Below are 57,671 nucleotides of genomic sequence, written 5' to 3'. Positions count from 1 at the left end.
TACTCGTGGCGGCTGGACGCATTGCCGAAGCGTACCGGCTCGGCCGCGCCCAACCACGGCAGCATGGCCTCGCGCACCTGCGCATCGAGCGGTGTCGTCGCGTTCCAGTCGAGGTAGACCGGGGCAAAACTCATCCCGACCCTCAGGCTGCTGCGACCTCGCGCACCTGCAAGGTGGCGCGGCGACGAATACTCTTCAGCACAGCCATGTCGGCATCCGGCTTCACCTTGCGCTCGACGAGCGCCTGCAGGGTGACGGAGTCGAGATAGGCATACATGCGCTTGTTCAGGTTGGCCCACAAATCGTGGGTCATACAGCGGTGCGCATCGTGGCAATTCTGCTTACCGCCGCACTGGGTGGCATCCAGCGGCTCGTCCACGGCAATGATGATGTCCGCCACCGTGATCTCTTCCATGGCGCGCGCTAGGCGATATCCGCCACCGGGGCCGCGCACGCTGTTGACCAGGCTGTGGCGGCGCAGCTTGCCGAACAGCTGCTCGAGGTAGGACAGCGAGATCTTTTGCCGTTCGGCGATGCCGGCCAGCGTCACAGGCCCGTCGTCCTGGCGTGCAGCCAGATCGATCATCGCCGTAACGGCGAAACGCCCCTTGGTCGTCAATCTCATCGTGTCACCTCTCAGAAACCGTAAGCCGCCCGCCGCAAGAGCGCCATGCGCCCTAATACCCGAACGTTTCGGTCAACTATACTTATCCCGACAAAAACGGTCAACTAATCGGCGGTACCGCAAACGGGCTCAGTCCACCATCCGCGACAAGCGCGACGCATCGAAATCGTCGCTCGCCTCGACCGACGAATCGAGCTTCAGGCCCGCCGCTTCGAGCCGGGCGGCCATCGCCTGCAGGCGGCGGTCGGTCTCGACGGCGTGGTCCAGCAGGCCATGCAAGGCCTTGGACACGGGATCATCCATGTCGCGGGTCACACCATAGGCGCTGAAGCCCATCTGTTCGGCTTTCTGCTCGCGCTGCACGTCGCGCTCGGCATCGATGATCCGCGCGGGGTTGCCGACCGCCGTCGCTTCCGCGGGTACGGGCTTCACGACCACGGCGTTCGAGCCGATCTTGGCGCCATCGCCGACGGTGAAGCCGCCCAGCACCTTGGCGCCGGCGCCGACGACGACCCCCTTGCCCAGCGTCGGGTGCCGCTTGGTGCCACGGTAGAGCGACGTGCCGCCCAGGGTCACGGCCTGGTAGATCGTGCAGTCGTCGCCGATTTCCGCCGTTTCGCCGATGACCACGCCCATGCCGTGATCGATGAACACCCGCCGGCCGATGATGGCCCCCGGGTGGATCTCGATACCGGTCAGAAAGCGGCTCAGATGGCTGACGAAGCGCCCCAGCCAGAACCACTGCCGGCGCCAGGCTCCATGCGCGAGGCGATGGAACATCAGCGCATGCACACCGGGGTAACAGGTCAGTACCTCGAACGTGGAGCGGGCTGCGGGATCGCGTTCGCGAACGCTGGCCAGGTCTTCACGCAGGCGACTGAACATTTTTCGGCGGACTCCGGAACAAGTTGATCGAACCAAGGAAAGCGGGCACGTGAACGGCAACTGCCATGCCTGAATTCCCGACGATTTTAATCGACTTAGTCACAAACTTGAAACGATCGCAATAAAACAGATAAGGCAGGCCGGCAGTGGCGGAAGGCCTCAGCGGCGCCGTTTGGGCTGCTCGAAAGTCGTCAGCATGCCGCGAAGGATGGCGACCTCTTCCTTCTCCAGGCGGATGCGGTTGAACATCCGGCGCATGCGCGGCAGCAGCCGCTTGGGGTTCTTGGGGTCGTGAAAGCCGCTCAGCGTCACGGCATGCTCAAGATGCGCCATGAAGCCCTCGAAATCGGCGTGCGTCGCCGGCTCGGCCTGCAAATCCTGCAGGGGCAGCGGCTGCAGTGCCGCCATGCGCAGCTCGTAGGCGAGCAACTGGACCGCGGCGCCCAGGTTCAGCGAGGAGAATTCCGCATTGGTGGGAATCGTCACCGGCATGCTGCACAACCCCACTTCCTCGTTGGTCATGCCACTGGTTTCATTGCCGAACACGAGCGCCACATCGCCGTCCACAGTGCGGCCGACGATTTCCAGCGCAGCGTCGCGCGCATGCATGCGCGGCAGTGACAACTCGCGCCGGCGCGCGGTCAGCGCCACCGAAAACACGGTATCGGCCAGCGCGCCTTCCAGCGTATCGACCACCCGCGCCGATTCGAGGATGTCCGCCGCCCCCGAGGCGCGCGCCGTGGCAACCTCATCGGGAAAAGCGGCCGGCGACACCAGCCACAACTGCCGCAACCCCATCGTCTTCATTGCGCGGGCAGCGGCGCCGATATTGCCGGGATGGCTGGTGCGCGACAGCACGACCCGGATACGGTCGAGCGCAAGGGGGCGATTCATATTAAAATTCCGCGTTTTCCGAATTCCGCCGGGCTGGCCGCACGACAGCGCAACGCAGCCCCGCTTCTTTAACCGAGACCGCCCCGCATGCATCCCACCCTGAACATCGCCGTCAAGGCCGCTCGCCGCGCCGCGACCATCATCAACCGCGCTTCCACGCAGCTCGACCTACTGGCGGTGCAGAGCAAATCGCCCAACGACTTCGTCACCGAGGTCGATCGTGCGGCCGAGCAGGCCATCATCGAAGTCCTGCGCGACGCCTTTCCAGGGCACGGGATTCTAGCAGAGGAGTCCGGCGAGTCGGGACCGCTCAATGGCGAAAGCAGCGAGTACAACTGGATCATCGATCCGCTCGACGGCACCACCAACTTTATCCACGGCTTTCCGCAATACGCGGTGTCGATCGCGCAAACGAAGAATGGCGTGCTCGAACACGCGGTGGTCTACGACCCGAACGCCAACGAACTGTTCACCGCCTCGCGCGGCAGCGGCGCCTTCCTCAACGACCGCCGCATCCGCGTCTCGCGCCGCACCCGCCTCAACGAATCGCTGATCGGCACCGGCTTCCCCTTCCGCCAGTTCGACAACGTCGATGCCTATCTGGGAATGTTCAAGGAACTCACGCAGAAGACCGCCGGCATTCGTCGTCCGGGCGCGGCCTCGCTCGACCTCGCCTACGTGTCCTGCGGCCGCCTGGACGGCTTCTGGGAAATGGGCCTGGCGCCGTGGGACATGGCCGCTGGCGTGCTGCTGATCCAGGAGGCCGGCGGCCTGGCGTCCGACCTGTCGGGCGAGGCGGGCTTCATGGCCACCGGCAACATCGTCGCCGGCACGCCGAAAGTCTTCGGCCAGCTGCTGCCGATCATCCAGGCCTACCGCCCGGCCGACATGCAAGCCTGATCAAAGCCAACTTTCAATCGGTAGCCGCGCCCTGCCCGCCCCTCGCGGGCGGCCCGGCGAGGCGGGCGAGCATGGCACGAATGGCACGGACCTGGCCGCCATCGCGCGTTGCATAGTCCGTACCGGTGTAGCCCCACCAGTCCCAGCACCCCTTCGGGTTATAGACCCAGCGCCAAGATCCCCACGCCAGGCCGCTGCGCGCCGCAGCCTGGGGGTACAGCACGATGATCCGGTTACCGTCGGCCCACTCGTTGTAGCCCGCCGTGTCGACGAAACGTCGCCCGATCTCGCCCTCACCCTGGCGGCAGCCATGCAGCGCGACGTGGACGCGGCAATCTCCCGCGCGGCACGCCTGCGGAACGTAGGCATACCCCTGCGCCGCCATGCTCAGCTCGAACGGTGCGACGCCGGTGAATTCGCGCTGATCGAAGGCGATCACATCTCCGGCGGGACGTTCCACGCGCGATTCCAGCGGGCCGTAAAGGTGCGCCAGCAACTCGCCCGCCGCATCCAGTTCGCCACAGCGATTGATGAAAGGCGGTGCCGAAATCTCACAGGCATTCGCGGCCGGATCCGCCACCGAAATCATCGCGTGCCCCGCCCCCTCGTACTGGACGTAACGGACGGCAGCCTGCGGCAAGCGGCTGCGGTAGAACGCCACCAGGCCGTCGACCACCGGTCGTTCGACCGTACGGTCCGCACTACCGGAAAACACCCAGACACGATCCTCTGCCAGCCCGGCAGGATCGTCGATGCGGCCTGCACGCGCACGCGCCGCGATGCGCGCCTCGGTATCCACCGCCGTCGGCACGCTGCCCGGTGTCGAAGGCTCCATGCAATTGCTCAGCGCACGCCACATGCTGCCTTCTGCGCACTCGTACGGACCGCCCGCGACCACCCCCGCCCCTTTCACCAAGCGCGAATGCGCAACCTGCAGCTGCACCGCCATATAGGCACCGGACGAAATACCCGACACCGTCACTGCATTCGCATCAGCCCCCAACGCCGGCAGCGCAGGCGCCGCCTGTGCCGAGCACGCAAACAGCAGACCTCCAAGCACGCCCACGGCATGCGTCAAACGCCCGACCCTTTGCTTCATCATCGGCTCCCAGCAGTGCAATGGCATGTGTGCATGGTATTACGGCGGAACTCGTCAAGTATCATCTGACGATGTACATGGCGAAAATTTGTCACGCTCCCCAGTCTAGCCGCCAGACTGGCGCTCCACGATGATCTGCTCGTTGGGAATGGCCAGTTGCCGGGTACCGTTCGCATCCGGGAAGGCCACTACCGTCATGTTGCCGAAGCCCTTGAACAGCACCGTGGTGCCGATGTAGGCCGTATAGCCTTCTGGAACGCGTGGGTGGCGACTGGCAAGTGCCTCCGGCAACAGCGTGGCGTATGGTGCCTTCACGTAGATGGCGGGGGCTTCGATGCGCACCTGGGCCATGCGCATGGCGCCTTCCAGAAGGTAGCCGAACGCTCCGCTCAAGAAAAGCGGCAGCAACGCCACCACGGCGATACCCATCAACTGGACATTCTTGTACTTGTTCACCTCTCCCGAACGCCGGAATACGTCCTTTTCCGGCATGGCAATGGCGCTAGCAAGCAAACGTTCTCCATGACGGAAACGCACACCGGCATCCCTTGCCGCCGAATAGAACAGGTAGAGCCCAACGGACAGCAGCGGAAGACCCCAGTAAAGCGTTACATCTTCCCGTCCCAGGTCCAGCACGAGCAACACCGCAAAAAGCGCGAAGGGAAGCGCAAACCAATTGAACCCAGCCAGCTCATAACCGGGTCTCACATCGGCACGGGTAATCTTGCCCCAGAGCCAGAAAATGCCCCTGAGCAGCGGCCTGACAATGAAGGACAAGCAGATCCCCAACGACAGCAGGCAGCCGACGAACAACGCATAAACCGCCCCGAAGCAGGCCGCGGCCAGCAGGAACAAGAGCCCATCTCCAAGCGATACCCCCTGCGGAAAATGATTAACGCGCAGCGCATAGATAACAACGCAGATACTGCCCAGACCGACACTGAGTTTGAATACTGCGCCTGCGAGCCTGACCAGGCTTTCAACGGTGGATTCGAGCGAGGAAATGACGGTTTTCATGGATTCTTGTAGCGGTGTCGCAACGTAACTGATGGTGGCGTATCAAAAATTTTTCTCGAGCTTCAGCACTACTTCGGTCTGGCGGTATTCGTAAGCCCAGTCGATGCTGCTGTCGTTGACCGTGCGCTTGAGATACAGATTGGGCGTTATGCCTTTGAACGCGAAGCGCGGCATGCCGAGATTGACGATGTAGATCTGCTGGTCGTCCTCGCGGCGCCCGCCCATGAGTTGGCTGCCCTCGTCGTTGCGGATATGGCGAAAAAGCGCGGTGGCGTTGATGGTGAAGCCCGCATCGAACATTCTGTATGCCCCCAGGTTGGCCATGTATTCCTTGCTGCTGGCAACAGCTTGTGGAAACAGCTTGCGGGTAAAGTTCAGACCGCCGTAAATCATTGTCTTGGCGTCGAGCACATTCGAAGCATAGAAGCCAAACTGATTTTCGTCGTAATTGTCGAAATACTGCCGTTCGCGACCCTGAAAGCGAAAGTGCTTTCGCTGCGCATTGACGCCGACCTGGGTATCCGGCCTTGGATTGTGCTTCCAGTCCAGACGCAAACCCACGGCCTGATAGCGGACGTGGCGGTTGCCGTAATGATGTTCGAACAGCGGCATCACCGAAAAATCATTCAATGCACTCATGTAGTTGTAGCCCGCGTAGACGATGCTGGTGCTTTCGTCATAGTAAGTGCTGGCTAACGTTGCGGTTGTGTCCTTGTGCTCATTGGGCAGCTTGCCGTAGCTGATCGCCCGCAGCAATGCGTTGTGGTGGCCGGAAATCTGATAACGACGGTTCAATGTCAAATCATAGGTAAACATGGAGGATTCGATCGGCTCGTCCATGCGACGCCTGGTGATCGCGCAGCCGAAGACCGGAATGCAGGTTTCCGAAACCAGCACCTTGCCGTTAGCCTGGTTGACGTTGCTACTGTAGCCGAGCCCCAGGGCCAGCGAACCATGCCAAGTATCGCGGTCGCGCAAGGCCCGCTGAAAACCTTCGATGACGGGACGAACCTCATCCGGAATACCGCTGGTGGAAACCTGGTCGAACAAATCCCTGGCTTCTTGCGACTTGTGATCCTCGAAGTAGACACGTGCCAGTTCCAGCCTGGCACGCGCGAAATCCGGCTTGGCCGCCAATGCGGCATTGAGCTTGTCGCTGGCTGCGCGATAGTCTCTGTTCTCTCGGTCCAGCATTCCTTCGGCTAATAGCACGAGCCCTTCCTCATGCCCGGACAAACTGCGGTACTTTTCTACAAACTGCCCCACCTTGTGCCACTGCCGCAGGTTCATCGAAACATAAATGGCCGGCCCCAAATCTTCCAGCGTATTCTCGACGTGATAAGTCGTCTCGCCAATGGTGATCAAGGATCCCGGATCGATGCCAGGCGGCGTATCCTCCACTAAGTGAGAGCGTTCCCTTACCGCCGTGCTGCGATCGATCTTGTTAAGCAGCAGGCGGGTATCGTCATCGTCAGCCAGGGCGTGAATCGGAAGCATGACAGCCAAGAAGAAAATGGCCATGATCGGGCGTTGAAACATATGAATCAGCCTTGCCGCTGAAACCGATTTAAATTCGAAAGAAACAAGGGGGACTTGCCCCCCTTGTTCCCACTACACCTGGATGGCCAGAATTACGGGTTGTTGAGCGGCGTTACTCGCGCACCGCCGAACGCCATATCATATGCGACGCTACTTCCATCCTTGTAGTAGCCGGCCAAAGCAGCCGCAACATCGGTACCGGCTGCATTGTTGTAGAAGCGCCCGGTGATGGCCCCATCGCTACCTGCAGCAGCCCTGGAGAACGTGCCATTCGAAGCGATGGTAGTGCCGGCGAAATCGACATAGCCGACCGTACCGCTCAGCGTGTTGCCATTGCCGGCACCATACTGAGCGGTCAGCGTGCCAGTATGCACACCAGCCTGGGTTCCGGGGTTGTATTGAACAATACCAACGACATCGTACTGGGCATTCACCATGACTGGCGTAGTCGTAGTTGGATGCTCGCCAACATAGAAAACTGTGCGCCTCGAATCATTCATGTTCAGATTCGTGTCATTCCCCGTTCCGGTATTGGAGCCTTTGGGAGCCCACTCGCCAAAATAGACTTCATGCCCGGAAACTTTGGCGACGACCTCGCCACCGAAGTGAGGGAATGTCGGAAGCGGGTTGCTGATCTGGCGATAGGCATAGATCTCCGTCCCATAAGCTGCATTCGCCTTCCATGTCTGGGCCATCTGAATGAGTCCACTTGAGCCGGGGATATAGATGTAGTAATACGGCCCTGATTGTGTCGAATAAGCATAGTTCGTCTGCATGATCGGGCCGCCCGCGAAGCTGACAATCGCGGACTGGTCGCCAGGATTGGTTGTTGGCGGGTTGGTGCCTGGCATCGAGATGCCTACACCAGTTCCCATCGATGTCCCGATACCCGTATTGACATAATCAGTCGATGCGCCGCCATAAGGAGACACCGTCTGAGCCAGCGCGGATGCCGACACGATCATCACTGCCGAAGCAATGGCAAGTTTCTGGAAATGCATGGTTTTCATCATTTCAATCTCCGGTTGGTCGAGAACGGACGTTTTTTCTAAAACGGCCAAAAACTGAATCTGCTCAGAATCTTGCCGTCATGCCCACCCTGATCGTGCGGCCAGGCGCGGGCTGACTGACGCGCGCCATCGGGTCCAGGTAATATCGGTTGGTCAGGTTGGTGACGGCGACATCCAGATCGATGTTCTTGTCCAGCCGGTAACTGGCATAGGCGTCGAACACGAGAATCGGATTCCAGTAATTGGCACGATTTAGACCCCAGCCAATCTGACCGAACTGCGCCTCGTCCTCATTGCTGGCTTCGCTGTGATAGACAGCGCGCGTGCCGAACTGCAGCTTCCGCTCCAAAAGGCGGGCGCCAAGATCAAGATTGACTGAATATTTGGGCTGCAGGGCAGTCCGGGCAAAAGTCCGCGGAAACCCGCCGTCGATGCACGCTGAAATCCGTCCGCCAATCGGATCAAGATAAGAGGCGTAATCCTTGTCGCACAATTCCTGCTTGAGCCGATAAGTGGCGCCGAAATTGGCGAAATACTTCCCGCTATCCGCCCTGGCCTGCACCTCGATCCCCGACAGCTTCTTTTCCGCGAACTGGACGATGTTGAAACTCCAGTCCCGGTCAATATAGTCCTCGATGCGGTTGTTGAAATAATTTAGTCTAAAATCGACATATTCTATATTTTCAAAATACCCTGAAAGATTATGAACGTAGCCAACCTCCCAGTTGTAAGCGTGCTCTGGCCTGCCTGCGACTCCGGTCGAGCGCTTATTTCCTCCAGCCAAAGCCATGGAGGATTCGAATACGCTGGGAAATCTGACAAACTCGCTATACCGCGCATACAAGCGGATGTTGTTGGTGATAAATACAGTCATACCAAGATGCGGGACCCAGGCGTGATCTTTCACCCTTTTGGGGAGCGCCCATTTTTTTTCAATTGCTGGCTCGGGCCCATAAACGATATTTCGCCCCCCCATGACGTAGCGTTTTGCACTACCGGCCTTGCCTTGGGCATTTTCAACTTGCTCGTTCGGATCGAAAATACCATTCATAAAAGGATTTATTTCGGCAAACCCCTTGTGATTCCCTGAATATGGAACGGAAATCGTCTCAGATTCCGATGAATACCAGTATCCGTCCACAACATACCTGTATGAAGAATTGGCAAATGTTTCAGCATCAGGATACTCACCCAGAAAAGCTTCAAGCTGACCCGGGAAAAACTGCTGAATGCGTGCAAGCTGTCTGCCATAATTTCCGTAAAGATATTCTTTTTGCGCAGCAACCTCGTCATCACTCATAATCCGTTGATATCTATATTCCATCGCAGTTATTTCTGGTTGAACGGCCCAACTGACATCACTTTTATTACGCCGCTTCTCCGCAAGCTTGTCGTCGAACGACCAGTAATCGCTGTAGCGCATGCCAGCATTCACCTGCAGCCAGCCAACGGGCCGCCAGTCGAAATTGAACCCGGCATTCCATTGCTGGCGCGTGCCGGAACGCGGCCCCATGTGATTGACGCCCCAGGTCAGCTCCGTCAGGACCTGGTTTTCCGAAGCATCCCGCTGCCTCAGTTTTTCCCGGGTGTAATCGCCGTGTATGGCAAGATCCAGGGTCGGATGCAGCCGCATGCGGTTGCTCAGATTGAAGCCGGTGCGGCGGTGATCCGATATTTGCAGTGCGCTTGCCTGCACGTTGAAACGGCCATCGTCATTGGGCAGCTTTTCTGGCGGAGTGCTGGAAACACCGACGCAGTTCTGATGCGGCGTATGCAGGACATGGCAATGGGTATAGCGGTCCCAGGCCTGGTCGAAATCACCAATTCCAAAGGCATCGTTGCCATTCTGATGGCGCCTGCTGTCGTTCTGCGTCATCCACAGACCTGCTTCCAGATCGACCCAGGGGTTGTCCGCAGGCTGCCATGTGTAGCCGATATTGAAATTGTCCTGCCTGATTTCGCTGTAGGGCACGTCCATGTTCCGTTGTTTGCTTCCATCACTGTCCACGATCGCCCGGATAATCATCCACGGAATCGATTCGCCGAACTCATGCTTGGTGCGCATGAAACCCAGTTTCAGCGTCTGGTCGTGCGGCAGGCGCAGCGTGCCTTTCAGCAGCGTGGATTGCTGGTCGCTGGACGTGTTCTTGACTTCATCGCCGGGCTGGTAATAGCGTGCGATGTACGAAACACTGGGCACCCCCGAGACACTGCCGACGTTCGCGTCGCGCTCGGCATCCTCCCGCCAGGAATCGGTTTCGTATTTGCTGCTGCCTTTCTTGCCGCTGAAATAATTTCCGCGTTTGCGGTCGCTATGAGCCATCAGCAAATCGAAGTGCTCCTGCTTGGTGGCGATCGCCAGACGAAAAGCCTTGTCGTCGAAACTGAAGCTCCTGCCGCCATTGCCCTCCTTGGGGATCTGGCTCCGACCCGGCAGGATGAGACCGTTGGTAAATGACATATTGTTAGCCGCGCCTGGAATATCCCGATAATCCCTGCCGAAATAACCAAAGGTGCTTTCGTTCGGCTTGACGGAATTGGTGGATGTTTCGGCCTTGAATTCGATCCCGAAGCGCTCGCCAGGCTTGACGATGTCGTCCGGCTCCAGCGTCCTGACCTGTACCGAACCGCCGATGCCGCTGACGGGCGAAGTCAGCGACGGGCCTTTTTCTACCGTGATGCCGCCGATCATGTTGGGATCGACGTAGTTGCGGTTCGAGACCCCTGCCGGCCCCATCCATACCGAGGTTGCCTGCTCCGTGCCATCCACGATCACGGGAATCCGCCCTTCCCCCTGAATACCGCGGATGTTCGGGTCCAGAGCGCCGCTGTTGCGCGCATCGCCGCTGTAGACGCCATTCATTCCCTTGAACACGTCGGCGGCCGCGCTGCCCTTGTAGCGCTCGATCTCTTCCTTGCCCTGGTAAACATTGACGACGTCCTTGTCGAATACGTCGTTCCTGCCCTGTTCGTCCCGCTTCTCGTGCTGCCCGATTACCGTGACGCTCTTCATTACCGTTGCGTCGTCTGGATGCCCGCCTTGCGCCTCTTCGCCCAGCTTCCCTTCTCCGCTCGCCTCCACCACCGCCGTGCCTTGGTTGGCATAGGCGACAGCGCCCTGCAGCAGTGCAAGTCCGATACACACGACCAGTGGCCGCAACCTGGGGGTAAGGGATGAACTTGTAGTTATGGGTAGCATGACGAACGACAACCTTTACTTTTGGCAGCGGGCCGGATGCATGTCTGTTGCAGGGCTCCGCCGGTGGCGACCTATGCCGGGCCTTGTCCCCACGAGCCTTTCGTTGCAGTACGCCCTGTCGTTACTTGGGCTTAGCCGCCGCCTGCTCGTGGGGGTGATCCAGCACTCCTTTTACGGCTCTTATGCTATCCACAAATGAGAATGAGTCTTAAGTAGATTTCTATGCGAAGGGCACGAAAATCTATGCAGGCATGCGATGTGATGCCATATCAATAGAAAGACCGCGGGGAAGCTACAAGATGACGCTCATGGGATAATTCATGCCCCACAACTTCCGGGGCTACGCCTCATGAAAACCATCGGTCTCCTGGGCGGCATGAGCTGGGAATCCACCGTGCCCTACTACCGCCAGATCAACGAGGCTGTGAAGGCCAGGCTCGGCGGGTTGCGCTCGGCAAAGATCGTGCTCTACAGCGTCGATTTCGGCGAAATCGAGCGCCTGCAACACTGCGGAGATTGGGAAGCGGCCGGAGCCGTACTGGCCGATGCGGCGCAGGCGCTGGAGCGTGCCGGCGCGGATTTCATCGTGCTATGCACTAACACCATGCACAAGGTGGCCCCCGCCATCGAGGCCACGGTAAAGATTCCGCTGCTCCACATCGCCGACCCGACCGCGGCCGCGATACGCAACACCGGCTTGTCCCGCATCGGCCTGCTTGGCACGCGATTCACGATGGAACAACCGTTTTATCGGGGTCGCCTGGCAGAACACCACGGCATCGAGGTGCTGATCCCCGAGCAGGACGAGCGTGACCTGGTGCATCGTGTGATCTATGAAGAACTCTGTCTCGGCCGCATCGAGGACGCTTCGCGGAAGGTCTACCGCAACGTGATGCAAGGCCTCGCCGAGCGCGGCGCGCAAGGCATCATTCTGGGTTGCACGGAGATCTCGATGCTGGTGAGCGAGCAGGACGCGGGGGTTCCGCTATTCGATACCACCGCGCTTCATGCTGCCGCAGCGGCGGAAGAGGCGTTGCGTTGCTGATATTGAGCGGTGTTTGCTACATCGGGGAAGGCACCAAACCCAGCGGACGGACAGAAGCCTTGGCTTCCTGGCCGTCCGCTGGCATCGTCAGGCTGCTTTAGCCATTCGCCGTGGAGGGGTCGATGACTGCGCTGATGGGCGTGATCTTATTGGCAGGAAAACCCGATTTCTCTGCGTGCTCTCGAATGAGCTGTTCGCTCGGTGCGTTATATACGCAATAGATCTTGTCGCCAGCCACATAGCTGTGAACCCATTGGATGTCCGGGCTCATATCCGCCAGGACCGCATTGGAATGCTTGGACGCGTCGCGAAGTGCCTGAGCCGACATGTCTCCGGCCCCGCTTATTTCACGCTCAATCAGGTACTGGGTCATTGATTGTCTCCTAATATTTCTTGAATTATCGTCTAACGAAAAGCGCCAAACAAAAGCAAGCGCGGCTTGCCAGGGATTCGGCGGATTGATTTCAAAGAGCTTCCTATGTACCCCTACCCCGCTTACCGGAGAGCAAAGCACAACACTGCATTGCGAACCAAATTGAACGCGATCTTAGTGGATGAAGGGAGGCCCGCACGGATGGTACGACGATTGAAGGACTGCTTCAAGCCGTATTCAAGAAATTGCATCGACGATCGTAACCCCATGAAAAAACACTGAAAACCAGTATTGTGCTGTCCACAGCATTCCCAATGCCGCTCAACTCTTCCTCAAAAACCATTCGGATGGTATAGAAACCATCCTTCGGCACTTCCTGGTCTGCGCTCCTGGGCGCTGTCGGCCTATCCTTGCCTCGCCTTCTACGTCGAACGGCCGGATCACATAGATGTCTGGCGTGTGCTGCACGGCCAACGCAACATTCCCGCCCGGATGCAAGCCCTGGACGTCTTCGCCTGACGCAACTGACCGGTATCCCGGTTTTTTTCCGATGAGGTATCATTCGCATCGAGGACGACCTCAGCCTGCGGGCCATCTACCGTCCGGGACGACCCGGCTCTTTGATATAGGAGAGCCATATGGCTTGGATTTTCTTGGCCGTTGCAGGTTTGCTCGAGGTCATCTGGGCTTACACGATGAAGCTGTCGGACGGCTTCACCCGGCTGGGCTATTCCTCCATCACCATCGTGGCTATGATCGCCAGCTTCGGGCTGCTGTCGGTTGCGATGAAATCCCTTCCGCTCGGCACGGCCTACACCATCTGGACCGGTATCGGGGCTGTGGGCGCATTCGTCGTCGGCATCGTTGTGCTGGGCGAGGTTGCCAGCCCGATGCGTATCCTTGCCGCCATCCTGATTGTCGGGGGTCTGGTGTTGATGAAGCTCTCGTCCTGAGCCGGTACCTCTGCCATGGCCAAGGGCAGCCCCTTCCAACCTGAGCGGCAATTGCGGTTTTCGACCAGATACCATGACTCTTCGTACCTGCTTCATCCTGTGCCTCGGGCTGGCATCCATCGCGCCGGGGCACGCACAAACGCCCTCCCCTCCGGGACACCTGAAGCTCATCGACACGCTCGATCGCCCGGAGGACGGCTATTGCCTGGACATCGTTGGTTCCGGCCCCTACATCCGCTTCGATCTGCCGGCGACCGCTCACAACTGCAAACCCGGGTTGTATGCGGATGAGGCGGTGATCGTCGATTCGAGCGGGTACATCCGGTTCCCCGCCTACGACAACAAGTGCCTGACGGCCGCCGGCCTGAATGGCCGCGCGTTGCCGGGCGCTGGGCTCGTGGTCCGCAACTGCGGCGAACGGTCGCCTTTCCTCGAAGCGCAGGCGCTCCAGGTTTTTCACTTGAAGGATTCCGGGCAGGTTGAGCTGAACCGCTCTGGCTTGTGCCTTACGGTGGGCCCTGAGTCCGCAAGCACGTTCGACGAGACTCACCGGTGGCGGTCACTCTATCTGGACGTGTGCGCCAACGCGGATCCTTCCCGCTCTCGCTGGCACTTCAGCGTACCTCCGAGCTGAGCGCGATGATCCGTCCCTGGCGGCTTTGCCATCCGGCATGCAAAACAGGGCGGGACTAGGCCGCAAACTCACCCCTCCAGCGCCCGCTTTCCGAACATCGCCTTGGGCGATTTGCCGTGGTAGCGGGTAAAGGCGACGGTGAAGTTGTTGGCGTACTTGTATCCCACCTGCCAGGCCACCTGGGACACCTGCTGGCCGGATTCGAGCAGGGCGATGGCCTTGTTCATGCGCAGTTCCAGCAGTAGTTCGGTCGGTGTGGCGTTGTAGAGGTAGATCATGCCGTCCTTGAGCTTGTTCTTGTTGGTGCCGACGATGGTGGCGAGGTAGTCGAGCGTGAGGGGTTTGTCCAGGTGCTCGTCCATGATCTGCCTGGCTTTTTCGATGCGTTCGATTTCCGATGGCGAAAACGGTGATGATGGGGCGCAGTGCTGCGGCGCCAGCAAGCTGAATTGTTCGTTGAGCAGGCTGAGCGTGTGGATGTGGAGATCCAGGCGCGAGAGCCGGGTCTGGCAGGGCAGCAGATGGCTGAGCAGTGCCTTGGCGTGGGTCATCGCGGCCGGAGTGCTGGCGCGGAAGGCCAGGCGGCTGAGCTGCCTGCTGCCGAGGATTTCGGCGGTGCGCTCCTGGCCGACGTATTTGCAGATCAGGGATTCGTGCGCCACCACCCGCAGTTGCGAGACGGTATCGCCGGCTTCGTAGCGCCGCTCGCCGGGTATCGCGCGGAAGGATGAAATGGTGGTGTAGCCCTTCTGGAATTCCAGGCTCGTGGCGTCCTGCCCTTCGTAGCAGGAGCGGCCTTTCATGCCAAGGGTGATGACCATGACGTGGCCATCGTGCGGCCCGTTGGTTTCTTCGATCAGCGGCACGCTGGGGATGTAGTGCAGCCTGCCCAGCCCGAGCCCCGGTTCGAGCTCCACGAAATCCTGGTAGCAATGGCCGATGTCTTCGGGCAGTTGCAGCCGGGTCTTGCCACTTCCCAGGGCGCTGCGGATACGGGGTTCGTCCAGTGTCAGCCGGCAGCAGTTGTTGCGCGCACTCATGTCTCGCTACCGTCTTTTCGAAGGGGTTGAATTTCTTGCATAGATATTTGTGCTTTTCGCATAGCCAATGACGGAATGATTCTCATTAATATAGTCCATCATTTCCACCTTACCAAGAACAATCAAATCGAATACGGCAATACAGACAAATCAAATCGCCAATCCATCAAATACGCTTTGAATCTCTCGCCGCAACGGCCTTTTGCCACAGAGATGGAACGCACCATGACCTATTTTCCTCATGATCCATATCCCACCCTGCCCGTCTCGCCCGTACCGGCGCAGGTGCAATCCTGTTGGGATGCACAATTGGCCTGCCAGGATTCCGATGTCCTGAGCCTGGCACTGGAACTGGGGCTGTTCACCCATCTGGATGAATTCGCCACGGCCGAACAGGTCGCATCACAGCTGGCGCTGTCGCCAGGCAATACCCGGCTGTTCCTCGAGGTGCTGGCCAGCATGGGCGTGCTGGAGCACACGTCCCGCGTGCCGGGGCAAACAGCGCCCGCGGTCTACCGAACCCATCCCCAGATGCAGCCCTACCTGAGCCCGGCATCATCGCTTTACCTCGGAGACGCGCTGCTGTTCCGCCACAAGGTGTTGTGCCGGTCACGCAAGCAACTCGAAGTGCTGCTGCGCGAAGGCGCGCCGCCCCGAGACGCCGCCCCCGACGAAACGGCACAGCAAGCATGGGCCAGGGCAGCCCGGGTGCAGATCGCACAAGAACAGCGCGCCATTACCGTACCGGTGGCACGCCGGATCGCAGGACGCCTGCCCGACCGCCTGCAATGGCGGACGATGCTCGACCTGGGCGGCGGCCCCGGCCTTGTGGCAATCGCGCTGGCGCAGGACCTGCCCGATTTGTCCGGGGTGGTTTACGACTATCCGTCCGTCGCCGAGGTGGCACAGCACAACATCGAGGCGGCCGGCCTGCAGGGGCGCCTGCAAAGCATGGGCGGCAATCTGGCGCATGATGACTTCGGTTGCGGCTACGACCTGATCTGGTGCTCGTCAGTATTGCATTTCGTGCCCGACGAAGCCCCCGTCCTCCAACGCCTGCATGCCGCACTCAAGCCGGGCGGCGTGCTCTTGTGCGCCCATGCCGAGGCCGGCGACCGCCGCGTACTGCAGTACTACCTGCGCATGCGCATGCAGGGCCGGCAGGTGCTGCCCGAAGGCGCGCTGGCACGGCAACTGCGCAAAGCCGGTTTCACCGACGTGACGACCTGTGCGGACGTGGATTTTCCGGTGGCGCCCGTCACCGTTCTGATAGCTCGGAAAGGAGAAGCTCTTTGATGACCAAACCCCGCCTGCTCGGCCTGCAACTGCTGTTCGGCTGGATGAACCTGGTGCTGGCCATTCCCAGCATCTACCTGATGTTCGGCATGCCGCTGGTGATGCGGCAACACGGGTGGAGCGGCACCGAAATCGGCTTGTTCCAGTTGGCCGCGCTGCCGGCGATCTTCAAGTTCCTGTTCGCCGTGCCAGTGCAGCGCGTGCGCCTGGGACGCGGTCATTTCGCGCACTGGCTGCTGCTGCTCAGCGCGGCGATGCTGGCGCTGTACTGGCTGATCGGACGGCAGAACCTGATCGACGATCGCGTGCTGCTGTTCGCACTAACCTTCGCCATCAGCATCGCCGCCACTTGGGCGGATATTCCGCTGAATGCGCTGGCGGTGCAGTGGCTGCCGCGCAGCGAGCAACTGCGCGCAGGCAGCATCCGCTCCGCGGCCTTGTTCCTGGGGGCCATCGTCGGCGGCGGCATCATGATCGTGGTGCAGTCGCGCATGGGCTGGCAGGTGCCGTTCTGGATCATGGGTGCCGGCCTGTTGGCCGGCTGCCTGCCGTTTGCGCTGCTGCGTTCACGGGCGGCCCTGCCAGAGCGGGCCGGCGATGTGCCCATTCCCGGCGTGGTGGCCGACTGGGCAGGTTTCTTCAACCAGCCGGGGGCCCGGCAGTGGACGCTGATGCTGTTGACCAGCTTTCCCTTCATCGGCGCGGTGTGGCTGTACCTCAAGCCCCTGATGCTGGACATGGGCATGCCGCTCGAACGGGTGGCGTTCATCGTGGGCATCGTCGGCGGCGTGACCGGCGCGCTGTTCAGTCTCATTGGCGGACGCCTGGTGCCGGTGCTGGGGACGGCACGCGCCATCGTGCTGTACCTGTTGGCGGCCTTGTGCTCGCTGGCGCTGCTCACCGTCACCGTATGGGTCAAACTGGGCACGGGCTGGCTGATCGCCAGCGCAATTTGCGTGGCCGCGAGCATGGGCGCCGTGTCGGCACTGATGTTCGGGCTGACGATGTTCTTCACCCGGCGCCAGCGCAACGCTTCCGACTATGGCCTGCAGACCACGCTGTTCACCGCAGCCCGGATGGCGGTCCCCATCGCCGCCGGCGTGCTGCTCGACCGCCTGGACTACAACGGCATGCTGGCCGGCCTGACGCTGGGGGTCCTGGTCGCCTTCGGGCTGGCATGGCGGGTACGCGGCAAGGTGGGCGAATCGGCACAGTCGGTACTGGCAAACGAGACCGATTGACGCGAGGAAGGCGCATGGGAGCTGCTGGTATGCGCTGATGCCTGGCGATGGATTCTCCGCATAGTTTTTCGTGTCATCCGCATACTAAATAACCAGTTAAGCATATTGCCATACGTATATTTAATAATGATAATCATTTCTATTGAATCAACGAAGGAAATGATATGTCATTACCCCCTCTGGTCGCGCCCGCAGCGCAGCTCAGCCGCGAAGAAATCAATCGCTACAGCCGCCATCTGCTGATTCCCAATGTAGGCACGGTTGGGCAGCGCCGGCTGAAGAATGCCAGGGTGCTGGTCATCGGCGCTGGCGGGCTGGGCTCCCCTACCCTGCTTTACCTCGCGGCAGCCGGAGTCGGAACCATCGGCATCATCGACTTCGACCGGGTGGACGATTCCAATCTTCAGCGTCAGGTGATCCACGGTGTGGACACCGTGGGTGAATTGAAGGTCGAAAGCGCCCGACGGGCCATCGCCCGGCTGAACCCCTTCGTCGAGGTGGAAACCTTCACCGACCGCCTGGAACGCGACACGGCGGTGGATCTCTTCTCCCGCTTCGACCTGATCCTGGACGGCACCGACAATTTCGCCACCCGCTACCTCGTCAACGACGCCTGCGTGCTGGCGGACAAACCCTACGTATGGGGGTCGATCTTCCGTTTCGAAGGACAGGTTTCGGTGTTCTGGGAGAAGGCACCGAATGGGCGCGGCCTGAATTATCGCGACCTGTATCCCGAACCTCCGCCGCCGGAAATGGCTCCGTCGTGCTCCGAGGGCGGCGTGTTCGGCATTCTGTGCGCATCCATCGGCGCCATCATGGCGACCGAGGCCGTCAAGCTCATCGCCGGCATCGGTAAGCCGTTGCTCGGGCGCCTCGTGGCCTATGACGCGCTCGAGATGCGTTACCGCGAACTGCCCATCCGCCGCCTGCCGGACCGCGAGCCGCTGACCCAACTGGCTGCGGATTACCAGGCATTCTGCAATCTGGGGGCGCCGGCCGCCGACACCGCATCCTTGCCCAGCATTACGGCGATCCAGCTCAAGACACTGATGGACCGGCAGGCAATGCCAGTGCTGATCGACGTCCGGGAGGCGACCGAATGGGACATCGTCCGCATTCCAGGCTCCACGCTGATGCCCAAGTCCCCCACGTTGGTGCGCACCCTGCTCGAGCAATACGGCCGCGATGCCGACCTGGTGGTCAGTTGCAAAAGCGGCAGGCGCTCCGCCGAAGTCGTCTCTGAACTGCAGCGGCTGGGCATGCGCAATGCCCGCAATCTCGAGGACGGCGTGCTGGCATGGATCAGGGACATTGATCCCTCGCTGCCAAGCTATTGACGACCGGAGCCCGAGGCATGGCCCTGCATATCAAGAACCAGGCTCTGGAGCGGATCGTGGCCCAGGCGTACCGCGACCACCCGATCGAGACCTGCGGCATCGTGGTTTCGGCATCAGGCAGCACGGTAGCCAGTAGGGTCGTGCCGATGCGCAACCAGGCAGCTTCCGAGACCTTCTTCCTGTTCGATTCGCGCGAGCAGTTCCGGGTTTTTCGGGAACTGGACGAGCACGGCGAGACCTGCCGTGTGATCTACCACTCCCATACCGTGAGCGAGGCCTACCCAAGCCGGGAGGACATCGAGTACGCGGGCAGCCCCGAGGCGCACTACCTGATCGTGTCGACCTGGGATCACGCCAGAGAGGCCATACGGAGTTTCCGGCTGCTCGACGGCAGGGCCATCGAGGAAAGCGTCTGCATTCTAGCCTGAGCTTCTCCACCCACTTTCAGAAACGCCATAGCCAGTGACTGGCAAAAGGAGTCTTGCATGTCGGTTTCAGTGATTGTTCCCACCCTGTTGCGGCCATTGACCAACGGAGAAAAAGAGGTTTACGCCCAGGGCAATTCCGTGGCCGAGGCCATCGACCATCTCGAAACCCAATTCCCGGGGATCAAGGCCAGGCTCGTCAATGGCGACCAGGTTCACCGCTTCGTGAACATCTACGTCAACGAAGACGACATCCGTTTTGCCGATGGCCTGAGGACGCTGGTCAAGGCCGGAGACAGCCTGACCGTACTGCCAGCGGTTGCGGGCGGCTGAGCCGGGTACCGCGACTGCTACCACTGGATGCCCCTTGCTCTTAAAGGCATGGGGCACGCACAACGCTTTGCCTGCGGGTTTCGATATGCCGCCCCTGCTGAATCAGTTTTCCCTCTTGCATGCACAGACCACGCCGTTTCCGGCGTGGGGCGCCATGCACGCATCCTTTGCCGAACAGGCCCACCTGCTGGGCATCCAGCAGCCGGGGCATTCTCTGCCGGTAGGCATGGACAGCGCCGCATTCGCGCTGGCGCATCCCGCCCTTTCGCCGATCCAGGGCCATTATGTCTCTCCGGCCAGTTGGATACCGCTTGCGGACTTTTCCGAACCTTTGCTGCAGGCCGCCAGCGGCATCATGTCGGTGCATGGCCGGGCCAGCGGCCGGGCGCAGCCCCTCGGGGTGGGCTACCTTGCCACGCTGACCGGCGCCATGGCTTTGCAGGCCACGCTGGCTGCTGCCATCGGCCAGCTCCGTGGCGGCACGTTCCAGCAGGTGGGTGTCTCTCCGCTGGGCTGCGGGCTGCTCGGCATCGGCCAGTATCTGGCCGGTGCTACGGCACGGGAAGAACGTGAGCATTTCTTGCCGGGCCGTGCCAATGCATGCCTGCGGCCGCCCTTCCGCTCTGCCGATGGCGCCGTTTTCGAGCTGGAAACGCTCGACAGCGGGCCATGGCGATGCTTCTGGGAAAGCGTCGGCATCAAGCCGGACGTGGCCGGCACGGCCTGGCGCGCGTTCCTACTGCGCTACGCCAGGGCGATGTCCCCACTGCCTGCCGAGTGCATCGAGGCACTGGCGCATTTGCCCTATGAGCGCATCCAGGTACTGGCCGAGCAAGCCGGCGTGGCGGTGGTGCCGGTACGCACGGTGGCGCAGCGCCGGCAAGACGTAGACTACCAGCGTGGGCAGGGCCAGCCCTGGGCATTCAGCGAACCCGCTTTTGCGCCCGGCAGGCCGTGGACGGCGTCTGCCCCGACGCACCTGCCCCTGCAGGGACTGCGCGTCATCGAATCGTGCCGGCGCATACAGGGTCCGCTGGCAGGGCATCTGCTGGCGCTGCTGGGCGCCGAGGTCATCCGCCTCGAGCCACCGGGCGGCGATCCGCTGCGCGCCATGCCCCCATGCGCCGACGGTTGCTCGGTGCGTTTTGATGCCTTGAACCATCTCAAGCGCATCCAGGAAGTAGACATCAAATCGCCTGAGGGCCGGCAACTAATCCATGAGCTGGTCCGTGAGTCCGATGTGTTTCTGCACAATTGGGCGCCCGGCAAGGCGCAGGCCCTGATGCTCGATGCCGAACACCTGCATGCCGTTCGGCCGCAACTGGTCTATGCCTACGCCGGCGGCTGGGGGAGCGCCCCTGTCACGGCACCGGGCACCGACTTCACGGTTCAGGCCTGGTCGGGCGTCGCCGATGCGATCGCCACGGCCTCGGGCACGTCTGGCGGATCACTGTTTACGGTGCTCGACGTGCTGGGCGGCGTATTGGCGACGCTGGGCGTGACCGCGGCCCTGCTCAGGCGCTCACTCACAGGCACTGGCGTCCACGTCGAAAGTTCCTTGCTGGGCGCGGCCGACCTTCTGATACGCGGCAATGCGCCCCCTCCGGCTGGCACCTTGTCCGGGGTGTACTCCACCCGATCCGGCCTGATCGCCATCGACTGCCAGCGTCCCGAGCAGTCCAGGTCGTTGGCGACGCTGCTCGAGCAGTTGGCCGGCGCAGCATGCCCGGCCTCGCTGCCGGAGCAGTTCCACGCGCTGGCGGCAGCCGAATGGGAGGTGCTGCTGAGCGCACGCGGCATCGGAGCCTGCGTGGTCACCGAAGACCTTCGCGATCTTGCCGCCGATCCCCGCATTGCCGAGTGCCTGGGCCACAGAGCCTATTCGTTTGTCAAATCCCCTTGGAGCTTCTCATGAACAACGCCGGCATCATCGATCTGGTTCCCGCCGAGGAACGCAAACGCTGGGCACAGGACGGCACCTATCCCAACCAGCCCGTGTTCACGCTGTTTGCCGCCAAAGCCAGAGTACATCCCGACAAGGAGGCCGTGCTGTCGCCTCAGGGCAGCGTGAGCTATGGCCAGTTGTTCGACGCAGCCCTGCGCCTGGCGCGAAGCCTGCGGGATTCGGGTATCGTCACGGGCGACGTGGTGGCCTACCAGTTGGCCAATCATTGGCTGTGCTGCGCCATCGATCTGGCCGTGGCAGCGCTCGGTGCCGTCGTGGCCCCCTTTCCGCCGGGCCGCGGCAAGCTCGACATCCAGTCTCTGGTGCGCCGCTGCGATGCACGAGCGGTAATCGTTCCCGAAGAATACGCGGGCATCGATCTGTGCGAGGTCATCGAGTCGCTGCGTCCCACCTTGCTGTCCATGCGCCTACTGATCGTCCAGGGCAAGCCGCGCGATGGCTGGGTAACGCTCGATGCGCTGATGAACGCCGAGCCGCTGGATGGCGACAGCCTGCCCGAGGTGTGCCCGGATTCCCCGGTGCGCCTGCTGGTTTCTTCGGGCACGGAGTCCGAGCCCAAGCTGGTTGCCTATTCGCACAATGCGCTGGTGGGAGGGCGTGGGCGCTTCTTGCAGCGCGTCACGCCGGCTGGCGAAACGTTCCGCGGCATGTACCTGATCCCGCTGGGATCGTCCTTCGGTTCCACCGCTACCTTCGGCGTCCTATGCTGGCTGGGCGGCTCGCTGGTGGTACTGCCCAAGTTCGATGTAGCTGAAGCTATCAGAGCCATCGCGGCGTTCCGGCCCAGCTTCATTCTCGGCGTGCCGACGATGCTGCAGCGCATTGCCGCCGAGCCCGCGCTGGCGCATATCGACAAATCAAGCCTGCGCGGCCTCATCGTCGGCGGCTCGGTGATCGACGAGGCCACAGTGCGCAAGTGCTGCGAGGCTTTCGGCTGCGGCTTCATCAGCCTCTACGGGTCTGCCGATGGCGTGAACTGCCACAACACCCTAGACGACCCCATCGAGGTCGTGCTGAACAGCGTGGGCAAGCCGAACCCTGCGGTCTGCGCGATCCGCCTGGTCAACGAGGATGGCCGCGAAGTGCCGCAGGGCGAGATCGGCGAGATCACCGCGCGCGGACCGCTAAGTCCGATGCAGTACGTCAACGCGCCCGAGCTGGATGCGCTTTACCGCGACCCCCAGGGCTGGGTGAAGACAGGCGATCTCGGCTTCATCGACAGCAACGGCCATCTGGTGCTCGCGGGGCGCAAGAAGGACATCATCATCCGTGGCGGCGCCAACATCAGCCCGGTCCAGATCGAAGGACTGGTGATGGCACATCCGGACGTGGTCACCGTGGCCTGCGTACCGGTTCCCGACGCCGATCTCGGACAGCGGGTATGCCTGTGCGTCACCTTGCGCGAGGGTGCCCGGAAATTCTCCCTCAAGGAGATCACCGACTTCCTGCGCGCCAAGGGCCTGGAAGTGAACAAGCTGCCTGAATACCTGCGCTTCTACCGCCACCTGCCGCTGACGCCCGCCGGCAAGATCGACAAGAAGGCGCTTGGCAGCGAGGTCGAGGCAGCCGGTGCCGACGCCGTGGCGCTGGCATAGCAGGGGCTGGATCATGAGTGCATCACGCCTTAGGGCCGTGTCAGCCTTCATCGCGCGCATAGGGGCTGCGTGCAAGTACTTTCCGTTCTATTTCGCCCCGATCGCCGTCCTGGCGTTGCTGCCCGCCCTGCCCCAGGCCGCATGGGCGCAGGCATCGGGCGAGCGAAGCACGGCGGAAGGGATGCAGGCGCTGCCCAGCATCACCGTCACCGCGGAGAAGATCGAGCGGACGCTGGAAGAAGTCCCTGCCAGCGTGGCCGTGGTGGATGGCTGGGAGATCGAACAGTCGGCCACCACCGGCCTGCAACAACTGGAAGGACGCATACCCGGCCTCTCCTTCCAGCCTTTCGGGCAGGCGGGCATGAATTCGCCCGTGATGCGCGGGCTGACGGCCAATTTCAACACTTTTTCCACCGCTACCCTGCTTCTGGTCGATGGCGTTCCCACGCTGACGGCTCAGGGGTTCGAGAATGGCCTGCTCGACGTGGATCGCATCGAAGTCATGCGGGGGCCGCAGTCGACCCTGTACGGCCGCAACGCTGAGGCGGGCGTAATCGCGATCCATAGCCTGCCGCTGGACGGCGAGCCACGCACCAGCATTTCCGGCGAAGCCGGCAATCGCGACAAGCGCGCCGTCCGCCTTGCACTCGGCCGCCCCATCGTACCGGACACCGTGTACGCCAGCGTGTCAGCGAGCTGGTCGGAACAGGAAGGCTTCATCGATAACCGCCACACCGGTCGCGGGGAAGATGAACGCGAGCGGCTCAACCTGAACCTAGGCCTGCGCTGGACGCCTGGTTCCGCCACCGATCTCGTGTTGCGCTACGCCCACCAGCGCTACAACGATGGCGCATCGCTCTGGGGAGCTCCCGCCGCTGCGCGTGCCAGCGTGGCCTCGGGAACTCCGGGCTGGAACCGCTCCAGGGGACAGATCCTGTCGTTGACCGCGAGGCATGATCTCAGCACCGGCCTGCGCCTGCATTCGATCACCGCCTGGAACGATTTCAGGGACCGGATCCAGCAGGACACGGATTTCATGCCCCTGGACGTCCTGCATGTCGGGCGCGACCACCATCTGCGCAGCCTGTCCCAGGAGTTCCGGCTGGAAGGAAAGCTCGGCCGGGCAGACTGGCTGGTTGGCATCTATGGCGATGGCAGCGACAACGACCTGCGCAGTATCAGCAAGACGATGATGGGGATGTCGGACATGCGCGCCCGGCAGGAGAGCCGGACAGCGACGCTGTTCACACACTGGAACCTGCCGCTGGCCGACCGCTGGTCGGTGTCGGCAGGCGCGCGAATCGAGCGCAATGAACTGCGACTGCGTCCTCGAGACCTGGAGGAGCAGAAAAAGGGCTGGACGCACGTGTCGCCCAAGCTGGCGATCCAGTATCAGACCGGGCCGGAACACCAGTGGTACGCCAGCATCGGCCAAGGGGTGCGCACGGGCGGCTTCAACGTGCTGGCGCCGATGATGGGCTACCTGCCGTATGACGCCGAAAAGAACTGGTCCTACGAAACAGGGCTCAAGGGCCGGCTCTTCGGCCTGCGCATGCGCTATTCGTTGTCCGCCTACTTGATGGACATTGATGACATGCAGGTCATGCAGATGCCCACCGTGGGCATGATGTACATCACCAGTGCAGCGACGGCGACATCCAGCGGAATCGAACTCGACGTGGACTACCTGCTGGGCGGCGGCTGGCAGTTCAAGGGCGGACTGGCCTGGAACCGCACCCGCTTCGACCGTTTTGTCGATGGCAGTGCCGACTATCGCGGCAAGCGCAATCCATTCGCGCCGGATCTGAACGGCCATGTCGGCATCCGCTACGACGCTCCTCAGGATTGGTACGTGCAAGCCAGCCTGGTGGGCAGCAGCAAGGTCTATCTGGACGCTGCCAACCACTACAAGCGCAACGGCTATGGCCAGCTCCACCTGAGCGCAGGGTACCGGCGGGGCGATTGGGAGATTTCAGCCTACGCACACAATGCCGGCAACCAGCGCTACGACGCCGTGGGGTACCAGAACGGATTCGTCACCGTCTATAGCCCGCCGCGCGAGCTCGGCGTACGGCTGACCTGGCGCCAGTAACCGAAGGCACGACCGCCGGAAGGCGACACACTGGAGAACATGTCATGAGCGAAACGCCCCCATCGGCATCCCCCGCAAGCGAATTGGCGCAGCGCGTCCGCCGCTTCGTCGATGAATTCATCCTGCCTGCCGAGCCCCTCCTCGCTGCCGAGGACAGCGCGGCGAGGGCATTGACACGTGCCTTGTCGCAACAGGCCAGGGATGCGTCCGTATTCGGCAACTTCTATCCGCTCAGGTATGGCGGACGCCTGGCCAGCCTGACCGACTACATCGAGGTGGCGGAGCAGGAAGGACGCTCGGAATACGCGCCAGGCATCCTGGGAGCCGATGCGACGCTGGATGCCTACATGCTCGAGCGCCATGCCGGCCCCTCCATCAGAGCTCGTTTCTTCCTGCCGCTGGTACAAGGCAATGCCGTTTCCAGCTATGCGATGTCGGAGCCAGACAGTATTGGTTCAATTCCGGCGACGATGAACTGCCGGGCCGAATTGGGGGACGGCAACTGGCACATCGATGGCCGCAAGTGGTTCATCTGCCGTTCCCAGCTTGCGGATTTCGCAACCGTGGTGGCACGCACCGGCGAGGGCCCGGTGGCGCAGGCCCTTTCCATGATCGTGGTCCCGACCGGTGCGCCCGGTTTCGAGGTTCTGCGTCCCCTATCGCTGCTGGGGCGCTGGCAGGGCCAGGCCGAACTGGCCTTCAAGGGCGTGCAGGTACCTTACGACCATGTTCTCGGCCAGCCCGGCCAGGGCATCGCCCTGATGCAGGAACGCCTGGGCCTGGGCAGGCTGCTGCGCTCCGCCCACTGGCTGGGGCAGGCACAACGCTGCTTCGAGCTGATGTGCGGGCGCGTTCATTCGCCGAAGGGACAACTGGCACGGCTGGCCGGCAAGCAGCTCGTGCGTGCGCGGATTTACCGGGTATACCGCGCCATCGCCACCGCTCGGAGCCTGGTGCTGGATGCAGCGCACAAGTTCGACACCGGCATCGGCAACAGCATCGAGGTCAATCTGGCGAAGCTGGCCGCATCCGATGCCGTAAGCGAAGCTTCGGACAGTGCCATCCAGATCATGGGCGCCGAGGGCCTGAGCGACTGGATGCCGCTGGCGGGCATCTACCGAAATGCCAGGACCACTCACATCCTGGATGGCGCTGACGATGCGCTGATCAGCACCATCGGCCGGCAGTTGCTGGACGCGACGACACCCGACACCGCATTCGATCCCAGGTACCCATCCAGGCGGCTTTCCAGGGCTGCCGAATGAGCGGAGAACCATCACTCCCCCGCTCAATGGCAGGGCTTTCCGGGCTGCTGGTGATGGCGATGGGCATGCCGATGATGATTTTCTACGCCATCGGCATCATCGGCCCACGCCTGATCTCCGATCTGGAAATCCTCCGCGAGCAACTGGGGTGGCTTACCGCCAGCACCTTCGGAGTCGCCGCGCTGTTGTCGCCCTGGGCTGGATCCCTGGTACAGCGGACGGGGACGCGCGCGGGGCTCGTGGGCCTGTTCCTGCTGGTCGGATTGTCGTTCTCGCTGATGGCCGTCCTGCCAGGGTTCGGTGGCTTGGTGGCGGCCCTGCTGTTCTGCGGCATCGCGCAGTCGCTGGCGAACCCTGCCACCAACCAGGCCATCGCCCACGGCGTGCCCGCTGCCCGCAAAGCCGGCGTGGTCGGCCTCAAGCAGTCGGGAGTGCAGGCATCCGCGCTGTTGGCGGGCGTGGCACTCCCGCCCCTCGTCCTGCTGTGGGGCTGGCGCGGCGCCCTGGCCGCCTGGGTTCCGGTGGCACTGTTGATGGCCGCACTGGTGGCTCGCTGGGTGCCTGCCAGGGCGACAACGATGCGCCCTCCCCCACTGTCCGTTCATGCACCCAGCATATGGCTGTCGATGCTCATGGCCATCCAGCTTTGCGCAGGCCTGGCGCTGTCTTCATTCATGACCTTCCTCGGTGTCTACGCCGACCAGTTGGGCGTGCCGGCAGCAACCATCGGCGCCATGGTCGCCTGCTTCGGCGCCATGGGAATCCTGTCGCGGGTACTGCTGACACCACTCGGCACCAGGCTGCGGGACGAAAGCGTGCTGCTGGGAGCCCTGTTCGTGCTCGCCGGCCTGGCACTGGCGGCCCTGCGCCAGGCCAGTCCCCAACAGCACTGGCTGTTATGGCTGGGGGTGATCGGAATGGGGCTGACGGTCGTCGCCAGCAACGCGATCGCCATGAGCATGCTGCTGCGCGACCAGCGATTCGGCGGCGCCGCCACGTCGGCCGGCATGTTATCGGCAGGCTTTTTCGGCGGTTTCGCCCTTGGCCCGCCCGCGTTCGGCTGGCTGCTCGCACACACGGAAGGCTTTGCCGCCGCCTGGCTGGGGCTCATCATCATTCTGCTGGCAGGCGGCGTTCTATGCCTGCTGCTATGGCATCTGCGCACTGGCGCGCCGGAACACGCTCATGAACGCTAGGAAGGTTTCCACCCCCGATTCCATCGATGCGCTTTTCGGAAGCCTGGACGGCATTGCCGAACAATGCGGCGACCGCTTTCCCCTGTTCCGGCCCGCGGCTGCCGCAGAATGGACCTCATCCAGGCGCGGCTCGTGGCTCGGTGGGTTCTGGGCCGGGCTGTGGTGGCTGCGCGCGGCCCGCTACGGCAGGACGCACGACCTCGAGACGGCGCGCATCTGGTCCACACGGCTCGCGTCATCGTTGCCCGAACCCTCGATCAACCGCAGTTTCGTCTTCTGGTACGGCGCTGCCGTCGGGTACCACGTTTGCGGCAACGATGCCGCCCGACGACTCGCGGTCCAGGCCGCACACGCGATTGCCGGAGATTTCGATCCGTCGCTGGCGGCATGTACGGTCGGGCCGGGCATGGGGGCCGGAGAGCCGGGCGCACGCCTGGTCAATGTCGATGCACTGGCGCCAACGCTGGCATTGCTGCACGACTATGGCGGCACCGAGGGACTTACGAAGGCGCACCTCCATTTACAGACCTGCCTGCGCTATCTGGCCACGGAGCATGGCGCCTGGCGAGCCAATGCAATACTGGAAGCCAACGGCATAATCTTGGCGGATGAAGCCGGCGCCTGGCCGCGCGGCCAGGCCTGGGCCATGCTGGGCATGGCCGAAGCCGTCCGCTTGTACGGCCTGTGCTACCGGGATGCGGCACTTCAGGCTTGCATCCATTGGATGCAGCATTGGGGAGAAGGCGCGGAAGACGGGACATCGTCGCGTGCATCGCACGACCCCTCCGCACAAGCCATTGCCGCCGTTGCGATGCTGAAACTGTATCGCCTGCTGCCGGACCAGCCCTGGCTGCTGCAGCAATCCCGTTCACAGATTTCCTCGCTCCTGCTTGCCGACGATATCGCCGAAACAGGACGCTTCGTCGGGCACCTTTACCATGCGGGCTCCGGTGGCGAGGAAAAAGTCGAATCGTCCTGCGCCACGTTCTTCCTGCTGGAAGCCTTGCTCGATCTGCGCGGGCATGAACAGTGCAACGGTATCCTTCAGATGGGTCGTTCGACATAGCGGGAGGCGCGCGTTCATGGTAGTACGTGGCGGGAACGGCCGGGCCGGCACCCGGCGGCCATCTGCCGCGTTCGACATCGGGGGCTGCCATGAACGAGAAGAACGACGCAAACCTGTTCCGCCTGGGCGAGAACTGCTGGCGGGTCGAAAAGGCGGACCGCTTCGCCTTCATCGTCGATGCGGCCGATTATTTCGTCGTAGCCCGCGAGGCGATGCTCGCGGCCCGCAAGAGCATCTTTCTCGTCGGATGGGATTTCGATGCCCGCATCAGCCTCGGCGAGAGTGACGACGAAGGCCCCGCGAAGCTCGGAGATTTCGTCCTGTGGCTGGCCAGGCGCTCGCCGGAACTGGAGATCCGGCTGCTGCGCTGGGACACCGGCGCTTTCAAGGCGCTTTTCCGGGGGCGGACACTGCTGACGATCCTGCGCTGGAAGATGCACCCCCGCATCACCCTGAAGCTCGATGGCGCCCATCCCTTTGCCGGCTCGCACCACCAGAAGATCGTGGCCATCGACGACTGCCTCGCGTTCTGCGGCGGCATCGACATGACCATGGGCCGCTGGGACCAGCGGGCGCACGAGGACGAGGCTCCCGCGCGCGTCGATCCGGACGGCACGCCTTACGAACCCTGGCACGACGCCACCAGCGCCTTCGACGCCGCCGCCGCCCGCGCGATCGGCGATCTGGCGCGCGACCGCTGGCTTGCGGCAACGGGAGAGCGCCTCGCGCCGGTCGAGGACGCGCACGATTGCTGGCCCGCGGGGCTGGCTCCCAGCTTCCGCGACGTCAGGCTCGGCATCGCACGCACCCGGCCCGAAATCGACGGCGCCGAGCCGATTCACGAAATCGAACAGATGTACCTGGATCTGATCGGGCGGGCGAAGCGGCTGGTCTATGCCGAAAGCCAGTACTTCGCCTCACGCAGGATCGCGCGCGCCATTGCTCAGCGCCTCTCGGAAGACGACGGGCCGGAGATCGTCGTCGTCAACCCGGTCTCGGCCGAGGGCTGGCTCGAACCCCTGGCGATGGATTCGGCCAGGGCGCGCCTCGTCGAAGCGCTTCAACGCATCGACCGCCACGGGCGCTTGCGCATCTATCACCCCCGGACCCGCGCCGGAGCGGACATCTACGTCCACGCCAAGGTCATGGTCGTGGACGACGTCTGCCTCCGCGTCGGCTCGTCGAATTTCAACAACCGTTCCTTGCGCTTCGACACCGAATGCGATGTGATTCTCGCCGCCGACGGCCCCGATTCAGCCGAGACACGGAAAAAGATCGCCCTGGTCCGCGACGATCTCATCGCCGAGCATCTGGGAGTCGATGCCGAAGACGTCGCCGACGAGTACCGGCAGCGGCGGTCCATGATCGCAGCCATCGAGCACTTGCGCGGTCCGGGGCGCAGCCTCGTCCGCTACAAGCTCCCCGAACTCGGCAGCGCGGAAGAATGGTTCGCCGACAACGAGATTCTCGACCCCGAGGGGCCGGATGCGGTGTTCGAGCCCCTCAGCAAGCGAGGCCTGTTCAAGGGCTGGCACTTCCTCCGGTGGCGGCGCCGCTGAGTGCCCCGCCCCGCGTCCCTGCCCGAATTACCGATCGCGCGCGGCTACGCAGGATTGCACCTCTGGTCGCGGAGAACATCCATGAAGGCACGGATGTGCGGCTGGCGCAGGGCCTCGGGGCGCGTCACGAGAAGAACATCCAGCAGCAGCGGTCGACCGCGCCGAAAGGCTCGACCATCATCCCGCGCTCCATCTGTCTCGAAGCCTGACGCCAGGCGACTGAAGTGCCGGAGCGGCCGCACTGCCATGCCGCACTCCTCGACTTGCCTGCGGGCCATCCGTATCCCGCCCTGACCGGCGGGCGAACCCCAGCCTGGCGGGAGAACTCTTGAAGCTTCTTTGAAGCCCTTTGATTGTTATGTTATAACATAACAATCATGAAACAGCAGGATTGCCCCCATCTCCATGCGCAATCCCGAAAAACCCACGGCCAACCAGCGATGCGTGCTGGCCGCGCGGCCTCAGCCATGCCGCTTGCGAACCCGCCGCCCGGTCATCGATCCGCATCGCAAATGCCCGGCGTGCACCGCATCGGGGCGTACCGACACCACCACCGTTATAACGAAAGACGACCAGCAATGAACGCAGACCAAGTTTCTTTACCGCAGAAAAAACTGCCCGTGACCGTACTCTCCGGCTTCCTCGGCGCCGGCAAGACCACCTTGTTGAACCATATCCTGAACAACCGGGAAGGCCGCCGCGTGGCGGTGATCGTCAACGACATGTCCGAGGTCAACATCGACGCGGCCCTGGTGCGCGACGGCGGCGCCGAGCTGTCCCGCACCGACGAGAAGCTCGTCGAGATGAGCAACGGCTGTATCTGCTGCACCCTGCGCGAGGATCTGCTGATCGAGGTCGACCGCCTTGCCAGGGACGGCCGCTTCGATCAGCTCGTCATCGAGTCCACGGGAATCTCCGAGCCACTGCCGGTGGCCGAGACCTTCACCTTCGAAGGCGAGGACGGGCGCAGCCTGGGCGAGGTCGCGCGGCTGGACACCATGGTCACGGTGGTCGATGCCTACAACTTCCTGCGCGACTACGGTTCGCGCGACAGCATCCGGTCGCGCGGCGAATCGCTGGGCGATGAGGACCAGCGCACGGTGGTCGACCTCCTGATCGGCCAGATCGAGTTCTGTGACGTGATCGTGCTCAACAAGACCGATCTGATCAGCGCGGAACAACGCGAGCAACTCACCGCGATCATGCGCAGCCTCAACCCGCGCGCGCGCATCGAGATCGCCGAGTTCGGCAAGGTGCCGCTGGAGCGCGTGCTGGACGCGGGCCTGTTCGATTTCGAGGAAGCCTCGCGGGCGCCGGGCTGGCTGCAGGAGCTGCGCGGCACGCACACGCCCGAGACCGAGGAATACGGCATCCGCAGCTTCGTGTACCGCGCGCGCAGGCCGTTTCATCCGCAGCGTTTCTTCGACCTGGTGGAAACCGAATGGCCAGGCGTGGTGCGCTCCAAGGGCTTCTTCTGGCTGGCCAGCCATCCGATGCTGGCCGGCTCCTGGTCGCAGGCCGGCGCGGTGGCCCGGCATGGCGTGGCCGGCTACTGGTGGGCCGCCGTGCCGCCGGAGCGCTGGCCGCAGGACCCGGAGTCCGTCGCCGCGATCCGCGCGAATTGGGACGACGAGGTCGGCGACGCGCGCCAGGAACTCGTGCTGATCGGCATCGACATGGATGAAGCCATGCTGCGCGAGTGCTTCGATCTTTGTCTGCTGACCGACACGGAAATGGCCCGCGGGCCGGAGTCCTGGGCAGCCTGGCACAACCCGTTTCCCGATTGGCCCTGAGTACGCCATGCATCCCATGTCGCAAACCGGACGGAAGCGCCGTCCCCCAGCCGCGCCGAACGGCGGCTCCGCCCATTCCCAAGGTCATGTCCGGCGCCCGGAAAGCCTGCCTCTCCACGAAGCCGCTGCCTACCCGGCGGCGGAGCAAGAAGGTGTCTCATCATGACCGAAGACCCCCTGCCGATTCCCGTCACCCTGCTGACCGGCTTTCTGGGCAGCGGCAAGACGACCGTGCTCAACCACCTGGTGCAGCAGCCCGAGCTGGCCGACGCGCTGGTCATCATCAACGAGTTCGGCGAAATGGCACTGGACCACCTGCTCGTCGCCCACAGCACCGAGAGCCTGGTCGTGGAAATGAGCAGCGGCTGCTTGTGCTGCACCATCCGCGGCGATCTGGTACAGACGCTGCGCGACATCACCTGGCGGTTTTCGCGCAACGGTGAGCGCCAGTTCCGCCGCGTTCTGATCGAGACCACGGGGCTGGCCGATCCGGCGCCGATCCTGCACACCTTGATGACGCACCCGCAGATCGCAGCGCGCTACCGGCTCGACGGCATCGTCGCGACCATCGACCTGGCGACGGGGACGAACACCCTGGACCAGCACGTGGAAGCCATCAAACAGGCGGCCATGGCGGACGTCCTGCTGCTGACCAAGGCCGATCTGGCCACCGACGAGCAGCGCGCCGCGCTTGCGCATCGGCTCGATGGCATCAACCCCGCCGCGCCGCGCTGGACCGTGCGCAATGGGGCGCTTGCACCCGGAAAGGTGCTGGACCTCGGGGTGTTCTCCACTGCGGGCAAGGTGCCGGACGTGGAGCGCTGGCTCAAGGAAGAAGCCTATGCGGAATCGCGGTTCCGCCCCCGTGCCCCCGATCGGTACAGCCCTGCCAGTCACGGCCGCCATCGCTACACGCATGGGCAGCGCGAGCACGGCGACGTGAACCGCCACGACGACCATATCCGCGCCTTCTGCTTCACGGTGGACGAACCGATCGCCGAGGACACGCTGGCCACCTGGCTGGACGTGTTGATGGCCTTCGTCGGCAGCAACATCCTGCGCGTCAAGGGCATCCTCAACATCGAGGGGCAGGATGCACCGCTCGTCATCCACGGCGTACAACACATCTTCCATCCGCCGGTGCCGCTGCCCGCCTGGCCTGGCGAGGATCGCCGCTCGCGCCTGGTGTTCATCACCCGCGACGTCGGGCGCGAGCTCATCGAGGCCACCTTCCGCGCATTCCGGCAAGTGCCGCCGCAGCCCGAGGAGCATGCGGCATGAGTTCCGCCGTCCGCCTCCACAACACCCTGACGCGCCGCAAGGAAGCGCTTCGCACCGGACAGCCCGACCGGGTAACGATGTACGTCTGCGGCCCCACGGTCTACAACTACGCCCACATCGGCAACGCCCGGCCGGCGGTGGTGTTCGACGTGCTCGCACGCCTGCTGCGGCACCACTACCCGCAGGTGGTCTACGCCCGCAATTTCACCGACGTGGACGACAAGATCAACGCCGCCGCAGCCGCCGAAGGGGTGACCATCGGCACCCTCACCGCGCGCTACATCGACGCCTACCACGCCGACATGAACGCCCTGGGCGTGCTGGCGCCCGACCTGGAGCCGCGCGTCACCGGGCACATCGCTGAGATCATCGCGCTGATCGAAGCGTTGGTGGCGCGCGGCCACGCCTATGTGGCGCAGGGCCACGCGTTGTTCCACGTGCCGTCCTGGCCCGACTACGGGCGCCTGTCCGGGCGGCGCACCGAAGACATGATCGCCGGCGCCCGGGTGGAAGTCGCGCCCTACAAGCGCGATCCGATGGACTTCGTGCTGTGGAAGCCCTCCACGCCCGACCTGCCCGGCTGGGACAGCCCCTGGGGGCGCGGCCGCCCCGGCTGGCACATCGAGTGCTCGGCGATGATCGGCCGCCACCTGGGCCACACCATCGACATCCACGGCGGCGGCCAGGACCTGATCTTCCCCCACCACGAAAACGAAATCGCCCAGGGCACCTGCGCCCACGGCGCGCCGTACTGCCGCACCTGGGTGCACAACAGCTTCGTCACCGTGGACGGGCAGAAGATGTCCAAGTCGCTGGGCAATGTGCTGCTGGTGCGCGACCTGCTGCACCAGGCGCCGGGCGAGGCGATCCGCCTGGCGCTGCTGTCCGCGCACTACCGCCATCCGCTGGACTGGAGCGCGCAGCGCCTGGCCGCCGCGCGGCTGACCCTAGCGCGCTTCTACCGTGGCCTGGAGAAGGCCGAGCACCTTGCCCTGCCCGACGCCGCGCCCGACGACGAAGTGCTGGGCGCCCTGGGCAACGACCTCAACGTCCCCGGCGCACTGGCCCGTCTCCACGTGCTGCTGGCAGAACTGGCCGGCGCCGGCGCCGATGCCGAACGGGCGCAGATCAAGGCCCGGCTGCTGGCCTCCGCCCGCCTGCTCGGGCTGTTGGAGCAGTCCCCGGAAACGGCGCTGGCGGCCTTGCACACACCTGCTCCAGCGCAGGCCGCAATGCCGCTCGACGCGGCCTGGGTCGAGGCGCGGGTAGCCGAGCGCGAGCAGGCCCGCCGGCAGCGCGACTTCGCACGCGCCGATGCGCTGCGCGGCCAGCTGGCCGAGGCCGGCGTCCTGCTCCGGGACACGCCGCAGGGCAGTACCTGGGCCCTGGCCGAAGAGACGCCGGTATGAGGCACTGACTCATTCGGGCGGCGACCTTGTCGGTCCGGGGCCACCGGTCGTTCATCGGCCCGCTGCCCCGCTCCGCGCTGCCGCTTTCATCCAACCGCCCCGCAGTACGCCATCGAGACGGCACCTACGCATGGCCCGCTCAAAACCCACGGAATAGCACTTCATGATCCGCAAGAACCCGCGCGGCGACCTGCCGCAGATCCATCCCAGCGCCTTCGTCGATCCCACCGCCATCCTGTGTGGCAAGGTCATCGTCGAGGAGAACGTCTTCATCGGCCCCTACGCGGTGATCCGCGCCGACGAAGTCGATGCCGACGGCGATCTGGCGCCGATCGTGATCGGCGCGCACTCCAACATCCAAGACGGCGTGGTCATCCACTCCAAGTCGGGCGCGGCGGTGAGCATCGGCGAACGCACCTCCATCGCCCACCGCGCCATCGTCCACGGCCCCTGCACGGTCGGCCACGGCGTGTTCATCGGCTTCAACAGCGTGCTGTTCGACTGCGTCGTCGAAGACGGCTGCGTGGTGCGCTTCAACGCTGTAGTGGACGGCTGTCATCTGCCGGCCGGTTTCCACGTGCCATCGACCGTGCGCATCGGACGCTCCACAGACCTGGCGACCCTGCCCAAGGTGTCGGTCGACGCCAGCGAATTCTCCGAAGACGTGGCCCGCACCAACAACCAACTGGTGCGCGGCTACAAGATCATCCAGAACGAGTTCTGAACCATGCCCACCCTCGCTTCCGACCGCGCCGTCACCCTCACCCTGCCCGATGGTTCGCAGCGCCGTTTCGACCCGCCCGTCAGCGCCGCCGCCGTTGCCGCCGCCATCGGCCCCGGCCTGGCCAGGAACACCGTGGCCGGCAAGGTGGATGGCCGCCTTGTGGATGCCTGCGACCCGATCGACCGGGATGCGGCGCTGCAGATCATCACGCCCAAGGATGCGGAAGGGCTGGAGATCATCCGCCATTCCTGTGCCCACCTGGTCGGCCACGCGGTCAAGCAGCTCTACCCGGGCGCGCGGATGGTGATCGGCCCGGTGATCGACGAAGGCTTCTACTACGACATCGCTTTCGAGCGCCCCTTCACCCCCGAGGACCTGGCGGCCATCGAGCAGCGCATGCGCGAGCTGATCGCCAGGGACTACGACGTCGTCAAGAAGATCGCCCCGCGCGATGAAGTCATCGCCGTCTTCAAGGAGCGCGGCGAGGACTACAAGCTGCGCCTGATCGAGGACATGCCGGACGAGCAGCACTTGGGCCTGTACTTCCACGAGGAGTACGTGGACATGTGCCGCGGCCCGCACGTGCCCAACACGCGCTTCCTGAAGCACTTCAAGCTGACCAAGCTGTCCGGCGCCTATTGGCGCGGCGACGCCAGGAACGCGCAGTTGCAGCGCATCTACGGCACCGCCTGGGCCAACAAGCAGGACCTGGATGCCTATCTGAAGCGCATCGAGGAGGCCGAGCAGCGCGACCACCGCCGGCTGGGGCGCGAGCTGGATCTGTTCCACTTCCAGGAGGACGCACCGGGCGCGGTGTTCTGGCATCCGCGCGGCTGGGCGGTGTTCCAGGAACTGATCGCCTACATGCGCCGCCGCCAGCAGGATGCCGGCTACGTGGAGGTGAATTCGCCGGACGTGATGGACCGCAGCCTGTGGGAAATCTCCGGCCACTGGCACAACTACCGCGAGCACATGTTCACCACCGAGACCGAGGACGGCCGCGCGCTGGCCCTCAAGCCGATGAACTGCCCGGGCAGCGTGCTGCTGTACCGCCATGGCCTGAAGAGCTACCGCGACCTGCCCATCCGCATGGGCGAGTTCGGCAAGGTGCATCGCTACGAACCCTCGGGCGCGCTGCACGGCCTGCTGCGCGTGCGCCACTTCACCCAGGACGATGCACACATCTACTGCACGCCGGCGCAGATGGACGCCGAATGCCGCGCCATCGTGGCGCTGGTGCTGGACATCTACCGCCAGTTCGGCTTCGAGGACGTGCGCATCAAGCTGTCCACCCGGCCCGGCAACCGCATGGGCGACGACGCCACCTGGGATCTGCTCGAAGGCGCGCTGATCCACGCACTCGACGGCATGGGGCTGGCCTACCGGCTCAACCCCGGCGAAGGCGCGTTCTACGGACCCAAACTGGAATTCGTGCTGCGCGACGCCATCGGCCGCGACTGGCAGTGCGGCACCCTGCAGGTGGACATGAATTTGCCCGAGCGCTTCGGTATCGACTACGTCGATGAAGACGGCCAGCGCAAGCGCCCGGTCATGCTGCACCGTGCGCTGTTCGGCTCGCTGGAGCGCTTCACCGGCATCCTGATCGAGCACCACGCCGGCAGGCTGCCCGCCTGGCTGGCGCCGGTGCAGGCCATGGTGCTGTCGATCACCGGAGCGCACGCCGCCTATGCCGGGGATGTGGCGCGGCTGCTGCGCGGCGCCGGCCTGCGCGCCGAGGCCGACGTGCGCAACGAGAAGATCGGCTACAAGATCCGCGAACAGACCTTGCAGCGCGTGCCCTTCCTGCTGGTGGTCGGCGGCCAGGAGGCCGCCAGCGGCAGCGTGGCGATCCGCACGCGCGAGGGCAAGGAACTGGACGTGCTTGGCTTGGACGAAGCGCTGGCCCTGCTGCGCGAGCAGGCCAGTGCCCCCGACCTGGCGGCGCGCCAGTCGGAACACGCCGCGCTGCTGCGCCGGCTGGTGCCGGAAACGGCCCCAGTACCCACGCCGGTGCCCACGGCAGCAAACCCATGACCACCCCCGATCTGCCCCGGCGGCTGGCATGCCGCCATGCCGACCTGCTGGTGCAAGGCGGCACCGTGCTCACCCCCAACGGCGCGGAACGCATCGACGTGGCCTGCCTGGCCGGCCGCATCGTCGCGCTGGGCGAACTGCGCAGCAACTGGCGCGCGGACACGACGCTCGACGCGGCGGGGCTGCACGTGCTGCCCGGTGTCATCGACAGCCAAGTGCATTTCCGTGAACCGGGCCTGACGCACAAGGAAGACCTCGAAGCCGGCACCCGTGGCGCGGTGCTGGGCGGGGTGACCGCAGTGTTCGAAATGCCGAACACGAACCCGCTGACGCTGAGCGCCACCGACCTGCAGGCCAAGCTCGACGCTGCCCGCAGCCGCGCCTGGTGCGACCATGCCTTCTATATCGGCGGCTCGGCCGTCAATGCGGAACAACTGGAAGCGCTGGAGAACCTGCCCGGCTGCGCCGGCGTCAAGGTCTTCATGGGCAGTTCCTTCGGCGACCTGCTGGCCGACGACGATGAAGTGCTGCGCCGCATCCTGCGCCACGGCCGCCGGCGCATGGCCGTGCACGCCGAGGACGAGGCCCGGCTGCGCGCGCGCAAGGCCATCGTCGAGGCCAGCGGCGACGTGGGCCAGCACCCCGTCTGGCGCGACGTGGAAAGCGCGCTGCTGGCGACCCGGCGCATCCTGCGGCTGGCCGGCGAAACGGGACGCCGCCTGCACCTCCTGCACATTTCCACCGGCGAGGAAATCGCCTTGCTGGCCGGCCACAAGCGCCGCGTGAGCGTGGAAGTCACGCCCCACCACCTGAGCCTGCACGCGCCCGACTGCTACGCGCGCCTGGGCAGCCTCGCGCAGATGAACCCGCCGGTGCGCGAACGGCGCCACCAGGAGGCGCTGTGGCAAGGCATCCGCGACGGCGTGGTGGACGTCATCGGCAGCGACCACGCCCCGCACACGCTGGAAGAGAAGGCCAGACCCTATCCGCAGTCGCCCAGCGGCATGACCGGCGTGCAGACCCTGCTGCCCATCATGCTCGACCACGTGCATGCCGGGCGCCTGAGCCTGCAGCGCCTGGTGGACCTCACCAGCGCCGGCCCGGCGCGCGTCTTCGGCATCGAAGGCAAGGGCCGCATCGCGCTGGGTTTCGATGCCGACCTGAGCATCGTCGATCTGCGGGCACGCCGTGTCATCCGCAACGACTGGATCGCCAGCCGCAGCGGCTGGACGCCCTATGACGGCACCACGGTCAGCGGCTGGCCGATCCACACCGTCGTGCGCGGCCAGGTCGCCGTGTGCGACGAAGCCCTGGCCGGCACGTCCCCGCAAGGCCAGCCGCTGCGGTTTCTCGAAGCCACGCCGCCGGAACCCTCCCTCGAACCCTGACAAGAGTCCACGACATGACGAACCGAACCTCTCCATCCAGCGAAGCGCTGTTCGCCCCGCGCCTGTCCATCGAGCAAGTGGAAGAAGGCGACCAGTTGGCGCCAAAGTTCGACGAGCGCGGCCTGATCGCCTGCGTCACCACTGATGCCGCCAGCGGCGAGGTGCTGATGCTGGGCTACATGAACCGGGAAGCCCTCCAGAAAACCATCCAGACCGGCGAGGCCCATTACTGGAGCCGCTCGCGCCAGGTCCTGTGGCACAAGGGCGCGACGAGCGGCCTGGTGCAGGCCGTGGAAGAGCTGCGCATCGACGACGACCAGGACGCGGTGTGGCTGCGCGTGCGCGTGGCCGGTTCCGGCGCAAGCTGCCACGTGGGCTACCGCTCCTGCTTCTATCGCCGCGTTGCCGTCGGCGCCGGACAGGCTCAACCGGGGGCGCTGATGTTCACCGAGGCGGAAAAGACCTTCGATCCCGGACGCGTGTATGGGGATGCCCCCAATCCCACCCTGCTGTAGGGCAACGCCGGCCAGGCAGCGTGGTGGCACGCATCGGCGCCGGGCACGCACTGCCGGGCCGCATCGAAATAACGTGCAATGCGGGTACCCTGTCGCGCCCTATTCGGGCACGCAGATTCTGTGTCCGGCCGCCGCCGCGAGGGTCTTCAACGCCAACAGGGCGACCACCGCACTGAGTATCGCCAGCAGCCCCCAGGACAATCCGGCATAAAAGGCGGAGCCGCTGCGCGCGCTCATCTCGAAGGTGGCGATCGTCATCGCCGCCAGCGGAAAGGAATAAGCCCAGGCCGAGATGAAGAAAGGCAGGCGGAAGAAACGCACGGCATTGCTCGCCAGCAGCAGGGTCAGAAACAGCGCGGTGAAGTACAGCACACGGGCGAAGGCATCGAGCTGGCCGGTCAGCGCCACATAAGAAATGAACCCCACCGCGGGCGGCGCGATCAGGATGAACAGCGTCGGTGTCAAGCGTGCCGGCAACGCTTCGTGGAAGAACAGGCGATAGAGCACGATGGTCTTCAGCACCAGCCAGAACACCAGGCCGATGCTGAAGAAGAACCAGCTGACGTCCAAAGGCGCAAACCGTACGCCTGCGATCGGCACGAGGATGTTGCCCACCACAGGAATGAACCAAGCCGGGTTGGCGTGCCTGATGTCGTAATGGGCGTGATGGATCCAACTGCTCATGGCGAGCAGTGTGAACGTAAGGTGGGCTGCGGCGCCGATGCCCCACAGCCAGCGCGCCGCGCCGGGCGCATCCTGGGCCCAGGCGATGCCGAGCAGGATCAGGCCGATCGAGATGGCGGGAAAGAAATTGAGCCGTACCGGGTGGCCCCAGTCAGACCGCACGGCATCCGGATGGCGCAGCGCCTTGGCAGCGTAGATCGCCAGCAGGAATACGTACAGGCCGCTCGCCAGCCAGCGCAGCGCGAGGCCGATGTCCAGCGGTACGCTGCCGTCATGGTGGGCCTTGAGCCAGGCGATGGCCAGCCCGGCCATGCCCATGACGGTCGAGAACAGCGCGACGGGGAAATGCGCCAGCCGCCCTTCGTGGGCAAGGGGCGAGACACTTGAAGCGGGAACGGTCATCGGGGCCTCCTCGGCCGACGCGATCGGTAGCGGACGTCATGCACCGCGACCGGCTTGAATGCAGTGATCTGCCGGTCCGCGAGACTCACTGCGGACCGGATCGGGCTGGCCGCCGCGGGGGCCCGTATCCGCTCAGAACCCGATGACCTTGCGGCTCGGTTCGAGCAGGGCACGCCCCATGTCGGCGGGCTTGGCCGGCCTGATGCCCTCCTTGAGGTCCTCCGGCTTGTTTCCGGAGTTGGGCAGGTAGAGTGCGCAAACCGAGGCCGTCGCCCCCTTCTTTAGTGCGGCATCGAGCAATTGCGCGGGGGTGACGTCGTTGGGCTTCAGGGCTTCGCCCGCCGCGTTCCTGAGTGCCAGGTCTCCGGCCTTGTCGCACAACAGGATGTCGACCTGCGCGCCCTGCTCCTGCATCTGATTGGCGAGGACCATGGCCATGCCCTGCGTCATGGTGCTGGCATCGTTGACTACGACGGTGACGACCTGCTTGTCGGCGAGCGCGGCGCCGGAACCGAGTGCGAAGGCGAGTGCGACGAGGGCTTTCTTCATGGTGCAGCTCCTTGTGGACGAAAGATGAGGGCGTTCGGCGAAACGGTGCTCCGGATGGGCGATGCCATTCACGCGCCGAGTTCCGGATAGGCTTTCTTCAGCCGGTGATCGGCGAAGAAGGCCCCGAAGGGCAGCAGCGCGCCGAGAAACAGCAGCAGGGCGAGTCCTGGCCGAAGGATGCCGCGTGCCAGCGCGGTCAGGCTGGCAAGGGCCAGGGAGATGAACAGCGCGCCATGTACCGGCCCCAGCACGCTCACGCCCGCCGGCATGTCGAGCAGATGTTTGGCAGGCACCGCAATGGCGACGAGGGCGAGCAGCGCCAGACCGTCGGCAAAGGCCAGCCAGTAGATGAGTCTGCGATGAGCACGAACGGAGGCGCCTCGGTGCAAGTCCGTCATCAGGCAGCCCGCCCGCCGGATTCAGGCACAAGACCGGCCGGTATCGCATCCCCGGCGGAGGTCTGCGGGAGTTGGCGCACGATGTCCTGCAAGGCGGACTGCAGCATTTCCTCGATCACCGGGTGATAGAACGGCAAGGCCAGCAGGCCGCGGGCGGTCTCCTTGCGCTGGATGGCCCATGCGAGCAGGTGCGCCAGATGTTCGCCACCGGCCGTCACCATGGCCGCACCGAGCAGCCGGCCGTCACGGCGGTCCGCATAGACGCGCAGCAGGCCATCCTGCGCATGGAGGATGCGCGCGCGGCCGTTGCCCTCGCCCGATGCCGTGCCGATGACGATTTCATCGGCATCGAGCTGGGACAACCTGGCGCCGACGGCGGCCACGTCCGGGCTGGAAAAGGCGATGCCGAGCGCCACCTTGCGGGCAAAACGCATCGGCGCCGGACGCGAGGCGTTGTAGCCTGCGATGGCGCCCTCGTCCGCCGCTTCGTGCATCAAGGGGCGTTCGCCATTGGCATCGCCGGCGATGAAGACCGGCAAGTCGCCGATTTGCAGTGTCGAAGAATCGAACACCGGCGCACCGCGCTGGTCGAGCGGAAACCCCGCCTCCACCAGGCCGAGGCCATCGGTATTCGGACGGCGGCCCAGGGCGGCGAGCAACAGATCGACTTCTGCGCTGCGCTCGCCCGAGCGCACAACCACGCCCCGCCCACCCCGCGAGACCGAGACCGGCACGCCCAGCCAAAGCGCCATCTGGCGCGAGAAGGTGGCCAAGGCCCGTTCGGAGACAGCGGAATCGGCGATGCCGGCGACGCTGTCGGCAAGATCCGCGCCGACCACCTCGATGCCCAGTCTCGACAAGGCCAGTCCCATTTCCAGGCCGATGGCGCCCAGCCCGAGAATGCCGATCGACGCCGGCAGCGCGTCGAGTTCGAACAGTTCATCGGTACTCACCACATGCTCGCGCACCGGGTCCAGCCACGCTGGCCGCACGGGGCGCGAACCGGTGGCGATGACGACCGATGTGGCGCGGATGCGCTGCAATCCGTTGGCGGTGTCGACTGCCAGCAAGGTGGGCTCGATGAAGCGTGCGCGCCCTTCGAGCAGGAATTCGCCCGCCGCGCTGCGTGCCTTGTCTGCCGCGCTGCCGGAGAACTGGTCGCGCTGGGCGCGCAGCGCGGCCCAGATCCGGGCGGTATCCAGTTCCAGCCGCCCGGTGCCGCCGACCCCCATGCGCGCCATGTCCGCACGCGCGGCCCACAATCCGCCTGCATGCAGCGCGACCTTGGACGGCATGCAACCGACCCGCGCGCAGGTGGTGCCTAGGGGGCCCTGGTCGATCAGCACGAACGAACGCCGCGCCCGCCGGATTTCGCGCAGCACGTACAGGCCGGCGGTGCCGGCGCCGATCACGGCCACGTCGGTATGGATGTCAGGAAGCATGTTTGTATCTCTGTCGTTGTCTCGATCGAGAGGCAGGACGGTTCAGCCCGCACCGGCGCAGTCATGACGCTCAATAATAAGACTATGCTAATATTTCATCAAACTAAATACCAGCCTGTCGCCCATAGCGTCATGCAACAACCTGCCGCTCCCCATGCCGATCAAGATGCATGCCCGTGCCCTCCCGCTTCGCTCCATCCTCGCATCTGCATGATTCTTCAGCGCCTTCGAGCGCGTTCGACGCCTGCCATGGCGGCCATTGCCTGTCAGTTGCGGCAGCATCGTCATGAATGGCAGCGTTTCTGGCGGCAGGCTGCTGCCCGGGGCGCAGCCGCGCTGTTCAGTCTGCATCGCATTCGGGCGGCGTTAAGATGCGGGACAAGGGCTGCCGACGGTTCTTGAACGGCTGCCGAGGCCGTACTGGCATCGCTGCCCGCATCGATGGAGGTGCCGACATGCAAGCACTGGGATTATCCAAGGCCTTCACGCTGATCGAGCCGGGCCCGGTGGTGCTGGTGACCACCCATGACGGACATCGGCCGAACATCATGACCATCTCGTGGACCATGGTCATGGATTTCACCCCGGTCTTCGCGATCACGACGGGCGCGTGGAACCATTCGTTCGCAGCGCTGAGCGCACAACGCGAATGCGTGATCGCCATCCCCACGGTGGACCTGCTGGATACCGTGGTGGGCATCGGCACATGTTCTGGGCGCGATACCGACAAGTTCGCCAGGTTCGGCCTGACGGCGGTAGCGGCCAAGTCCGTCAAGGCGCCACTCATCAAGGAATGCCTGGCCAACATCGAATGCACGGTTGCCGACATCATCGACCGCCACGGCATCGTCGTGCTGGAAGCCGTTGCTGCCCACATCGACCCGGAACGCCAGGAGCGCCGGACCGTTCACGCCGTGGGAGATGGGACGTTCATCGTCGACGGCTGCAAACTCGACCGGCGAACCCTGATGGCCGCCAAGCTGCCGCCGGGTGTCTGAGCACGGCGCAAGACGGGCCATCGCCTTGCTGGATGGACCGCCCGCGCGAGGCGCGGTCTCGCCTCGGCAATCGAAATCGGCACTTCGTACCGTCAGCCCCTTTGACGGTATCAACCACGATCTTCAGAGGACCTGTTCGACGATACCGTCGCGAGAACCGTCAGAAATGATGGTCCGGGTGAGGCATCGTAAGACCTGCTAACTTATTGTCAGAACAGGAATCTTGGGAGAAACTTGGGCATTGAGATGCCCTGAGACGATGCGGGATCTCCCACTCGATAATTCACTGGACCCGCACATCCAGTGTCTATGCGGGCCGCAGCGGTTCTTGAACTCCTTCGTACCGTCATAGATACCGTCAAAACCAGTGAGCTAGAGTGACACGGCGTGATACATCCTGATATCAAACATCAAAGATGCAGTACACGCGCTCACCCCTCGCCCACGCATCAAATCATGCCACGGTTTCGCCCGATGTCTACCTCCATCGCAAGGCCTGATCAGAGGCTCTGATCAACATCAGTGACTCTGCTGCATCCTCGGCAAGACGGGTCATCCGGTCTCACCGTGTGCAAATTGGCCGGCATGCCGACGACCAAACTCCACCCGCAAACGCCGTAGGGGACCAGCTTTTAGCGGCGTCTGTCGCACTCGCTTTTCACTGCGAAAGTGCGGCTACGCACCGACGCGAGGGTATCTGCACCTATTGGCTGCCGGTCGATCCACATCATCAACGAGATAGGGGTTGTCAATGGATTCAGGCACGACATAAACGTTGTACGCACTCGGCCAGGCAATGCCCAAATCGGGCCACCTCCGGTCAACGAGATAGAGAAGTGCCTGGGCGAATAAGTGTAAGCAGTGACCGGCAACCGATGGTTTCTGGCGTCAGGTGGCCCCGACATGAAAGCACATGGGGTACAACGTCAGTAAGACGGGAAACATGCCGAACGCCGGACAAGATCGCGCAACCGAGAAAGCCTGAGCGAAGCGCTAGCAAGAAGCCCAAGCCTTTGTAGCGGCGAAGCCTGAGCCGGATTTGACCCGCAAAATACATTTTTGGGCTATATTTGGCCCATGATGCTTGATCACCTCAAACTACCGTGAGAAAATTTGACCCATTAAATATATTTACGGGTTAGATATGGCTCAGGTCATTGCAGAGTCTCTGCCTCTGGAAGTCCGGCAGTCCGTCCAGCGACTGGGGGAACACATCCGGACGGCTAGGCTGCGCCGGCAACTGAGCACACAGGAGTTGGCTCAGGCCTGCGGCATTGGGCGCCGTACCCTCTACCGCATCGAGAACGGCGAACCGGGCGTGGCCGTCGGCACTCTGCTGGCGGTATTGTGGAAGCTCGGGCTGTTGAACACTGTGCGCGCAGTGGCCAATCCGGACACTGACGAGCACGGGAAGATCCTCGAAGCCGCCCGGCGGCCGCAGCGCGTGCGCGCCTCCGCGCCGGACAACGATTTCTGATTCGGAGCCTCCATGGCTGCGACCGAAAAATCCTGCTACGTCTACATCCAGTTGCCGGGCACCTTTGAGTGGGTACCCTGCGCGTCCCTGAAAGTCCGCGAAGTCGGCGCCGGCGCGTTTCAGGGCACTTTCACCTATGGCAAGCGCTATCTCGAGCGACCCAATGTCGTGGCGCTCGACCCCTACCACCTGCCGCTGTCTACTCGACCACTGCACTTCACCAAGCTCAAAGGCATTCCGGGGGCCGTGCGCGATGCCAGCCCCGACGCCTGGGGACGCCGCGTCATCCAGGCCCGCCTGGCGCTCCCCGAAGCTGATATCGCCGAAATGGAATACCTCCTCAACGGCCCCGACGACGGCGCAGGGTATCTTCGCTTTGGCCTGTCCGTCTCACCGCCCGGACCATCAAGGCCGTTCAACCGCACCCATCAGTTGCAGGCGCTCGTCGATGCTGCCGAGCAATTGGAAGAAACCGGCAAACTGCCCCACGAAGTTCTGGAAAGCCTGGAGCCGGGCACAAGCATGGGCGGAGCGCGGCCCAAAGCCACCGTCGAAGACCAGCACCGCATCTATCTGGCCAAGTTTCCCGAGAAACGGGACCAGCACAATATGCAGCGCATCGAATACGCCACACTGGAACTGGCCCGCGCCGCCGGCCTGCGTGTGTGCGACACCCGCCTGGAGCGTGTCGGCCAGGCGGAGGCCTTGCTCCTGTTGCGCTTCGACCGCGACTGGAATCCGGATGCCCAAGCTTACGCACGGCATGGGCTGGTCTCCGGCCTCACCATCCTCGATGCCGAAGACGGCTACACCGGCCGCGAGCGATGGTCCTACCGCCTCCTGGCCGACGAACTGCGCCGCTGGTCGGCCAAGCCCGACGACGACCGGCGCGAGCTATTCATGCGCATGCTCTTCAACGCGATGGTCACCAACAACGACGACCACCCGCGCAACCACGCCTTGCTGCGCACCCCGGCAGGTTGGCGGCTTTCCCCCGCTTACGACATCGTGCCGGTACCGCTCGTCTCGCAAGAACGCCGCGACCTGGCGCTGGAAGCCGGGAGCTTTGGCAGGGTGGCCAGCCTCTACAACTTGTTGTCCGATTGCTGCGCCTTCGGGCTGTCCACCAACGAAGCCCAAGCCCTGATCGAGCGCATGCTCGACGTGGTCCAAGGCTGGCGCGAATTCTTCGCCCGGCATGGGGTGGAAGCGCGCTCCATCGAGATGCTGGAGCAGGCCATCCTGCCTGGCTGCTTCTTTCGCACCGAGCCTGTCGGGCAGATTTGAAAACGCCCTGGATGTGCCCGCTTTGCTACGGATGCCGACCGCTGACCGTCAGGGCAGTCGGAATTGAACTGGACACCCACGGAGGACCTTAACAAGACTGTCGGACCAGAACAGCCACTGGCTTGTCGACACAGCGCATCCCGCGCCCGCATCGGTAGCTCGAACTCACCGCCAGAAGAAAATTGACGATCCACTGAACGCGTCGCTCCCTGGGATACAGCACGAAAGTAGTGCGATCAAAAAGCACAAAAGTAGTGTGTTGATGAGATCGCCTTCAGGAAGATTCGTACCAACATGCTGCCCCCTCCGGGGGCGAACCTTGGCTGGTGAAATTCGCCGGTGCGGGCGATGCGCCAAACATGCTATGGCCCCTCCCCGGCCATTGCGATGCAACTTTGGCCCGAGTGCCATACGACCCTCATTCTTGGAATCACTGCCCAGGTGTCCTCCCCACCGATACAGCCTGTCAGCTGCGGTATCAACCAAAAGTCGAAGCTCACGGCACAGCGCCAGTTGACCGCTTTCGGCTGAGTATGGGCGCCCAGCTTAGGTTGGTGGAGTGTCAGCGGCGGCCGAAAGCAGCCCCTGGAGAATCGCGTCGATATAGCTCAAATCGCCTTGATCGGGCGAGGCGTTTCTCTTCCTTTTGGGTTTTCGTAGCCAGGTGCAAGCTGGGCGTTGCTCGCCCCGTACAACGCCAACGGATCCCTTAACCAGAGCGCGTACTCAAGCCCTTCCAGACGATGGTTGGGAGAGCAGTCGACCGACCACCTGCGTAGCATGTAGCCTGCATTGGCGGCCCGCACCTTCACCTTCATGACGCCATCGACCATGGGGTAGTCCATGGCAATGATCTCGGGACGCTTGTGCGATGGATGAGGTACCAGATCGAGTTCGATGATGCGACTCCACTGGACGTCCTGGTCGGGTGACTCCTCCCGCTGCACCTCGCTGTCCTCTATCACCGCCGGGTTGTTCATGCGCGTGAAGACGAAGTCTCGAAACTCTTGCCGGAGGCGGCAGTAGGCGCGAACGTGCCAGCGCAGGCCGATGTCGACCAAAGCAAGCGGCACGATCACCCGCTCGGTATGCCCGGTTTCCACCGATGTGTAACCCAGTCGAACAGCCTTGCCGCGGTGGATGGCTCGCGTTATCGGAGCCAGGACCGACATTTTGGGCAGGGTAAGTGCGGCCGGTATCTCGCACCGGATCATCGGCTGCAACTGATCGCCGATGCCTTCGCCAAAACCTTGGGAAAGCGCTGTCAGCACGCGTTGCGGTGCGTGCTCGAACAACGGCACAAAGGTTTCGCTCGGCCGATAGGTCTTGGTCGCCCCGTCGAACTCCAGGTTCTCCGGCGCGATCTCCCGGTACAACGCGATGTCGCGGGTAGCACCAGCAGGGCCGGTTTCGAACCGATCGACGACGTCGGCACGACGCAGCTCTCCTAGGAAATAGAGCTTGAAGTCAATGTGGGAGAGCCTCTCGCGCTGCGCGCGAGGAAGGCGTTCCAGCAGTTGGGCGCGCCGGTTGGTTGGGAATTCGCTCATGGCCGAATGATACTTGATCAGCGGATATTTTGGGATCGATTTACGCTTTTTATAGAATCATATTGATCATGTGATAAGCTACGTTCAAGCAGTCGATCTCGACATGTGAAGAAGATGTGGCCGCACTCTCTGGGCTCTGCAACGGGCAGGGGGACAGCGGCAATACGCCCGATTTACACCATTGAACGCTTGTAGCCAGCCATGTCATCGCCTCCCGAAAACGCTAAAGGTATCCATCGCATCACGACGCTCCCCGACGGCGGTTTGCGCGAGCTGTGGTCATCGATCGTGATCGACAAGAGGACCAAGGACCAACTACTTTCGCAGGCCATCGTTAACTTCACGGTCCGGAGCAAGGTCGCGCGAACGGTTCTCCCGCTGCACGGCACGATCCTCCTGGTCGGCCAGCCGGGCACCGGCAAGACCTCACTGGCCAAAGGCCTCGCTGCGGAGACGGCAACGGTGTTCGACAAGAGCAAGTTCCGGCTGCTTGAGGTCGATCCTCACGCCCTCGGCAGCGCCATGATGGGCAAGACTCAGAAGGCTGTCTCCGACCTGTTCTCACAGACGATCGCGGAGAGCGCGCTCACCGGCCCGACCATCGTCCTGCTGGATGAGGTCGAGACCCTTGCGGCCGATCGCAGCAAGTTGAGCTTGCAGGCAAACCCCGTCGACGTCCATCGCGCCACCGATGCCGTGCTGGTTCAACTGGACGCTCTCGCGGAGACGCACCACAACCTGCTCTTTATCGCCACGAGCAACTTTCCTCAAGCGGTGGACACCGCGTTCACGTCGCGGTGCGACTTGGTACTCGAGATCCCGATGCCGGGCACAGCGGCCTGCGAGCAGATCCTGCGTGAGTGCCTGAACGGCTTGGCGCAGACGTATCCGTCGATCGCCGACCTGGCAAGCGGCCCGAGGTTCAACGCCGTGGTGGATGAGGTTGTCGGTCTCGACGGACGGGCGATCCGCAAGACGGTCGCTGCGGCGCTCACCATGCGGAAGGAAGTCGCCATTGCTCCGGCGCAACTGAAGATCACGGATCTGCTGGATGCAGCCAAGGCCGCCAAGGCAGCCCGGACCGACAAGGGAGGTGCGAAATGAGCACCGTCGCCAGCCGCGTGATCCGTAGCTCGCCGCATCGGGACACCGCTCAGACCTGGGCGCTGATCGTTGAACTGCTGACACAGGGCAAGGAAGGCACCGCGAAGGCAGAACTGCAATCCGTCGCCGGCGTAGCTGGCTCGATTATCGCCGAGCGCGCACCCAAGGACGCCGCCATCGTTGTTACCTGCAATGGGCCGCGCACCCGGGTCTATTGCCTCTACGACGAAGACGCGATTGATGGGGCAGACGCGAAGGAGGACGCTCTGGGCTTCGACCCGCTGAAGGGTGATTGGTCGGTTTCGTTGCCATGCCCCGCGGACGATCTCGAATGGGTGCAGCGTGCGCTTAAGGCCAAGAGCACGAGGATCACCGCCCGCGACCAGACAGCCACGCTGGGCGAGAGTGAGAAAGCGGCTGCGCAATCCCAGGGCTTGTCCCTCAACGTCGATGCCTTCCTGAAATCATGAGTGCCGTAGCCGTCTTCTCGTACACGCAGTCGGTGGTCTATGTGGCCGACAACATCCTGAAGAGCCTGAAGGACATCATCAGGCTGAGTGGGCTGGATCCGACCAAGCTGGTCAACGACTGGGCCGTTCTTCTGCGCGGTCTCAGCGCGTGGATCGAGTCCCGACATCTCGAGAGCGTGACGCTCGAGATCTTCGATCCGAAGACCGACGGCCTACTGCTCCGCTGGGACATCGAGGTCGTCTACACGTGGGACGTGTCGGCCGGCACTTTCTGGACCGACACCGAGCAGTTGAAGTGGGCCATCAAGAAAGCCGGGCTTGTTCCCGCGCAGGCCGACTACAGAGTATCGGTGCACAACAAGCCGGGGCGACCTGACGTCAACGGCTGGAGCAGTTGCACCCTGCGCTCGACCGACGGCATGGTTCGCCAAAGCCTCGGCACTACCGTCGAACACAATGGCCTGAGCGCCAATACCACCTACTGGAGAAAGGCCTGATGCTGACCGTCGACGAGGCATTCCGCAAGTTCAAGTCCCGGCTGGAGCTCAACGATCGCGAGCAGAAGAACGCGAGCGCGCGGCACACGGAGGTCCGCGGGTTCGTGCGCACGAAGTTCGCGATCGACCGCGACTTCCTGACCGGCTCGTACGCCCGCTACACCAAGACCAAGCCGCTCAAGGACATCGACATCTTCTTCGTCATGAAGCAGGCCGAGCGGCACTATCGGGAAAAGGCCGCCGGCGTCGTCCTCGACAAGTACAAGGAAGTGCTCGTCGAGAAATATGGCGAGAAGGCGGTGCGCCGTCAGAGCCGCTCCATCAACATCGACTTCGGCGTCGACGTGAAGGAGGAGGACAAGACCGACTACAAGATCCTGAGCGTCGATGTCGTGCCGGCCTTTGATAGTGGCGACGACTACGAGATTCCTGATGGTGACACCGGCAAGTGGATCAAGACCAATCCGCAGAAGCACGCCGAAAAGGCCGTTGATGCGCACCGCGCATACGGCAGCGAGTGGAAGGGACTCGTGCGGATGGCGAAGTACTGGAACAACAACAAGAAGCACGGCGAGAAACCCGTGAAGCCGTCGTTCCTGATCGAGGTCATAGCGCTCGACTGCCTGTATGGTGGCTGGAGCGGCCAGTTTGATCGGGAGATGCAGGCCTTTTTCGCCACCCTCGCTCAGCGTATCGGCGAGACTTGGGCCGATCCCGCGGGGCTGGGGCCGCCGATCAGCGCCTCGATGGACGCGACCCGCATCGCGAACGCCCGCCGCACTCTGGAAGAGGCGGCTCGCCAAGCCGGCATTGCCATCAACCACGTGCGCCAGGGGCGCAACGGCGAGGCGCTGAGGACCTGGCGCGAACTCTTCGGTCCGATGTTTCCCCTGAGCTGAAGACGGGAGAACTCGATGACGCAGGCAGTGGTCACGCGGCGCGATGGGGACACGTTTCAGGCGCGTATGTTCTGGATGCACGCGGCACACCTGCTTGATCCCGAGGGCAGGGTAACGCGCGTGGGGTTCGAAGCTGGCCCTCGCGGCTTCGACGACATCTGGGTGGAGTACGACCCCGCGCACGCGCCGAAGAACCAGTTCGGGAACGCGATCCTCGTGGAGCGGATGCAGTGCAAGTGGCACGCCACGGGCGGCTACTACACCTTCGAGGATCTCACGCTGCCCGCGTTCATCAACGCCCAGACGACCTCGATGCTGCAACGCGCCTACAGCGCGCTTCAATACGACCGGGCGGAGGGAAGGACGTCAAGACTCTCGCTGGTGACCAACCATCGCACCTATGTCGACGACCCACTGCACACCCTGCTACGCATGAAGTCGTTCACCCTGAACATCGAGGAGATGTTCACGGGCAAGACCGAGCGCAGCGCGATGTTCCAGTTGCGGCAGTTGTGGATGTCGCACCTGGGCATCGACGAAGCAGAACTGCGTTCCTTGGGTGTCGCGCTCAGCCTCGCGCACACGAGCGATTCGCTCGACATGCTACGTGATCGCCTGGACGTGGCGTGCCGCTTCGCGGGGTTGAAACGGCCCGATCCGAATTCGAGCAGCACGATCTACGATGGCAACATCTTCGAGTGGGTTGGTCAGCGGAGAACCGAGTTCGATCGCAAGACATTCCGGGAGAAGTGCGGCGACGAGGGGCTGCTCGCAGCGCCGGAGAGATCGGTGCGCATGTATGGCGTAAAGACCTTCGAGCACGCATCCGATCGGCTCGAACTCATGTGCGAGGACACCTTGAACATGGTGCCGGCGTTCGACGATCGTTTCATCCGTGACACGAGTGCCTGGAAGGCATCGCTACAGCCTCGCCTGAAGGAGTTCCTGCTGAAGCTGCCGGCAGAGGATGGGCATCTGCGGTTGGCGATCGATGCGCACGCGACGATCGCGTTCGCGGCCGGCGCCGTGCTGGATACGAAGTCTGGTCGTATCATTGAGATCGTTCAGCGCTCGCCGACGCGCGTCGTCTGGTCGCCGAACGACCGGCCGCCTTCACCTGCGTGGCCCACCTGGATCTTCGAGGAGGAAATCGTCTCTCCTGAAGGGCAGGGGACGGCGTACGCGGTCAGCATCACGCGGGATACCGCGCCCATGGTGCGTCAGTACGTGGCGCAGAAGCTGCCAGGCATTCGTCGCGTGTTGATCGCCCGGCCCAATGTCGCCAGTGGGCAAAGCGTAGTCGAGTGCGGGGCGCATGCGATTCAGCTCGCCGAGAGCTTGGCCGATCGCCTCAAGAGCGATCGCGAGGTCGATCCCGCACTCCTCATGGAGCGCGTGCATCTCTTCGTGGCCGCGCCAAACGCATTCACGTTCTTCCTCGGTCGACATGTCCAGGTCTTAAAGCCCGTCACGCTTTACGAGTTCGACTTCGGTCGCGACCGTCATGGATCATACGAGCCGTCGCTGTTGTACCCGGACATCGAGCGGCCCTGATAGAGACCGGCTCGCAGGCAAAGCGAGCTAGTTGTGAAGAGTCAAGAACCGAGCTTCAATGCTCGGTGCGGGAGCGAGGGCAACCGCTGCAGAGGCATCGCCAGCGGCAACGATTGCCCTTTAGGCGGGCGGCTGTCAGTGGCGTGACCGTGGGCAGAGCATCCCCCGGCTAGAGGTGCAGAAAAGAACCTTCAGAAATCGATCCGTACGTGACTGTAGAGGGTACTCGTAGGTACCTCGTGAGTAGAGTGAAAATGCGTGTCGTGCTTTAGCTCATCAACCAATGTTTTGCGGGGAACCTCAGTCTTCTTTCCTTCGCTGCCGTGCTTACCAGCCATTGTCGACAAAACGGAAGTCATGCGATCAGTCTTTTCAGGCTTGCCACGCTTTCTAAAGCCCTTCCAAAGTGATTTCGGCGTGGCATTTAAGCTGCCATGATGCCCTACCTTGTACAGGTCCACATCAGCAAGCAGTTCCGCGACGCCAGGTTGCTCCAGTGCATATGACCAGTTCTCGAGTTGTGCATCGCCAGGAAAAAGCAGCCGCTTCCCGCCAACTTCAAAAAGCAAAATGAGGCTGGTGTTGTTCATCGCTTTGTCCAGCATAGTGACAATGCCCAGGAGTTGATTGCCCCGCGCATTGGTAATGTGTCTCGCCGCCCAGCGCGCCTCTCGTGGAAGTTTGCCCTTTTTGGCTTTGACGAAGGCCGTATCGAATGGTGCGGTACCGTTCCCATTGATCGAGTTCGTTGTTGCAACTCCACGCGCATGGAAATGCCAAAATTGATCATTGTCCGTGGCACGTTGCTTTTTGATGGCCGAGCACTGCTCCACCGTGGGTGGCCCCAGTACATGGGTATTCACTCCAGGCAGCAGGTCCTCAAGCGGATCCTGCACACCGAAGTAAGCGTAGGCGCTTTTTCCAACCTGCCCCATTTGTGCCAAATTCTCAACAGCGGAGAGATTCTTCGTGTTGTCTCGGCCGAGGAACTCCAGTCTGTCGGCCAAGCCCGGGGGCAAGGTGTTGGGCCTCTCGATAGCCAACCTTGTGACCTGTTCAGCCAAGCTGGTCATGGCCGCCAGAGAACTCACAGTGCGAATGCTGCCAGCACTTGCCTTGATCCCTTTGGATGTTGGCCCCGAGGCATCCGTCGCCAGCGCCAGATCTTCAGTCCATGGCTGCAGCACCAATCGGGGCTTGAGGGCACGGATGATGTCACCGGATCCCTTGCCGTTGGCTTTGGTGGCGAAACCGCTGATGTGATCAGCATGCCTATGCGTGGCCACGACGACATCCAGTCGGGCACCCTGGCATTTGTCTCTGATGTCTTCCGCAATTCTCCGCATGAGTGTGCCACTGTCTGCCTCAGGCGCGCCAGTGGTGCCGAAGTCAATCAGTACGTGCCGTTTGTCAGAATCCCCATCTCCATAGACAAACTGCAACAGAAAACAGTCGCCGAAGCCGACCTGGTACGCGAACAAATTGAGGTGGGTCGGACTCTTGGGGGCCTGTACCTTCGTCGGCGGCTTGGCTCTTGCCGCATTGGTCTTAGTACCTCCCTTCGTACTCATGCTGGACCTCCTCTCTTGCCCGCTGGAGGGGATGCTGGTTGAGTGCCTTTGGTTCGAGCTTTTGATGATGCCCGGCTGCCTTTGCCCTGCTCGTTGCACGAGGCGCAGTGCGCCCGCATCCGATGAAGATTGGCAAAAGCATTGCCGACCTCGTTATCCTCCAGAGGTTCACCAAACAAATACTCGAGCCGTTTACGCTGCCAGTCGCCATCGTTCATCTGCCGGGCAATGTGGTACTTCAGTTGACCATATTGATCAAAGACGAGCGTGCCAGCACCATATACGGTCAGTGCCGTATTCGAGTCTACGCCCGATGGCCGGGGATTCACGTTACAAACCGTCCCCAGCTCTGCGCCGAAGATGTTGGCACGGCTGATGTACTCGCAGATGGTTTCGCGCAACAGAAAGCCCTCCGGTCCAATGCGTATGCTGGGACGCACGGAGACCACCTGCGTATAGGAGCGTTCGTCGACTCCAAGTACGTCCCGGTTCTCCCAGATGAACCGGAAGACTTCTTCTGGATCGCGCAGCATGGACTCGAAATTCGTCCGTCGGTATTGAATGAATGGGTGCTGCGTGAAGCCCGTCCAGCAACCGCGCTTATCCGTTCTGCTCGCCGGAGGTTCAATCCCGAAAGAGCCGAACACCTTCGACACGGTGTCTCGATAGTGGTAGCGCTTGTCGTCCGGCGCGATTTCCGCATCCGCTGTGAGCAAGGCGGCAAGGTAGTCTCCAAACTCCAGGTCCAGAGGCGGACAATAGTCCAGGGCGCGAATCGACATGGTGAGCAAGTGGTCCGCCACCTTGGCGCCCTCCGCCGCCACCTCGGTCAGGTTGTAGTACCCGTCATCAAACGTCCCCAGTTCCTCGATACGTTGCAGCCAGATCTGAAGGAAGGTGCGCATCACGGCTGCGGCCAGAATCTCCCCTCTGGTGTGTGGCTCGCTGAATTCAGGGGTATGCAGCAAATTGCGGGAAGGCTTGATTCGCACCGATCGACGTAGAGCATTCGCCCGCATCCCGCCCAGTGCCCGGCCAAACTCCTCCGCAAGCCCCATGAGGGCACCATCGGCCAAAGCGCTGGCAGTGAGCGCCCTGCGATGAATCAGCGATCGGCCCTTACTCTTGATAGCAACACCGCCAGCGCCATCTTTAAACCGTGTCAAAGCAAGCTCGACGACCTCCTTGAACGAGAACACCGACAGCAAGGCGACTACGTCTGAGAAGCCCTCATGGAAGGCAGCCTGGTCAGGGCCAGAGAAGTTCATGAATCCTTCTCGGAGTCCGTCCAGCAACGCGTGCGTGGTCTCATGCACGACAATGTCGTGCGAGAGGCAGGTAAAGACGAAGTGGCCAGGCTCGTGCTCTGCACTGAAATAGCCAAACATCAACGCGCGATCCTCACGCGAGTAAAACGCGTTGGCGTCGATAAAGGCGTGCGGAGCGACATGAAGTTGATGGCCATCAAAGCCCCAGTGCACACGCCTACCAAGCGCATATTCAAAGCGAGCCAGCGTCCGCATCACCAACGCATAGACATTCTGTCCATGAAACATCGGGTTGGCCAACAACTGGTCTTCCGACTGCTTGCGCAGCGTACTTCCCGCTGGCTGAAGCTGGTCGGAAAATGCATCGACAAGGCGGCCCTCTGCATCCTCCTGATACGAGTGCGCCTTATACAGCACGCCGGCTTCTGCATCGAAGTCAACGACCTTAACCCGGTATCCCGTAGGCCCAGGCGAGAGTCGTTCTGCGGGGATATCCACCATCGCGAAGACCCTCTCACCAGCCGAACCTGTCATTCCAGGATCTTGGGCCAAGACCAAGAATGACTGCTTCCCAGGCTTGATCATCGTCATCGCAGGGCTCCTGTAAACTGCGCGAGCTCACTAGGCCGCGACTCGTTCGGGGAAAGGCCGACTCAAACGGCAGATAAGAGCTCAGGTGCGTACGAACGAAGGCGCGCCTCAACAAGCGCGCCTCCGTGGCGTTGCAGCACGGTCATTTCGTCGCTGTTCAGCCGCTTGAGGTTGGTGCTGATGGAGGACGCAAAAGTCGCATCCCCAGCGACAGCCTGGCCCTCAGTGCTGTCGATGGAGAACCAAAGTGGTTTAGGGCCCTTGCCCGCCAAATGGCGGTGCTGCATACGATCGAACTGCAGCCCCCTCACCTGCTCCATCAAGATGTCAAGAGCGGCTTTGAGAACCAGCGCTCCAGACTCCGTAGGCTCTGAAATATTCGTGAAAGGCTTTCCGCCATCGCTGGTGATCAGGTAGTCAAGTTTGTTACGTTCTACCCGCAGGCCTGGGTTGATGCCAAGGTTGTCGTAAACACCACCATCCGTGAGCGTCACATAGCCCACTTGCTGCGCCGGTGGATACTCCTCTGCATCCAGACGCAGAGGGCCGAACACTGGCGGAAATGCAGAAGAGGCCGCTACCGCGTTGCTGATTCGGAAGCTCCCTGCATCGACGACGCCAAGCTCATGCTCCCCCATTTCGGCCTTTGAGGCGCTACCACCACCGGCAACGAAGAAAAACATGTTACCCGTCGCAAGATTGGTCGCATTCAGATAGATCCGAGGGCCTTGCTGCAGAGTAGAAAGCGCTTTTTCACCAAAAAGATCACGATCGTAGCTCTCAGCCAACTTGTCCAGGCGTGACTCGAAGGGATCCAGAATGCCGCTGAGGACAGATCCCACGGCGATGGATTTGGTTCTGAGATACGTATCGAGCTTCTGCAGTGCTGTATCGATACCTTCAGACCAATTTGCGGCAAGGGTTGCTCCGGCAATACTGCCGCCGCTGACGCAAGTCAGCAAATCAACACCCTGAAGCAGCTGGAGTGCGTGGAGTTTTCGCAGCATGCCCAGATGAAAAGCGGCAGCTCTAAATCCACCGCCGGACAATGCGAGGCCAATGCGGGACTCCTTCCCATTGATCATCACTGTCATGCTCTCTCCCCTACGGCATTGCGCAAATTGTCATTGACCTGCCCCCCATAGGACGTACCGGTTGAAGGTTAGTAGAGTCCGTTTTCAGCAGGAAGAACGGACATGAAG

50 protein-coding genes (1 of these 50 running past the window's edge) are annotated in these 57,671 nt (G+C 62.9%); 31 read left to right on the top strand and 19 right to left on the bottom strand.

Annotation, left to right across the window (positions count from 1 at the left end; translation table 11 throughout):
• The 4 genes from C666_RS02325 to C666_RS02310 form a co-directional block, all read right to left on the bottom strand.
• Window positions 1-134: the 5' portion of a cysteine desulfurase family protein gene (locus tag C666_RS02325; protein WP_004333243.1), read on the bottom strand. The gene continues 1,030 nt to the left of window position 1, outside the view; only the first 134 of its 1,164 coding nucleotides appear in the window; the start codon lies at window positions 132-134; the stop codon falls past the left edge of the window.
• An 8-nt stretch (window positions 135-142) separates the two neighbouring features.
• Entirely contained in the window at window positions 143-625 is a 483-nt protein-coding gene (gene iscR / locus C666_RS02320) for a Fe-S cluster assembly transcriptional regulator IscR (protein ID WP_004333241.1), read from the bottom strand.
• Window positions 626-754: 129 nt separating this feature from the next.
• Complete coding sequence (cysE, locus tag C666_RS02315; RefSeq protein WP_004333238.1) at window positions 755-1,510, bottom strand: serine O-acetyltransferase; 756 nt, start codon at window positions 1,508-1,510, stop codon at window positions 755-757.
• A gap of 159 nt (window positions 1,511-1,669) precedes the next feature.
• A complete protein-coding gene (locus tag C666_RS02310) occupies window positions 1,670-2,404 on the bottom strand; it encodes an RNA methyltransferase (RefSeq protein WP_004333236.1) in 735 nt (244 codons plus the stop codon).
• 87 nt (window positions 2,405-2,491) lie between these two features.
• On the opposite strand from C666_RS02310, the gene C666_RS02305 reads away from it, so the two are divergent.
• On the top strand, window positions 2,492-3,304 hold the full coding sequence (locus C666_RS02305) for an inositol monophosphatase family protein (RefSeq protein WP_004333234.1): 813 nt from the start codon (window positions 2,492-2,494) through the stop codon (window positions 3,302-3,304).
• Between the two features lie 13 nt (window positions 3,305-3,317).
• On the opposite strand, the gene C666_RS02300 is transcribed toward C666_RS02305, so the two are convergent.
• From C666_RS02300 to C666_RS02280, 5 genes are all read right to left on the bottom strand, one after another.
• On the bottom strand, window positions 3,318-4,406 hold the full coding sequence (locus C666_RS02300; protein WP_245603924.1) for an extracellular catalytic domain type 2 short-chain-length polyhydroxyalkanoate depolymerase: 1,089 nt from the start codon (window positions 4,404-4,406) through the stop codon (window positions 3,318-3,320).
• A gap of 102 nt (window positions 4,407-4,508) precedes the next feature.
• Entirely contained in the window at window positions 4,509-5,420 is a 912-nt protein-coding gene (locus C666_RS02295) for a hypothetical protein (protein WP_028792228.1), read from the bottom strand.
• A 42-nt stretch (window positions 5,421-5,462) separates the two neighbouring features.
• The gene (locus C666_RS02290) at window positions 5,463-6,959 is read right to left on the bottom strand and encodes a surface lipoprotein assembly modifier (protein ID WP_004333229.1); all 1,497 of its coding nucleotides are present in this window, start codon (window positions 6,957-6,959) and stop codon (window positions 5,463-5,465) included.
• A 92-nt stretch (window positions 6,960-7,051) separates the two neighbouring features.
• Complete coding sequence (locus C666_RS02285; RefSeq protein ID WP_038000689.1) at window positions 7,052-7,972, bottom strand: Slam-dependent surface lipoprotein; 921 nt, start codon at window positions 7,970-7,972, stop codon at window positions 7,052-7,054.
• A gap of 61 nt (window positions 7,973-8,033) precedes the next feature.
• Window positions 8,034-11,114: a TonB-dependent receptor domain-containing protein gene (locus tag C666_RS02280; RefSeq protein WP_004333225.1), complete on the bottom strand. Its 3,081-nt coding sequence runs from the start codon at window positions 11,112-11,114 to the stop codon at window positions 8,034-8,036.
• A 403-nt stretch (window positions 11,115-11,517) separates the two neighbouring features.
• On the opposite strand from C666_RS02280, the gene C666_RS02270 reads away from it, so the two are divergent.
• The gene (locus tag C666_RS02270) at window positions 11,518-12,213 is read left to right on the top strand and encodes an aspartate/glutamate racemase family protein (protein WP_004333221.1); all 696 of its coding nucleotides are present in this window, start codon (window positions 11,518-11,520) and stop codon (window positions 12,211-12,213) included.
• A gap of 97 nt (window positions 12,214-12,310) precedes the next feature.
• Here C666_RS02270 and C666_RS02265 read toward each other — a convergent pair whose 3' ends face one another.
• Window positions 12,311-12,586 carry a DUF4242 domain-containing protein gene (locus tag C666_RS02265; RefSeq protein WP_004333220.1) on the bottom strand — a complete coding sequence of 92 codons (276 nt, stop codon included), beginning with the start codon at window positions 12,584-12,586 and terminating at the stop codon, window positions 12,311-12,313.
• Window positions 12,587-13,224: 638 nt separating this feature from the next.
• Between C666_RS02265 and C666_RS02260 the strand changes: the two genes are divergently transcribed.
• The gene (locus C666_RS02260; RefSeq protein ID WP_004333218.1) at window positions 13,225-13,539 is read left to right on the top strand and encodes a DMT family transporter; all 315 of its coding nucleotides are present in this window, start codon (window positions 13,225-13,227) and stop codon (window positions 13,537-13,539) included.
• 73 nt (window positions 13,540-13,612) lie between these two features.
• Window positions 13,613-14,173 carry a DNA-directed RNA polymerase subunit beta family protein gene (locus C666_RS02255; RefSeq protein ID WP_004333216.1) on the top strand — a complete coding sequence of 187 codons (561 nt, stop codon included), beginning with the start codon at window positions 13,613-13,615 and terminating at the stop codon, window positions 14,171-14,173.
• Between the two features lie 68 nt (window positions 14,174-14,241).
• Here C666_RS02255 and C666_RS02250 read toward each other — a convergent pair whose 3' ends face one another.
• Window positions 14,242-15,213: a helix-turn-helix domain-containing protein gene (locus tag C666_RS02250; protein WP_004333215.1), complete on the bottom strand. Its 972-nt coding sequence runs from the start codon at window positions 15,211-15,213 to the stop codon at window positions 14,242-14,244.
• Window positions 15,214-15,288: 75 nt separating this feature from the next.
• Here C666_RS02250 and C666_RS02245 point away from each other — a divergent pair, with 75 nt between their 5' ends.
• The 19 genes from C666_RS02245 to hisI all read left to right on the top strand — a co-directional run bounded on the left by C666_RS02245 (window position 15,289) and on the right by hisI (window position 39,728).
• Window positions 15,289-16,509 carry a class I SAM-dependent methyltransferase gene (locus tag C666_RS02245; RefSeq protein WP_211206703.1) on the top strand — a complete coding sequence of 407 codons (1,221 nt, stop codon included), beginning with the start codon at window positions 15,289-15,291 and terminating at the stop codon, window positions 16,507-16,509.
• On the top strand, window positions 16,509-17,750 hold the full coding sequence (locus C666_RS02240) for an MFS transporter (protein WP_004333211.1): 1,242 nt from the start codon (window positions 16,509-16,511) through the stop codon (window positions 17,748-17,750). Before C666_RS02245 ends, C666_RS02240 begins: the two co-directional genes overlap by 1 nt.
• Window positions 17,751-17,914: 164 nt before the next feature.
• A complete protein-coding gene (gene moeB / locus C666_RS02235) occupies window positions 17,915-19,087 on the top strand; it encodes a molybdopterin-synthase adenylyltransferase MoeB (RefSeq protein ID WP_004333210.1) in 1,173 nt (390 codons plus the stop codon).
• A gap of 17 nt (window positions 19,088-19,104) precedes the next feature.
• Complete coding sequence (locus C666_RS02230) at window positions 19,105-19,515, top strand: M67 family metallopeptidase (protein WP_004333208.1); 411 nt, start codon at window positions 19,105-19,107, stop codon at window positions 19,513-19,515.
• Window positions 19,516-19,572: 57 nt separating this feature from the next.
• A complete protein-coding gene (locus C666_RS02225; RefSeq protein ID WP_004333205.1) occupies window positions 19,573-19,845 on the top strand; it encodes a MoaD/ThiS family protein in 273 nt (90 codons plus the stop codon).
• An 85-nt stretch (window positions 19,846-19,930) separates the two neighbouring features.
• Window positions 19,931-21,760 (top strand): CoA transferase, encoded by a 1,830-nt coding sequence (locus C666_RS02220; protein ID WP_004333204.1) that lies wholly within the window; start codon window positions 19,931-19,933, stop codon window positions 21,758-21,760.
• Window positions 21,757-23,406 (top strand): AMP-binding protein, encoded by a 1,650-nt coding sequence (locus C666_RS02215; protein WP_004333202.1) that lies wholly within the window; start codon window positions 21,757-21,759, stop codon window positions 23,404-23,406. The genes C666_RS02220 and C666_RS02215 overlap by 4 nt, the downstream gene beginning before the upstream one ends.
• On the top strand, window positions 23,381-25,498 hold the full coding sequence (locus C666_RS02210; protein WP_211206702.1) for a TonB-dependent receptor: 2,118 nt from the start codon (window positions 23,381-23,383) through the stop codon (window positions 25,496-25,498). Before C666_RS02215 ends, C666_RS02210 begins: the two co-directional genes overlap by 26 nt.
• Before the next feature lie 44 nt (window positions 25,499-25,542).
• On the top strand, window positions 25,543-26,763 hold the full coding sequence (locus tag C666_RS02205) for an acyl-CoA dehydrogenase family protein (RefSeq protein ID WP_004333197.1): 1,221 nt from the start codon (window positions 25,543-25,545) through the stop codon (window positions 26,761-26,763).
• Between the two features lie 59 nt (window positions 26,764-26,822).
• On the top strand, window positions 26,823-27,959 hold the full coding sequence (locus C666_RS02200; protein WP_211206701.1) for an MFS transporter: 1,137 nt from the start codon (window positions 26,823-26,825) through the stop codon (window positions 27,957-27,959).
• A 1,155-nt stretch (window positions 27,960-29,114) separates the two neighbouring features.
• Window positions 29,115-30,584, top strand: a complete 1,470-nt coding sequence (locus C666_RS02190; RefSeq protein ID WP_004333192.1) for a phospholipase D-like domain-containing protein — start codon at window positions 29,115-29,117, stop codon at window positions 30,582-30,584.
• Window positions 30,569-30,793, top strand: a complete 225-nt coding sequence (locus tag C666_RS20300; protein ID WP_038000682.1) for a hypothetical protein — start codon at window positions 30,569-30,571, stop codon at window positions 30,791-30,793. Before C666_RS02190 ends, C666_RS20300 begins: the two co-directional genes overlap by 16 nt.
• Before the next feature lie 411 nt (window positions 30,794-31,204).
• Window positions 31,205-32,377 carry a zinc metallochaperone GTPase ZigA gene (gene zigA / locus C666_RS02185; RefSeq protein WP_004333190.1) on the top strand — a complete coding sequence of 391 codons (1,173 nt, stop codon included), beginning with the start codon at window positions 31,205-31,207 and terminating at the stop codon, window positions 32,375-32,377.
• A 162-nt stretch (window positions 32,378-32,539) separates the two neighbouring features.
• Window positions 32,540-33,658: a CobW family GTP-binding protein gene (locus C666_RS02180; RefSeq protein WP_004333188.1), complete on the top strand. Its 1,119-nt coding sequence runs from the start codon at window positions 32,540-32,542 to the stop codon at window positions 33,656-33,658.
• Complete coding sequence (gene cysS / locus C666_RS02175; protein ID WP_004333186.1) at window positions 33,655-35,067, top strand: cysteine--tRNA ligase; 1,413 nt, start codon at window positions 33,655-33,657, stop codon at window positions 35,065-35,067. The genes C666_RS02180 and cysS overlap by 4 nt, the downstream gene beginning before the upstream one ends.
• Before the next feature lie 163 nt (window positions 35,068-35,230).
• Window positions 35,231-35,791, top strand: coding sequence for a gamma carbonic anhydrase family protein (locus C666_RS02170; protein WP_004333184.1), 561 nt, complete (start codon window positions 35,231-35,233; stop codon window positions 35,789-35,791).
• A gap of 3 nt (window positions 35,792-35,794) precedes the next feature.
• The gene (gene thrS, locus C666_RS02165; RefSeq protein WP_004333183.1) at window positions 35,795-37,825 is read left to right on the top strand and encodes a threonine--tRNA ligase; all 2,031 of its coding nucleotides are present in this window, start codon (window positions 35,795-35,797) and stop codon (window positions 37,823-37,825) included.
• Window positions 37,822-39,213 (top strand): dihydroorotase, encoded by a 1,392-nt coding sequence (locus C666_RS02160; RefSeq protein ID WP_004333181.1) that lies wholly within the window; start codon window positions 37,822-37,824, stop codon window positions 39,211-39,213. The genes thrS and C666_RS02160 overlap by 4 nt, the downstream gene beginning before the upstream one ends.
• Window positions 39,214-39,227: 14 nt before the next feature.
• On the top strand, window positions 39,228-39,728 hold the full coding sequence (gene hisI, locus C666_RS02155; protein ID WP_004333178.1) for a phosphoribosyl-AMP cyclohydrolase: 501 nt from the start codon (window positions 39,228-39,230) through the stop codon (window positions 39,726-39,728).
• A 99-nt stretch (window positions 39,729-39,827) separates the two neighbouring features.
• Here hisI and C666_RS02150 read toward each other — a convergent pair whose 3' ends face one another.
• The 4 genes from C666_RS02150 to C666_RS02135 form a co-directional block, all read right to left on the bottom strand.
• Window positions 39,828-40,814 carry an SLAC1 anion channel family protein gene (locus C666_RS02150; protein WP_004333177.1) on the bottom strand — a complete coding sequence of 329 codons (987 nt, stop codon included), beginning with the start codon at window positions 40,812-40,814 and terminating at the stop codon, window positions 39,828-39,830.
• Window positions 40,815-40,946: 132 nt separating this feature from the next.
• The gene (locus C666_RS02145; protein ID WP_004333174.1) at window positions 40,947-41,363 is read right to left on the bottom strand and encodes a DsrE family protein; all 417 of its coding nucleotides are present in this window, start codon (window positions 41,361-41,363) and stop codon (window positions 40,947-40,949) included.
• Window positions 41,364-41,431: 68 nt separating this feature from the next.
• Complete coding sequence (locus tag C666_RS02140) at window positions 41,432-41,761, bottom strand: DUF3817 domain-containing protein (RefSeq protein WP_004333172.1); 330 nt, start codon at window positions 41,759-41,761, stop codon at window positions 41,432-41,434.
• On the bottom strand, window positions 41,761-43,203 hold the full coding sequence (locus tag C666_RS02135; protein WP_004333170.1) for a dihydrolipoyl dehydrogenase: 1,443 nt from the start codon (window positions 43,201-43,203) through the stop codon (window positions 41,761-41,763). Before C666_RS02135 ends, C666_RS02140 begins: the two co-directional genes overlap by 1 nt.
• A gap of 290 nt (window positions 43,204-43,493) precedes the next feature.
• Between C666_RS02135 and C666_RS02130 the strand changes: the two genes are divergently transcribed.
• From C666_RS02130 to C666_RS02120, 3 genes are all read left to right on the top strand, one after another.
• Window positions 43,494-44,201: a flavin reductase family protein gene (locus tag C666_RS02130; RefSeq protein WP_245603925.1), complete on the top strand. Its 708-nt coding sequence runs from the start codon at window positions 43,494-43,496 to the stop codon at window positions 44,199-44,201.
• Window positions 44,202-45,345: 1,144 nt separating this feature from the next.
• The gene (locus C666_RS02125) at window positions 45,346-45,678 is read left to right on the top strand and encodes a helix-turn-helix transcriptional regulator (protein WP_028792238.1); all 333 of its coding nucleotides are present in this window, start codon (window positions 45,346-45,348) and stop codon (window positions 45,676-45,678) included.
• 12 nt (window positions 45,679-45,690) lie between these two features.
• Window positions 45,691-46,965 carry a type II toxin-antitoxin system HipA family toxin gene (locus C666_RS02120; protein ID WP_004333164.1) on the top strand — a complete coding sequence of 425 codons (1,275 nt, stop codon included), beginning with the start codon at window positions 45,691-45,693 and terminating at the stop codon, window positions 46,963-46,965.
• A gap of 608 nt (window positions 46,966-47,573) precedes the next feature.
• On the opposite strand, the gene C666_RS02115 is transcribed toward C666_RS02120, so the two are convergent.
• On the bottom strand, window positions 47,574-48,515 hold the full coding sequence (locus tag C666_RS02115; RefSeq protein ID WP_004333161.1) for a helix-turn-helix transcriptional regulator: 942 nt from the start codon (window positions 48,513-48,515) through the stop codon (window positions 47,574-47,576).
• Window positions 48,516-48,716: 201 nt separating this feature from the next.
• Here C666_RS02115 and C666_RS02110 point away from each other — a divergent pair, with 201 nt between their 5' ends.
• The 5 genes from C666_RS02110 to C666_RS02090 are packed head-to-tail and all read left to right on the top strand — an operon-like array spanning window position 48,717 to window position 53,039.
• Window positions 48,717-49,619 carry an AAA family ATPase gene (locus tag C666_RS02110; protein ID WP_004333160.1) on the top strand — a complete coding sequence of 301 codons (903 nt, stop codon included), beginning with the start codon at window positions 48,717-48,719 and terminating at the stop codon, window positions 49,617-49,619.
• Window positions 49,616-50,089, top strand: coding sequence for a CBASS system Cap8 protein (locus C666_RS02105; RefSeq protein WP_004333158.1), 474 nt, complete (start codon window positions 49,616-49,618; stop codon window positions 50,087-50,089). The genes C666_RS02110 and C666_RS02105 overlap by 4 nt, the downstream gene beginning before the upstream one ends.
• Entirely contained in the window at window positions 50,086-50,586 is a 501-nt protein-coding gene (locus C666_RS02100) for a hypothetical protein (protein ID WP_004333156.1), read from the top strand. The genes C666_RS02105 and C666_RS02100 overlap by 4 nt, the downstream gene beginning before the upstream one ends.
• Window positions 50,586-51,485 carry a CBASS oligonucleotide cyclase gene (locus C666_RS02095; RefSeq protein WP_004333153.1) on the top strand — a complete coding sequence of 300 codons (900 nt, stop codon included), beginning with the start codon at window positions 50,586-50,588 and terminating at the stop codon, window positions 51,483-51,485. Before C666_RS02100 ends, C666_RS02095 begins: the two co-directional genes overlap by 1 nt.
• 15 nt (window positions 51,486-51,500) lie before the next feature.
• Window positions 51,501-53,039 (top strand): SAVED domain-containing protein, encoded by a 1,539-nt coding sequence (locus C666_RS02090; protein WP_004333152.1) that lies wholly within the window; start codon window positions 51,501-51,503, stop codon window positions 53,037-53,039.
• Between the two features lie 191 nt (window positions 53,040-53,230).
• Here C666_RS02090 and C666_RS02085 read toward each other — a convergent pair whose 3' ends face one another.
• The 3 genes from C666_RS02085 to C666_RS02075 all read right to left on the bottom strand — a co-directional run bounded on the left by C666_RS02085 (window position 53,231) and on the right by C666_RS02075 (window position 57,563).
• Entirely contained in the window at window positions 53,231-54,610 is a 1,380-nt protein-coding gene (locus C666_RS02085; RefSeq protein WP_004333151.1) for an MBL fold metallo-hydrolase, read from the bottom strand.
• Window positions 54,607-56,469, bottom strand: coding sequence for a gluzincin family metallopeptidase (locus tag C666_RS02080; RefSeq protein ID WP_004333150.1), 1,863 nt, complete (start codon window positions 56,467-56,469; stop codon window positions 54,607-54,609). Before C666_RS02080 ends, C666_RS02085 begins: the two co-directional genes overlap by 4 nt.
• Before the next feature lie 62 nt (window positions 56,470-56,531).
• A complete protein-coding gene (locus C666_RS02075; protein WP_004333149.1) occupies window positions 56,532-57,563 on the bottom strand; it encodes a patatin-like phospholipase family protein in 1,032 nt (343 codons plus the stop codon).
• Between the last annotated feature and the right edge of the window lie 108 nt (window positions 57,564-57,671).

The organism is Thauera linaloolentis 47Lol = DSM 12138 (assembly GCF_000310205.1).
GTDB classification, from domain to species: domain Bacteria; phylum Pseudomonadota; class Gammaproteobacteria; order Burkholderiales; family Rhodocyclaceae; genus Thauera; species Thauera linaloolentis.
This window is presented reverse-complemented; position numbering and strand designations above follow the sequence as displayed.

What these genes read in the sequence shown, in the direction of transcription:
- iscR (WP_004333241.1), bottom strand. Translation starts at nt 625, where the DNA reads ATGAGATTGACGACCAAGGGGCGTTTCGCCGTTACGGCGATGATCGAT.
- cysE (WP_004333238.1), bottom strand. Translation starts at nt 1,510, where the DNA reads ATGTTCAGTCGCCTGCGTGAAGACCTGGCCAGCGTTCGCGAACGCGAT.
- C666_RS02310 (WP_004333236.1), bottom strand. Translation starts at nt 2,404, where the DNA reads ATGAATCGCCCCCTTGCGCTCGACCGTATCCGGGTCGTGCTGTCGCGC.
- C666_RS02305 (WP_004333234.1), top strand. Translation starts at nt 2,492, where the DNA reads ATGCATCCCACCCTGAACATCGCCGTCAAGGCCGCTCGCCGCGCCGCG.
- C666_RS02300 (WP_245603924.1), bottom strand. Translation starts at nt 4,406, where the DNA reads ATGATGAAGCAAAGGGTCGGGCGTTTGACGCATGCCGTGGGCGTGCTT.
- C666_RS02295 (WP_028792228.1), bottom strand. Translation starts at nt 5,420, where the DNA reads ATGAAAACCGTCATTTCCTCGCTCGAATCCACCGTTGAAAGCCTGGTC.
- C666_RS02290 (WP_004333229.1), bottom strand. Translation starts at nt 6,959, where the DNA reads ATGTTTCAACGCCCGATCATGGCCATTTTCTTCTTGGCTGTCATGCTT.
- C666_RS02285 (WP_038000689.1), bottom strand. Translation starts at nt 7,972, where the DNA reads ATGATGAAAACCATGCATTTCCAGAAACTTGCCATTGCTTCGGCAGTG.
- C666_RS02270 (WP_004333221.1), top strand. Translation starts at nt 11,518, where the DNA reads ATGAAAACCATCGGTCTCCTGGGCGGCATGAGCTGGGAATCCACCGTG.
- C666_RS02265 (WP_004333220.1), bottom strand. Translation starts at nt 12,586, where the DNA reads ATGACCCAGTACCTGATTGAGCGTGAAATAAGCGGGGCCGGAGACATG.
- C666_RS02260 (WP_004333218.1), top strand. Translation starts at nt 13,225, where the DNA reads ATGGCTTGGATTTTCTTGGCCGTTGCAGGTTTGCTCGAGGTCATCTGG.
- C666_RS02255 (WP_004333216.1), top strand. Translation starts at nt 13,613, where the DNA reads ATGACTCTTCGTACCTGCTTCATCCTGTGCCTCGGGCTGGCATCCATC.
- C666_RS02250 (WP_004333215.1), bottom strand. Translation starts at nt 15,213, where the DNA reads ATGAGTGCGCGCAACAACTGCTGCCGGCTGACACTGGACGAACCCCGT.
- C666_RS02245 (WP_211206703.1), top strand. Translation starts at nt 15,289, where the DNA reads ATGATTCTCATTAATATAGTCCATCATTTCCACCTTACCAAGAACAAT.
- C666_RS02240 (WP_004333211.1), top strand. Translation starts at nt 16,509, where the DNA reads ATGACCAAACCCCGCCTGCTCGGCCTGCAACTGCTGTTCGGCTGGATG.
- moeB (WP_004333210.1), top strand. Translation starts at nt 17,915, where the DNA reads ATGTCATTACCCCCTCTGGTCGCGCCCGCAGCGCAGCTCAGCCGCGAA.
- C666_RS02230 (WP_004333208.1), top strand. Translation starts at nt 19,105, where the DNA reads ATGGCCCTGCATATCAAGAACCAGGCTCTGGAGCGGATCGTGGCCCAG.
- C666_RS02225 (WP_004333205.1), top strand. Translation starts at nt 19,573, where the DNA reads ATGTCGGTTTCAGTGATTGTTCCCACCCTGTTGCGGCCATTGACCAAC.
- C666_RS02220 (WP_004333204.1), top strand. Translation starts at nt 19,931, where the DNA reads ATGCCGCCCCTGCTGAATCAGTTTTCCCTCTTGCATGCACAGACCACG.
- C666_RS02215 (WP_004333202.1), top strand. Translation starts at nt 21,757, where the DNA reads ATGAACAACGCCGGCATCATCGATCTGGTTCCCGCCGAGGAACGCAAA.
- C666_RS02205 (WP_004333197.1), top strand. Translation starts at nt 25,543, where the DNA reads ATGAGCGAAACGCCCCCATCGGCATCCCCCGCAAGCGAATTGGCGCAG.
- C666_RS02200 (WP_211206701.1), top strand. Translation starts at nt 26,823, where the DNA reads ATGGGCATGCCGATGATGATTTTCTACGCCATCGGCATCATCGGCCCA.
- C666_RS02190 (WP_004333192.1), top strand. Translation starts at nt 29,115, where the DNA reads ATGAACGAGAAGAACGACGCAAACCTGTTCCGCCTGGGCGAGAACTGC.
- C666_RS02180 (WP_004333188.1), top strand. Translation starts at nt 32,540, where the DNA reads ATGACCGAAGACCCCCTGCCGATTCCCGTCACCCTGCTGACCGGCTTT.
- cysS (WP_004333186.1), top strand. Translation starts at nt 33,655, where the DNA reads ATGAGTTCCGCCGTCCGCCTCCACAACACCCTGACGCGCCGCAAGGAA.
- C666_RS02170 (WP_004333184.1), top strand. Translation starts at nt 35,231, where the DNA reads ATGATCCGCAAGAACCCGCGCGGCGACCTGCCGCAGATCCATCCCAGC.
- thrS (WP_004333183.1), top strand. Translation starts at nt 35,795, where the DNA reads ATGCCCACCCTCGCTTCCGACCGCGCCGTCACCCTCACCCTGCCCGAT.
- C666_RS02160 (WP_004333181.1), top strand. Translation starts at nt 37,822, where the DNA reads ATGACCACCCCCGATCTGCCCCGGCGGCTGGCATGCCGCCATGCCGAC.
- hisI (WP_004333178.1), top strand. Translation starts at nt 39,228, where the DNA reads ATGACGAACCGAACCTCTCCATCCAGCGAAGCGCTGTTCGCCCCGCGC.
- C666_RS02150 (WP_004333177.1), bottom strand. Translation starts at nt 40,814, where the DNA reads ATGACCGTTCCCGCTTCAAGTGTCTCGCCCCTTGCCCACGAAGGGCGG.
- C666_RS02145 (WP_004333174.1), bottom strand. Translation starts at nt 41,363, where the DNA reads ATGAAGAAAGCCCTCGTCGCACTCGCCTTCGCACTCGGTTCCGGCGCC.
- C666_RS02140 (WP_004333172.1), bottom strand. Translation starts at nt 41,761, where the DNA reads ATGACGGACTTGCACCGAGGCGCCTCCGTTCGTGCTCATCGCAGACTC.
- C666_RS02135 (WP_004333170.1), bottom strand. Translation starts at nt 43,203, where the DNA reads ATGCTTCCTGACATCCATACCGACGTGGCCGTGATCGGCGCCGGCACC.
- C666_RS02130 (WP_245603925.1), top strand. Translation starts at nt 43,494, where the DNA reads ATGGCAGCGTTTCTGGCGGCAGGCTGCTGCCCGGGGCGCAGCCGCGCT.
- C666_RS02125 (WP_028792238.1), top strand. Translation starts at nt 45,346, where the DNA reads ATGGCTCAGGTCATTGCAGAGTCTCTGCCTCTGGAAGTCCGGCAGTCC.
- C666_RS02120 (WP_004333164.1), top strand. Translation starts at nt 45,691, where the DNA reads ATGGCTGCGACCGAAAAATCCTGCTACGTCTACATCCAGTTGCCGGGC.
- C666_RS02115 (WP_004333161.1), bottom strand. Translation starts at nt 48,515, where the DNA reads ATGAGCGAATTCCCAACCAACCGGCGCGCCCAACTGCTGGAACGCCTT.
- C666_RS02110 (WP_004333160.1), top strand. Translation starts at nt 48,717, where the DNA reads ATGTCATCGCCTCCCGAAAACGCTAAAGGTATCCATCGCATCACGACG.
- C666_RS02105 (WP_004333158.1), top strand. Translation starts at nt 49,616, where the DNA reads ATGAGCACCGTCGCCAGCCGCGTGATCCGTAGCTCGCCGCATCGGGAC.
- C666_RS02100 (WP_004333156.1), top strand. Translation starts at nt 50,086, where the DNA reads ATGAGTGCCGTAGCCGTCTTCTCGTACACGCAGTCGGTGGTCTATGTG.
- C666_RS02095 (WP_004333153.1), top strand. Translation starts at nt 50,586, where the DNA reads ATGCTGACCGTCGACGAGGCATTCCGCAAGTTCAAGTCCCGGCTGGAG.
- C666_RS02090 (WP_004333152.1), top strand. Translation starts at nt 51,501, where the DNA reads ATGACGCAGGCAGTGGTCACGCGGCGCGATGGGGACACGTTTCAGGCG.
- C666_RS02085 (WP_004333151.1), bottom strand. Translation starts at nt 54,610, where the DNA reads ATGAGTACGAAGGGAGGTACTAAGACCAATGCGGCAAGAGCCAAGCCG.
- C666_RS02080 (WP_004333150.1), bottom strand. Translation starts at nt 56,469, where the DNA reads ATGACGATGATCAAGCCTGGGAAGCAGTCATTCTTGGTCTTGGCCCAA.
- C666_RS02075 (WP_004333149.1), bottom strand. Translation starts at nt 57,563, where the DNA reads ATGACAGTGATGATCAATGGGAAGGAGTCCCGCATTGGCCTCGCATTG.